The sequence below is a fragment of the Blautia sp. DFI.1.216 genome, assembly GCF_020594215.1.
Lineage (GTDB): Bacteria > Bacillota > Clostridia > Lachnospirales > Lachnospiraceae > Blautia_A > Blautia_A wexlerae.
The window spans coordinates 1-44324 of record NZ_JAJDML010000033.1 but is presented as its reverse complement, the minus strand read 5'-3'; the positions used below and the strand labels follow the sequence as shown (position 1 = coordinate 44324).

At 42.2% G+C, this 44324-nt stretch carries 32 protein-coding genes; 4 read left to right on the top strand and 28 right to left on the bottom strand.

Annotation, left to right across the window (positions count from 1 at the left end; translation table 11 throughout):
- Nucleotides 1–204: 204 nt before the first annotated feature.
- The 5 genes from LJE11_RS19825 to LJE11_RS12815 all read right to left on the bottom strand — a co-directional run bounded on the left by LJE11_RS19825 (nt 205) and on the right by LJE11_RS12815 (nt 5229).
- Nucleotides 205–327, bottom strand: a complete 123-nt coding sequence (locus tag LJE11_RS19825; RefSeq protein WP_255655967.1) for a hypothetical protein — start codon at nt 325–327, stop codon at nt 205–207.
- 75 nt (nt 328–402) lie between these two features.
- Nucleotides 403–2124, bottom strand: a complete 1722-nt coding sequence (locus tag LJE11_RS12830) for a leucine-rich repeat protein (RefSeq protein WP_008706611.1) — start codon at nt 2122–2124, stop codon at nt 403–405.
- Nucleotides 2125–2445: 321 nt separating this feature from the next.
- A complete protein-coding gene (locus tag LJE11_RS12825) occupies nt 2446–2889 on the bottom strand; it encodes a hypothetical protein (protein WP_008706612.1) in 444 nt (147 codons plus the stop codon).
- Between the two features lie 175 nt (nt 2890–3064).
- Complete coding sequence (locus tag LJE11_RS12820; RefSeq protein ID WP_008706614.1) at nt 3065–4732, bottom strand: leucine-rich repeat domain-containing protein; 1668 nt, start codon at nt 4730–4732, stop codon at nt 3065–3067.
- Nucleotides 4733–4911: 179 nt separating this feature from the next.
- The gene (locus LJE11_RS12815) at nt 4912–5229 is read right to left on the bottom strand and encodes a hypothetical protein (RefSeq protein WP_020993545.1); all 318 of its coding nucleotides are present in this window, start codon (nt 5227–5229) and stop codon (nt 4912–4914) included.
- Nucleotides 5230–5548: 319 nt separating this feature from the next.
- On the opposite strand from LJE11_RS12815, the gene LJE11_RS12810 reads away from it, so the two are divergent.
- On the top strand, nt 5549–7261 hold the full coding sequence (locus LJE11_RS12810; protein WP_008706617.1) for a hypothetical protein: 1713 nt from the start codon (nt 5549–5551) through the stop codon (nt 7259–7261).
- An 80-nt stretch (nt 7262–7341) separates the two neighbouring features.
- On the opposite strand, the gene LJE11_RS12805 is transcribed toward LJE11_RS12810, so the two are convergent.
- The 8 genes from LJE11_RS12805 to LJE11_RS12770 form a co-directional block, all read right to left on the bottom strand.
- Nucleotides 7342–8517 (bottom strand): leucine-rich repeat domain-containing protein, encoded by a 1176-nt coding sequence (locus LJE11_RS12805; protein ID WP_144137059.1) that lies wholly within the window; start codon nt 8515–8517, stop codon nt 7342–7344.
- Nucleotides 8518–8718: 201 nt separating this feature from the next.
- The gene (locus LJE11_RS12800; protein ID WP_008706621.1) at nt 8719–9156 is read right to left on the bottom strand and encodes a BadF/BadG/BcrA/BcrD ATPase family protein; all 438 of its coding nucleotides are present in this window, start codon (nt 9154–9156) and stop codon (nt 8719–8721) included.
- Between the two features lie 327 nt (nt 9157–9483).
- Nucleotides 9484–10452 carry a Gfo/Idh/MocA family protein gene (locus LJE11_RS12795; RefSeq protein ID WP_008706623.1) on the bottom strand — a complete coding sequence of 323 codons (969 nt, stop codon included), beginning with the start codon at nt 10450–10452 and terminating at the stop codon, nt 9484–9486.
- Between the two features lie 122 nt (nt 10453–10574).
- Nucleotides 10575–10772, bottom strand: a complete 198-nt coding sequence (locus LJE11_RS12790) for a small, acid-soluble spore protein, alpha/beta type (RefSeq protein ID WP_022380942.1) — start codon at nt 10770–10772, stop codon at nt 10575–10577.
- Between the two features lie 140 nt (nt 10773–10912).
- Nucleotides 10913–11098: a PspC domain-containing protein gene (locus LJE11_RS12785; protein WP_008706626.1), complete on the bottom strand. Its 186-nt coding sequence runs from the start codon at nt 11096–11098 to the stop codon at nt 10913–10915.
- 131 nt (nt 11099–11229) lie between these two features.
- On the bottom strand, nt 11230–12183 hold the full coding sequence (locus LJE11_RS12780) for a DUF4097 family beta strand repeat-containing protein (RefSeq protein WP_227296075.1): 954 nt from the start codon (nt 12181–12183) through the stop codon (nt 11230–11232).
- The gene (locus LJE11_RS12775; protein WP_227296073.1) at nt 12180–12887 is read right to left on the bottom strand and encodes a DUF1700 domain-containing protein; all 708 of its coding nucleotides are present in this window, start codon (nt 12885–12887) and stop codon (nt 12180–12182) included. Before LJE11_RS12775 ends, LJE11_RS12780 begins: the two co-directional genes overlap by 4 nt.
- Entirely contained in the window at nt 12884–13204 is a 321-nt protein-coding gene (locus LJE11_RS12770) for a PadR family transcriptional regulator (protein WP_020993548.1), read from the bottom strand. The genes LJE11_RS12775 and LJE11_RS12770 overlap by 4 nt, the downstream gene beginning before the upstream one ends.
- 764 nt (nt 13205–13968) lie before the next feature.
- Here LJE11_RS12770 and LJE11_RS12765 point away from each other — a divergent pair.
- Nucleotides 13969–15372, top strand: coding sequence for an RsmF rRNA methyltransferase first C-terminal domain-containing protein (locus tag LJE11_RS12765; RefSeq protein ID WP_173705553.1), 1404 nt, complete (start codon nt 13969–13971; stop codon nt 15370–15372).
- A 54-nt stretch (nt 15373–15426) separates the two neighbouring features.
- Here LJE11_RS12765 and addA read toward each other — a convergent pair whose 3' ends face one another.
- Both addA and addB read right to left on the bottom strand, forming a co-directional pair.
- On the bottom strand, nt 15427–19236 hold the full coding sequence (gene addA / locus LJE11_RS12760; RefSeq protein ID WP_227296070.1) for a helicase-exonuclease AddAB subunit AddA: 3810 nt from the start codon (nt 19234–19236) through the stop codon (nt 15427–15429).
- A 1-nt stretch (nt 19237) separates the two neighbouring features.
- Complete coding sequence (gene addB, locus LJE11_RS12755) at nt 19238–22576, bottom strand: helicase-exonuclease AddAB subunit AddB (RefSeq protein WP_227296068.1); 3339 nt, start codon at nt 22574–22576, stop codon at nt 19238–19240.
- A 103-nt stretch (nt 22577–22679) separates the two neighbouring features.
- Here addB and LJE11_RS12750 point away from each other — a divergent pair, with 103 nt between their 5' ends.
- The gene (locus tag LJE11_RS12750) at nt 22680–23117 is read left to right on the top strand and encodes an FMN-binding protein (protein ID WP_227296066.1); all 438 of its coding nucleotides are present in this window, start codon (nt 22680–22682) and stop codon (nt 23115–23117) included.
- Nucleotides 23118–23178: 61 nt separating this feature from the next.
- Here the strand turns inward: LJE11_RS12750 and LJE11_RS12745 are convergent, their stop codons facing one another.
- From LJE11_RS12745 to LJE11_RS12705, 9 genes are all read right to left on the bottom strand, one after another.
- Complete coding sequence (locus LJE11_RS12745) at nt 23179–25095, bottom strand: NAD(+) synthase (protein WP_119251426.1); 1917 nt, start codon at nt 25093–25095, stop codon at nt 23179–23181.
- Between the two features lie 58 nt (nt 25096–25153).
- Nucleotides 25154–26032: an Hsp33 family molecular chaperone HslO gene (hslO, locus tag LJE11_RS12740; protein ID WP_008706643.1), complete on the bottom strand. Its 879-nt coding sequence runs from the start codon at nt 26030–26032 to the stop codon at nt 25154–25156.
- A 117-nt stretch (nt 26033–26149) separates the two neighbouring features.
- Nucleotides 26150–26962, bottom strand: coding sequence for a class I SAM-dependent DNA methyltransferase (locus LJE11_RS12735; RefSeq protein ID WP_055052582.1), 813 nt, complete (start codon nt 26960–26962; stop codon nt 26150–26152).
- A gap of 171 nt (nt 26963–27133) precedes the next feature.
- On the bottom strand, nt 27134–28279 hold the full coding sequence (locus LJE11_RS12730; protein WP_055152314.1) for a hypothetical protein: 1146 nt from the start codon (nt 28277–28279) through the stop codon (nt 27134–27136).
- A 320-nt stretch (nt 28280–28599) separates the two neighbouring features.
- Nucleotides 28600–30657, bottom strand: a complete 2058-nt coding sequence (locus LJE11_RS12725; protein ID WP_008706647.1) for a HelD family protein — start codon at nt 30655–30657, stop codon at nt 28600–28602.
- A 429-nt stretch (nt 30658–31086) separates the two neighbouring features.
- Nucleotides 31087–32925, bottom strand: coding sequence for an ABC transporter ATP-binding protein (locus LJE11_RS12720; RefSeq protein WP_119246092.1), 1839 nt, complete (start codon nt 32923–32925; stop codon nt 31087–31089).
- A complete protein-coding gene (locus LJE11_RS12715; protein ID WP_161276110.1) occupies nt 32922–35084 on the bottom strand; it encodes an ABC transporter ATP-binding protein in 2163 nt (720 codons plus the stop codon). The genes LJE11_RS12720 and LJE11_RS12715 overlap by 4 nt, the downstream gene beginning before the upstream one ends.
- A 139-nt stretch (nt 35085–35223) precedes the next feature.
- Nucleotides 35224–35691 (bottom strand): MarR family winged helix-turn-helix transcriptional regulator, encoded by a 468-nt coding sequence (locus LJE11_RS12710; protein WP_008706650.1) that lies wholly within the window; start codon nt 35689–35691, stop codon nt 35224–35226.
- 233 nt (nt 35692–35924) lie between these two features.
- Entirely contained in the window at nt 35925–36809 is an 885-nt protein-coding gene (locus LJE11_RS12705) for a LysR family transcriptional regulator (protein ID WP_025580800.1), read from the bottom strand.
- 173 nt (nt 36810–36982) lie between these two features.
- Between LJE11_RS12705 and LJE11_RS12700 the strand changes: the two genes are divergently transcribed.
- The gene (locus tag LJE11_RS12700) at nt 36983–38317 is read left to right on the top strand and encodes a sodium-dependent transporter (protein WP_025580801.1); all 1335 of its coding nucleotides are present in this window, start codon (nt 36983–36985) and stop codon (nt 38315–38317) included.
- 201 nt (nt 38318–38518) lie between these two features.
- Here LJE11_RS12700 and LJE11_RS12695 read toward each other — a convergent pair whose 3' ends face one another.
- The 4 genes from LJE11_RS12695 to clpB form a co-directional block, all read right to left on the bottom strand.
- Nucleotides 38519–39520: a cytidylate kinase-like family protein gene (locus LJE11_RS12695; RefSeq protein ID WP_055052587.1), complete on the bottom strand. Its 1002-nt coding sequence runs from the start codon at nt 39518–39520 to the stop codon at nt 38519–38521.
- 15 nt (nt 39521–39535) lie between these two features.
- Complete coding sequence (locus LJE11_RS12690) at nt 39536–40975, bottom strand: sodium:proton antiporter (RefSeq protein ID WP_055052588.1); 1440 nt, start codon at nt 40973–40975, stop codon at nt 39536–39538.
- A gap of 425 nt (nt 40976–41400) precedes the next feature.
- Nucleotides 41401–41574, bottom strand: coding sequence for a DUF4250 domain-containing protein (locus LJE11_RS12685; RefSeq protein ID WP_008706656.1), 174 nt, complete (start codon nt 41572–41574; stop codon nt 41401–41403).
- Nucleotides 41575–44166, bottom strand: a complete 2592-nt coding sequence (clpB, locus tag LJE11_RS12680) for an ATP-dependent chaperone ClpB (RefSeq protein WP_022380645.1) — start codon at nt 44164–44166, stop codon at nt 41575–41577.
- Nucleotides 44167–44324: the final 158 nt, after the last annotated feature.

The following is a 44324-nucleotide window of genomic DNA, read 5'->3' as shown; positions in this document are numbered from 1 at the left end:
GTCTCGCACACTATTTTCAGATGCCCGGTTAGTATGCATAAAAACATAAATCATGAGTGCTTACAGGTTTATTATAAGACAAAAAAATAGAATTGTTAAGGTGCATTACAGAATTTAATCCCGCATAGTTACTGAGATAATCCACAGCTGGAATTTAGTTTTTCATTTAAGTCATCACTGAAGTAACGAGAATGCGACGCGCGGTCATTCAACCATATCAATCTTCTTCAGCTTCTGGTGCATAAACAGATTGACGATCATGGAAAATCCCACCGTCAGCAGTCCGCTGTACAGGAAGCTGATCGGTTTGATGTTTCTTCCAAACATTACCGCATCCACTTTCACAGTCAAAATAATATATCTGTGCAGGAAAATTATAAGTCATATGGCGGCTGTTCTGTATTATGAATACTTAATCGTTTTCAACTTTGTCTGCGTAAAAATATCCCCATATATTTTCTTTTTTAATGAATTGATACGGTAGCTTTTAATTGCATAGGTATAAGTTACTCCTTTTTTTAATCCCGTATCTGTAAAATTCTGGGTTTTTCCATTGGTTATCCTTTTCACACAGGTAAAAGGTTTCCCGTTTTCAGATCTCCATACTTCATACCCATCTGTATGTGCTGTCTTTTTCCATCTGACAGTCAGTTTTCTGTCTGTCTTTTTCGTCAGAGACGTAATTTCTGGTTGTTTCGGCCAGAAGCTAACTTCTGCATAAGAATAAGGAGTATAACTTTTCTTCCCGTCCACTCCTGTAGAATAAGCTCTGATTCGAAAACTTATATCTTTTCCATAGTAACTTGAAATTGTAAGCAGTGAAATTGTCGTAGTACAGATATCACTGTTTTTTATATTAAAGCAGGTAGTGTATTTACCTCCAGCTTCTTTTTTCTGAATCAGATATCCGTCTGCCATTTCCGGTTGATTCCATTTCAGTCTGATTTCATCTGTAAAACTCTGGTCGTCTTTCCTCTTAATTCTGGATACCTGAAGTTTTATTTTTTCATCCTGTATATTTTCAGCACTGTAACGGACAGGGATTTGATGTTTTTTTGCAAATTTTTCCGCATAAGATCCTTTGACCGTATAAATTACAAGAGATGGACAATTTTCAAAAGCATTTTCTTCAATCACTGTAGTTGCAGATGGAATAAACAGTTTTTTCAGATTTATGCATGATGCAAAAGCTTTTGACTCAATGAAGTAATTTTCTTTTCCCAGACGTACTTCTTCCAGCCTGTCACTTCCATAAAAGGCTTTCCGTCCAATTCCTTTTACATTATCTCTAATCCGAACTTTACTGACTGAATTGTCAAAATCAGCAACACGGGTTCCCTCGTATTGTGAAGGACCATTATTTTTTACATAATCCCAGTAATCCATTCCCTGCTCTTTTTCATGCCATCCATCTTCACCATTTTCATTGAAAAAGGGCTCAGGGCTTCCTTTCCATGGAAGTCCGCCATCTGCTGACACAAGTACCTTGCTGTCTGCATCAAACGCATCATCCGCTATGGATACTTCTGTACCCTCATAATAATTGATTAAAGCAAAATCATATAATTTCGGACAGTTGCGAAATGCACCACTTTCTACCTTTATTCCTCCAAAAAAGCTTACTTTTCTTAAACTGATACAGTTTTCAAAAGCATCTTTTTTTATTTTGAAATTTTTGTGATGATCCAGTATCCGGATTCTTTCTATCTGATCACATCCTGCAAAAGCACCTTCTCCGATTTCCAGAACTTCTTTTCCTTCATATTTCTCCGGAATACGGATTTCTTTTTCATTCACGCCCTTCTTCACACGATATCCATCGATTTCCGGGACATATTCATACTCCAGTCCTTCTGTACCTTTGTCTTCTGTTTTATCTCCTGTCAGATCTTCCTCTTCGCTATTTCCATCTGTAATCTGTGCAGCATCTGCATTTTCTTCCATATCTGCAAAAGCTGGCATTGTGTCCTCCGTCAGTTCACTGTCTTCCATCCCGAACAGAGAAGATTCCGCATCCTGTACACTTTCTGCAGTCCCATCCGAAAAATCTGCTGCATACACTGGTACACCGGATGCCATTATTGTGCATGCAAGAAGTAATGCAAGTATCTTTTTATTTTTCATAATGCTTTTTCCTCCATTTCCGTATCATTATAAAATATAATAATATTACATTTCATTTTTACTATACCATATTTCTTTCCATTTTCTGTAAAATAGTTTTAAAGCTCATCAAATGTCCCTGATTCAGATATTTATCCAGTACTCCTGTCCGGAAAAATTTTATACCAGAAAAAATTTACTTTCTAATATTCCCGCGATATAAAAAAGCAGAAAAATCTTATCTCTCTTTGGATAAAGCTTTCCTGCTTTTCATAGATTCATTTTTATTCTGGTTTACAATCTCTGTTTTTTCTACTCTTTATTTAGTGTAACTGGTAAACATCAATTCAAAATAAGTTCATTTAAAGGAGGACAAACAAACAACTTTATAAAATAATGCTCCTGCTTAACAATCGCCCGTTTTAAGGCATTTATTACTGAGGATGATTTTATTCGGGTTTCGATGTTTTTCACGAAAGTAGCAAAAAATACCTGCTGGCGGATACACTCGCTTAATGCAAAACGGAAATCCTGCACGCTTTTATCACGATAATCAGAAAATTTTTCATCCTGATATGACAATAGTTTCATACCACAGTAAGTGATGTTAATAAGATTAATCATCATCTCAATGCCCTTGCAGCTCCGTACCATGTAGCTGCATAGCGACCAGAAAGTTTTCTGTTCATAGTAGCTGATTTCAATACCAGCGAAACGAATAAATACTGGTTGTGACTTTAGAGATTCAGGAATCAGATGCAGGGCTATTTTAGCTGTTACATTCATAAAGCCTGAACAATCAACTTTGGCATAGGAACACGCATAATAAAAGGCATTCAGCGACTTTTTCGTAATACCGGATAAAAAGTGTCGGTAAAAAAACGTATGGAATGAGCCGACTCCAAAGCCAGTATTGAGAGTACCAACAGAAACAGCTTTTCAGCTCTTGGGACTGAAATTATTACGCCCAGTACCATCCATATAATCTGGTACCATCTTTAGTTGTACAGTATGCTCTCACATAATAATTTTCATTCTTATTTAGTTTTCCGGTTTTATCTGTATAAGATGTAACATTTCCATTTTTTATAGTTTTAATTTTTCTGTACTTCCGGGCATTTTCATCATATCTGTACAGAATATATCCCTGTGCGCCTTTTGCCTTTGTCCACTTAAACGTAAGGTTTTTCCCCTTCTTCTTTTTAGAAACATCACTTACATTCCCCGGTCGTCCCTGGACAGTCACTGTATTACTCTTCTTACTGTACTGGTCTGTATATATTCCGGCTAATGTTCTCACCCGGACTTTGTATTTCACTGTTCTCCCTGCAGAGCTCTCAGGCTTATATGACGTAGTATTCTGGTCAACTTTGCTTACACATTTATATTTTTTTGTGGCTGTATCATATCTGTAAATATAATATTGAAAAGTATATTCTACCGGAGTCCAGTTTAATGTAGCATTACCATTTTTTGCATCATAAGATACTTTCAGTTTCGGTACCGGTACTGCTGTCGGTGCTGGTATTGTCTTACAGGTCAGATTATGTTTCTTTGCATATTTTTCCGCATAAGAGCCCTTATCCGCGTAAATAGTAATGCCAGAAGCACCATCAAAAGCATCGTCACTGATTGCTGTTATACCGGAAGGCATAATAATACTCATATTTTTGCACTTTGCAAAAGCTTTTGACTCAATCGTTGAAGTTTTCCTCTCAATGAGCACTTTTTTTACATTTGAGCATCCATAAAAAGCTTTCCGTCCAATCACTTCCACAGCAGACCACACTCTTACCGATGCCATTGTATCATCACAATCTACGCAGAATGTTCTGGAATCTCCTTCACTCCAGTCATCATAATAAGAAGTACCATCTTTATCTGTCAGAACATAATTATCATTATCCGTAATTTCCATAAATACCCTGTTCTTGTCTGCAAAAGCCTTAACAGTCTCCGGAATTCCATTATCTCCTGCTCTGAATATTACCTTTGTATCCGCGTCAAAAGAATCCTGTTCTATTTCTGTATCAAAAGAATCATAGTAGGAAACCCCTGTATACTCCCACAGCTTCGGACAATTATAAAATGCCCTGCTTTCTAGCTTCGCTCCCTGATCAAAAGAAACTTTTCTGAGATTTTCACAGTTCTCAAAAGCAGATTTATCAATGCGGATACGATTTTTCCTTCTGTCAGCTCCCTCTTCTGCTTTCACAGTCTTTATGTTTATACATCCGTAAAAAGCTCTCTCTCCAACCTCTGAGACTACTTTTCCATTATACTCATAAGGTATTATGACATTCTCTGTATCTGTTCCCTTTGTCAGGCGGTATGTATCAGATTCTTTAAGATATTGATATGTAAATCCATTCGCATCCGCTTCCCCTGAGGATACTCCTGTTGCTTCATCCACAAATCCGTCTGTATCTGCATCTGATTCCACTTCATCCTGAAATGTATCAGTTTCAGGATCCTGACTATCTGTCTGGAATTCCTGTTTCTCTTCTTCTGCTCCATATTCCTGTACTTCCCCATCAGAAAATGCTGCAGATTCTGATGCATAAACCGGAGCACCGGATAAACCAAGTGCTGCTGAAATAACAACCGCTAAGAACTCTTTTCTATTCATAAAAATTCCTCCATTCCGTGATATTTAACCGTTAATGTTAATATATCACAAGATGGAGGAATTTTTGTAATTATGGCATTAAATGTATTTTGATAGACATGAATCTTATTCTTCCATCTTGTTCCCCATAAAACAAAGAGTCTGCAGCATTTAGCCTGTCTTTTTTAATCTGCAGATCCTCAGGAAATAATCATTGCATAATTTGTGATCCCTCTGGTCCACCGCGTATCAATAACTGGTCTGTTTAATGTCTGATAAGCATCCACCTGTACCATTATCTGTACGGCAGTGTCCAGTCCTTCATTATTTTCATCCTCATTCAGTTCCAGAGATCCGTTGACCAGAAAACTTTGAGCTGTTTTTTCTGCACCATTGGTAATTCCAGTCACAGGCTCAACAGCATCTGCCAGTCCCTGATAAATCCGGTCTCCTACAATAAAAGAATCCTGTTCCTCATAGTTTCCGGCAGGAAGATTCTTCTTATCAACAATATCCACAGCAGCACAACTTCCAGTCTGCATTTCTTCATCTGTATTCGTATCGAAAATCGGTGAATAGGAAAAATCAAAATACCTGCTCTGCGGAAAATCAGACAGATGAAGTGTATCCGTTCCTGCATTATAAAGAAATAATCGATTAACTTAATTTCTTTCACAAACAAATTTACCCGTTTATAAAGTACTATATCTTTTATCATTCTGAAACAATAATTCCTGTCTGTATTTATTTTTTATTTCCGGTTTACAAATCATGAAAAAACGTCTCTTTACAAAGTGAATTTGCAAATTCCAAAAATTTAAAGGAGGCAAAAAAATTATGCCAGGAACATTCAATGGAACAACTTTAACCATTTCAGCTACACCCGTAGACCATGCACTAATTCCCGATGAAGGTGCAACAAACGTAGCGGGAATTGCAATTGTGGGGTCAGATATGTATTGCGTAAAGACAACCGGTCTTAAAACTACATTACTCAAAACGACTGACTACATGGCAACAAAAGCAACTGCCGTAAAAAAAGATCTGAACTGGTTCGCTCTGGGACTTACCAAAATTGGAAATTATCTGTATATGCTTGCAGAAGACCATAAAGGTTACGGCGGTTCTACAACCATCGTAAAACTGGATACCAAAGGCAATCAGCTCGGTACGTACAGTATCAATGAAATTTGTCCAAAAGGCGCATTAGGTATCACTGCTGCTGACGGAACTAACGAGAAATTTATCATTATGCATTACGCTGACAAGAGCAATGCTGGGACATTAACCTTCAGTGTTGTAGACTGGAAGGCTGCTAAAGCAGCAAGTACATTCACAGTTACTAACTCAGGCTTTGGTTATACCACACAGCTCCAGGATATCTACTATCACACTTCATTTGGATTATTTATCCTGACAAATAACACTTTTTCAACACTTCAGAACCGTATTCTGGTAGTTGATTATCATCTTACTGATGATAAAGGTAAAAAATACACTCCATGTGCGGTCATCAATGTAAATAAAACAGGTGAATATAAACAGTACAACCTTGAATCAATCTGTATGAAAGCCAATCACCTTGTGCTTGCATCCAATGTTATAACATCCGATGGAACCGCAGAAGATAAATTCTCTGTACTGGAAGGCATTACCTACTCCGGTAAAACCTATACTTTTGCATGCGGTTTTAGAGCAGGAGCCCGTGTGCCTACCAAAGTAGATCCCAACTATGAAACAACCAATCTGGGATGTGTATCCTTTAACGGAAACAATACTCCATATTTTATAAAACAAAGTCAAGATAAAGTCGCTGTTCTTGGCTACTGTAAAAATTATATGAATACAAGCGCAGGTGTATCTCACTTTAAAACATTCACTGACGGTTTATTAGGTCATGCCAACGGTATGAGCTGTTTTAACGGAAAATTCTTTGTTGTCGCAGGAAATAACAAAGTGGTTGCTATCAGCAGTAACAAAGAGGATGAGGAAATAACATATACAGTAACTCCCAACGATAACGATAAATCATTTGCTCTTAAAGCAATTAATTATTTTTATGAGGCAAATACAGCTTTATTATTGTCCGTTGTTGACGGAACATTAAAACTCTATAAATGTGCATTTGAAAATGAAAAAAATGTAAAAGCCACTTATCTTTGCACACTGATAAATGCCGGTCAGCCTACATCTCAGGATATTTTTTATCACAATAAATTAGGGCTTTTTGTCGGAACCAGTAATCCACATAATGTAAGTGGAGTAACGACTAAAATCACAACAAAAAACACTTTGCTTCATTATAATCTGAAAAAACTTGATGATAGCAAACTTTTATACCCAGATTTTGGATTTGTTACAGATATTCCTGCTAAAGATGCTCAGGGCCGCACATATAACAGTTTTGAACTGGAATCAGTGGCTCTGGATCAAAATAATAAATTAATCGCTGTGTGCAATGCCAATGTCAAAGATGCTACCCACACCAGTGGTTTAGCATCCACTGACGGCTTCTTTCAGTATAATACGCTTGAATTTATTACAGCTTGATTTCGCTACATCAATAACAGCATAAATTTCCATTATAAAAAGCAGGCAGTTTTTCGCCTGCTTTTTATAATTCCAATTTTCTATTTAACAACAACTTTTTTATTATCTGACCATACGCCAAACTGTTTAATACCATTCAACAACGTATATGCATGCGCTTTCAAATAGTAAACTCCCGGTTTTATATTTTTAAAAGTAACTGTATTTTTCTTTTGATTTTTTAATACAATATTTTCTCCTGAATCTGCATTCTTAAGTACGCAATCAAACCCATCACTGTATTTTAAATTTCCAAACTGTGCGGTTACTGTTTTCTTTTTCCCGGTAATTTTTATTAATTTTATATTATCTTTATTTAGTTTAACAGGAGGCATACGCATTTCATTAGACCACCTGCTATAACTTTTTTTACCATTTTGAACAGTATAAGAACGGACTCTGGCAAATCCCATAGTCGGCACTTTTTTTAATATACAGGTTGTGTTTGCAGAATTTTTATTAGCTAATACCTTAGTACCATCATATATTTGATATTGATATCCATCTGCATTCTTTACTTTTCCGCTCAAATCAATTGTAACATAGATTTGTTTGTTTACTATATCTGAATCAACAGATTTTATATACGGACGATTTGTTTCTGGTTTTGAAGCAGTTCCCTCACTTACAAAAGGAATACCATTCATCTTACAGTAATAGTATGCATATGAATTTTTCTTTCCATGAACTGTTAGAGAATCACAATTTATGAACGCCTCAGCACCTATCTCAGTAACTGTTTCAGGTATATATAACGTTTTCAGTTTTCGACAGTCAGCAAATGCAAAAAAATCTATACTTTGAAGATTTTGGGGAAGTTTAACACTCGTCAGTTCACCGCAGTATATAAATGCACTTTGTCCAATTTTTTTCACATTATCAGAAAGTATTACCCTTTTAAGCTTTGGACATGTGCTAAAGGCAAAAACTGGAACAGTATCTACTGAAGCTATCCACTCTACTTCTTCTATATTCAAATTATCTTCAAAACAAAATTTTTCTACTTTAGAAACCGAAGGAAGAAGTGTTATCTTCTTATAATCTCCAGTTGGGTATTCTCCATACACACGGCTCTCTGAAATTTTCAACTGTTCATACTTATTTTTACTTTCAACGGTTATCTGCGATTTCATAGCAGCTTCTGCTGAGACAGATGTAGAAACTGCTGCACACGTTAAAGCAATCAACAATATTTTCTTTACTTTCTTTGACTTCATAGAATCTCCTCCAATCAATAATATTCAGCTATTATCATAATATATCACTAACTATAAAAGATCCTGTATTTCTGGCATTAAAAGTATTCTAATGACCCCGAACCAAAATGCAAATTTAAATTAATCTGTTTCTTCCAAAAAATATTCCATATCTTATCAATTTAATTCCTTTAAGAATCCTATTCATTCCTTCGTCAGTCGTTATGTCTTTTTGATTTCTACAATTAATTTATATTTTTTCCATTTTTCAGTTTCTGATTTCATCTGTTCTGCCAGGTCAAACAGTTCCGCAATGGTAACTCCCAGTCGATTCGCCATAATCTCCAGAAACTTCCCGGTTCCGGCAGAACATTTATCATTCATAAGAAAATCCTGGATCATTCCCTGATCTACCAGGATTACTTTCGTATCCTGACCACCCACATCAATAATTGCACATTCATTTCCCGCCAGTTCTCTGCCACCTCTTCCATGACAGGTAATCTCCGTAATCACAAAATCTGCATAATCCACAGCTACGCGCCCATATCCTGTAGCAGCTACACGAACCCCTTCACTCATTACATCAATCCCCTCATCCAGAAGCCTTGAAGCAATCTCCGAAGCCGTCGAACCAATATCAATTCCAACATAATACAACTTTTCTCACCTACTTTTTTGGTATTTTTATCCATTCTGTTTACTGTAACTTCTATTATACCCTTTCCCATTAATAATCAAAAATTCAAAAATACAATAAAAGCAGGTGGTTTATTCAAAAAAGCTATAAATGATTTTTACCCCACGAACAAGCAATGATACACGACAGATAATGATAAAATCCTCTTTATAAATTTATCTGGTAAAATCAAGACACAATAGATTTTTTGTTACATTTCCATTATAGCAGAAAAGAAAAACCAGTAACGTTTCGGGTATATATCAAAAACATTACTGGTCTTTTTTTATAAGATTATTCCACACTTTTTATTCGATACAGGGAATCTCATAATTCCAGGATTTACGGATATCGTCCATGATTTTCATAATCCTTATTGTCTCTGCATGAGGCATTTCCGGACACTCCAGTTTTCCTTCCTGGATTGCTTTCATGCAAGATTCTACCTCATATTCATATCCTGAGATCTGTTCCGGCACAACATAAGAAGCCACTTCTTTATGTTCGGTATCAAACACTGTAATCTTTTCCGGATTATTGATATTCTGCACCTGCATATATCCTCTGGTTCCGAAAATACTTCCCATTCTGTCTGAGATTTCCCTTGCTCCACACTGAAGGGTTGCCATGCAGTCTCCCTCAAACACCATGGCAATGCTGTCCAGAATATCCACTCCATTCTGAAAGATTGCAGTAGCCTTTACATCCTTTACCTTATCGCCAAGCACCATGGAAGCAAAATTGATTGGATATACGCCTACATCCAGAAGAGCACCTCCTGCAAGCTCCGGTTTACGGATACGTTCCACATGACTTACTGTATAGCTGAGATTCGCCGTAACTGCCGTAACTTCGCCGATCACGCCGCTTTCAATAATATCGTTGATCATCTTTCTGGACGGCATATATCTTGTCCAGATTGCTTCTGTGATCAGAAGCTTTTTCTCTTTTGCAAGATCAAATAATTTCTGTGCCTGCTCTGCATTTACAGTAAATGCCTTTTCGCAAAGTACATGTTTTCCCGCTTCCAGACACATCTTTGCATGCAGATAATGGTGTGAATGAGGGGTTGCGATATAAACCAGTTCAACCTCATCATCTGCCAGCATTTCCTCATAGGATCCATATGCTTTTTTTACTTCATATTTCTGTGCAAATACCCGGGCACGTTCCAGATCACGGGCAGCAACCGCATACACCTCCACACCTTTCATTTCTGCCACTGTTTTCGCCATAGTAGAGGCAATGCCTCCTGCTCCCAGAATACCTAACTTCATTTTATTGTCCTCCCATATTTATAGCAGATAAAATTATCCACTTCGCTACTTACTCTAATTTTACAGCATCATCGCCCGGAGAACAAGTTTATTCCGTTATATGTTTATCCCATATCATTCATTTATTTTTTCAGTTTCTCTTTTTTTCGTTTCGTCATCAACCCTCCGATCCTTCCAGTCTCTTTCGCAGACAGACTTTTCCATCCATCACTCAATACCCTGTCCAGCAGTCCCATTTCCTCTGCAATTTCATACTTCATTCTGACCTCCGGCAATAATTCTCCATCAAGATAAGCTTTTATTTCCTTCTCTTTATCCAAAACAGCCCACACTCCTTTTCTTTGGAGTATGGGCTGTTTTCTTAATTTTTATACTGTATTTCATTCAAACGGATATTCGCAATCCGCTTCGCTGCCTGCCTGATTCGGTTAAACTTCTGTCTATTGCAGATTGAATTCTGTTATCTTTTGGGAATAATAATTGCCGCAATGATATATGCCCAGATTCCCGCACCGCCAAAGCAGGTAAGGATCACCCATGCCAGACGCACCAACGTAGGGTCAATATCAAAATATTCTGCGATTCCTCCACATACACCGCAAAGCATACTGTTTTCTGATGATTTGTATAAACGTTTGTCACCCATGTCCATTTCCTCCTTAAATCCAGATTAGTCGAGCAGATAAAATCATCCGCTTCGCTACTTACTCTACACCGAATAACTTCCTGATTCGGTTAAATACCACTTTTATTTCTGCACGTCAGAGTACATGCTCTTCAGGATATCTGCAAATCTCTGTGCTCTTTCCCGGAGAAATCTACTGATATATTTCCCATACCGCACTCCAGATCCAGTTTCCTGTCTGCACCTTTATTGGAAATGGTTTTCTCCCGTCCAAGTCCACTGTAGGAATCAGAACCTACATCCAGATTTCCCACTCCACATTCCAGATCATAATTATAATCCTCCTGCATACCGGTCAGTGTCAGATCCAGTTCACCCAGACCACATTCTCCATCTGTCTTCCTGGCGCTCAGATCTGCAAATGTCATACTTCCGGTTCCGATTTCCAGATCTGCCTCCCTTGCAGTCACCGGATTCTTACTTTCAAATTCCCCGGCTCCCATCTCCACACTCAGCTTCTCTGTCTCAACATCTCTGTTCAGATAAACAGTACCTGCACCCATCTCAATCTCCAGCTCCTGAAGCTTAACATCTTCCGGATAGGAGATACACACCTTTCTGTTTTTAGACAGTTTTTTCGTGCTTCTGACCTTAAGAGTATCCGAACTCTCCTTCACTGTCACATTCTTCCCACTGTCATCATAAACTCTGACACAGAAACTGTCGCCCTCTTCCAGAATCAGCTCATCGTACTTCAGCTCTATATCCAGCTTTGTGGGCTGATACTTCAACTGATATACAGTGCCATCTTCCTCATTCTCATCAACAGCGCGGGCATAATCCTCACTGTCGTCACAGTCGTCGCTGTCGTCATAATCATCGCTGTCATAGTCATCGCTGTCATCATAATCATCATCGTCATCATAATCATCGCTGTCATCATAATCATAATCCCCGTCTGCCACCAGAAGCACCCTTTTCAGACTTTCCACCCCTGTCAGTTCCGACATACTGGCTCCCATAACACCACCAGCAGCTGTCAGCCCGATTCCCACAGCACCGAAAATCCCCGCTGCGATCAACATTCCTTTTGTAAACTTCTTCATTTAACCTCCTCCTTTCTCTTTCTGTAAAGCAACCTGTTAAAAAAGTCAGTAATCTTCCGAAACCATTTCGGCACAATGTGTACTGCGATGCTAATCAGTCCTAATATCATAAGGATTGCCAGAGCAATCATCAGACATCCAATTCCTATGGTCATGATCCCGGTTCCGGTCATTACAGCCAAAAGCCCTGCTCCAGCCACAACAGCTGCAATTCCGCCAACCAGTAAAGCCATAGCACCTATGCCCAATCCAACGATCAGCCAGAACGGAAGCAGTAAGATTCCAACTGCAAATGTCAGAATCCCGCCAACAGCCCCCTTAACAAAAGGAGAAATAAAAACCAGCAGGATCACCGCAAGGATCAGCACCGCCTGATTCCCCTTTCTGAAAAAACGCTTCCCTGTTCCCGACTCTTCTCCATATCTCTCAGGCATCTGTCCTCTCTCTTTAGTCCGGGCATCCTCATAGCCATGCTCCGTATATTCTCCATACTCATAGCCTCCTGCCGAACCTTTCAGATCCGCCTTGATGATCGCCGCAACCTTCTTGGGACTTCCAAGTTCCCTGAGCACCGAAGCTTCATTCTCAGCTCCTGCATCATCGAAATAACTATTATAAAAATCAAGGGCATCCTGCCTCTCTGTCTCGGAAATATCAGCAAGCAGCTTCTCCAGCTCCTGCATAAACTGCGCCCTGTCCATCATCCTATTCCTCCCTCAAACATCCCGCTTATCTTGGATGCATAAATTTTCCATTCAGCTTTATAAAACTCCAGCTGCGCAGCACCTCTGTCCGTCAGCTTATAATAACGCCGGTTACGCCCTGCATACGCCATATCGTAAACCTCCAGACAATCATCCTTCTGCAGCCTCCTGAGCACCGGATACAAAGTAGACTCCGAAACATCCAGAACTCCACGCACATCCTGCGTGATCTTATACCCGTAAGTCCCTTCCTTCTCCTTAGAAACAACCGCCAGAACAACCGCATCCAGAAGCGCAGCACCCGTATTAAAAACCATATGCTCACTCCCTCGTTTCAATTATGTTCTGTACAGACAGCATCATCTCTGCAATCCAGCCTTAGAGCGTGTCTGAAAAATGCTCCAGACTATACCAAAGGTAAACGCCATTTCACATCTGATACATTTATTCCATCCTGTTCACATACTATACAGAACATCAATATTGTTTTGTTAACGATATTATATGATGTATAATATGATTTTGTCAATACTATTTAGCAAAAATCATTTATACTTTATAATCATATTGATACCTTTACTGAAAATACCTCCTTAACGTCTTCCGGTTCACTATAGCGATCCTCATAAATAATGCATTTAAAAGCATTGCCATATATCAATTTCTTATTTCATAAATTACTGCAAACAATCCAGTCCATCATAGAATGAAGTCCTGCTGAACTGTCTTGATTGCATTATTTTATTAAATTGCTATAGTATTTCAAAAACTTAATATTCCATAAACCTCACGTTATACTACAGTTATTTTCAGTAAACAGCGCAGGAAAATATATCTGTCTGAGTGCATTTGCAGGCATCTTAGATCTTCTTAGCCGGTAGAAATCTGCGTTATGGAGAAAAATCGCAACCTGTCTGAGCGAAGCCTGCAGCGGAGCGAGTTTTGCATTTTTCTCCATGCTTTTAGCAGATTTTTACCGACTTAGAAGATCTTAGATGCCGAAACCGCACTCAGACAGATATATTTTCCTGCGCGTCCCCCACCCACCAATCAAAACTACAGCAAAGGAACCCAACCCATTATGAACGAAAATACAACACACCTCCACCCCGCATTCCTCACCCGAATGAAAGAAATGCTCGGTAACGAATACCCCGCATTCCTCTCTAGCTTCAGCGCTCCCCGAACCTACGGCCTGCGCATAAACACCTCCAAGATCACCTGCGAAGACTTCGAAAACCTGTCTCCATTTCCAACCCGTCAGATCCCATGGATCAAAAACGGCTACTTCTACGATGAAGACATCCGTCCTTCCAGATGCCCATACTACCAGGCCGGCCTCTACTACCTTCAGGAACCCAGCGCCATGACCCCCGCCTCCCGCATCCCCATCGAGCCGGGTGACAGAGTCCTGGACCTCTGCGCAGCCCCGGGCGGCAAGGCAACTGCAGCAGGCGCAGCACTTCAGGGACAGGGACTTCTGGTAGCAAACGATATCAGCACTTCCCGCGCCAGAGCCCTCCTTCGCAACCTGGAACTCTTCGGCATCCCAAATGTCTTCGTAGCAAACGAAACACCTGCAAAGTTAACCAAGGCATTCCCCGAATTCTTTGACAAGATCATCCTGGATGCTCCATGCTCCGGAGAAGGAATGTTCCGTAAAGAAGAAGCCCTTGCCAAAGACTGGACTCCTGAAAAATCCATGGAGCTTTCCGAAATCCAGAAAGAGCTTATCCTCCAGGCAGCCGATATGCTCCGTCCCGGCGGACTGATGCTTTACTCTACCTGCACATTCGCGCCTGCAGAAGACGAACAAACTGTTTCCTGGCTTCTGGAAAACCGTCCTGACATAGAACTGGCAGAAATGGAAGATTATGAAGGCTTCTCCCATGGAGTTCCTGAATGGGGAAACAAAAATCCTGAGCTTATCAAATGCATCCGGATTTTCCCACACAAAATGAATGGAGAGGGACACTTCCTTGCGCTCTTCCGTAAAAAAGGACAGGCCATCAAGGAAAGCTCCCGTCCTCACACAAAACCGGACAAAAACGCATTTCCACTGATTGAGGAATTTCTGAACGAAATCGGTCTGAAAACCCTCTGCAGCCAGCCATTTGACTGGGAACGTGTGGAAATCCGCGGTGATAAAGCCTACTATCTTCCCCCGGTTGCCCACAACTTCCGTGGCATCACCTTCTTAAGAAACGGTCTCTATCTCGGTGACCTGAAGAAAAACCGCTTCGAGCCGTCTCAGCCACTTGCACTGGCGATCCGCAAAGATGAAGCAGAAGCAGTCATCTCTCTCTCCGCTTCTGACGAAAGGATCACCAGATATTTAAAGGGTGAAACCTTAAATATCGAACCCGAAGAAGCAGCTCACAAAAAAGGCTGGCATCTCCTCTGTGCAGATGGATATCCCATTGGCTTCGGTAAACTGGTCAACCAGATCCTGAAAAACAAATATCCGGCAGGGTGGCGCGTATAACACGCGCTTATCCCTGCCGGATATTTGAATTCACAATAATAATTTTTATTCCGCTTACAGCAATATCTCTTTCTGCAATGTAAACGAATAAATGATCTTTTCCTTCACTTTTTTCCCTGTCATCCGCTCCAATGCCCGGGCATAATCCTCAAGCTGCACATGATACAGATCGATCAGCTTCTGTTCCTGTCCTCTCCTCACTCTATCCGTTTTATAGTCCACAAGAACAATCTCTTCCTCTTCCATAAAATAGGCATCGATAATTCCCTGCACCAGCACTGTTTCGTTCTTCCAACCATCATCGAGCATAGAAGCACTTCTCTGGATCACAAAAGGCTGTTCTCTGTAAAGATGTTTTTTCATGGCAGCCTTCTTCATTCTCTGCCCCAGTCTGGACTCCACAAACCTCCTGATATCTCGGATCCGAATACATTCCGCTTCCTGCTCTGTCATTTTCTGGCTCTCCAGAAGTCTCTTTAACTGAGCCCGAAGCTGTTCCTCTGTATCTGCTTCTGCATAATCCAGACATTCCATTACTCTGTGGTAAGCAGTACCTCTGGCAGCCCCCTTATACTCTTCCTGCTTCTCTGCCATAAATGCGGGAACCGGCGCTTCCTGTTCTTCCTCCTGCTCTTCGACAGAGACACTGATATTCTCTTCCAGTTCACTTTCATCATGCCAGCTTCTCTTTTTCAGATCCGAAACACTGACTTTAACCGGAATATCTTCCAGATATTTATACGGATATGCAAAGGAAAATCTCTTCTCTATCTCTTCCTTCACAGCCTCATCATACACTTTATTTTCATCCCAGTTCTTCAGATATTCCTCCTGCATCTGGTTTCCTGCCTGGATGAGAACTGCCTTTTCTGTCATCTGACGGACAGTGATCTTTTTTATCACAAACTCAGAGATATCATCGTAAATCCCCGGCTGTTTCTTCATGAGGATTCCATATTCCCACAAAAGTTCACTCATAGCCCGATGCCGCACCAGTGCAGGCAGTACAAAAGCCCAGTAATTCTTTGCTTTCATTCTGGTTCCCAGTGGGAGCAGTTCTTCTCCCTCATCCAGAAAACGCGACAGCGACAGCATCTGCTTTTCCAGCTTTCCGACCGTTCCTGTAAGGATCAGTTTCTCTTTTGCTCTTGTCATGGCAACGTAAAGTACCCTCAGTTCCTCTCCCAGACTCTCTTTCAGAAGCTGTCTTCTGATCACCTGCTTATTCAGCGAAGATGCGATCACCCGTTTCTCCGGTATGATAGCATCAGCCCCTATTCCCAGTTCCGGATGAAGCAAAAGACCTGCATTCATATCCTGAAAATTAAACTGTTTTCCCATACCGGCCACAAATACTACCGGAAATTCAAGTCCCTTACTCTTGTGGATCGTCATGATCTCCACTGCGGTATTGCCCGCTCCTGTCAGATTGACTTCTCCATAGTCTACCTGATATGCCTGTAGCTGTTCGATATAACGAACAAAGTTAAACAGACCCCTGTAGCTTGTCTTCTCGTAGTCCATAGCTTTCTCCACAAGCATGGTAAGATTTGCAAAACGCTGCTCCCCTCCCGGAAGTGCCCTTGCATAATCTCCATACCCGGTTTCTTTCAGCACATAAAGGATCAATTCGTGGACCGGCGTATATGCAGCCATATTTCTTACCTTTTCAAGTAGACTCAGAAATCCTTTTAATTTAATATTCAGAGAGTTCTTTTCATCTGTTCGCAGATTACTGTTTAACAATTCAGATTTCAGCTTATCCGGATCCAGTTCTTTTTCGGGGATTTCATTTTCTCCTGCATATGCCGAAACACTCTCATAGAGCAGACCATCAGGATACTGTATTCTAAGCTCTGCCAGTTCCTGTGAAGTGCATCCGACGATCGGTGAACGAAGCACTCCCATAAGCGGAATATCCTGCAGCGGATTGTCACACACCTTCAGATAATTCAATACAGTCACAATCTCGGTTGCAGAGAAATATCCGGTTCTTGATGTACAATATACGGGAATCCCCTGAGATGCCAGCACTTCCCTGAAGGTTTCTGCCCATCCATAGGCAGTGCGCAGCAGGATTACAATATCCCCGTATTCCACAGGCCGGTATTCCTTCGTCTCTTTATCTACGATATGTTCTTTTCCCACAATTTCTTTAATTCTCTGTGCAATGGCCAGCGCCTCCAGTTCCTGCCCGGTCTGATTTTCCATTTCCCTGCGGTTTCCCGATGCACCTGCGTCTTCATAGTCCTGTACATCAGACAGTTCTTCTCCGTCTCTCTCGACCAGAAGAACCTCTGTCTTTACAAATTCCTCTGACTCTCCTTCCGGAAAAGAAGCTCCGGGATAAAGGGCTGCATCTTTGTCATAGGTAATCCCTCCCAGGTCTTCCCCCATGATCTGCCGGAAAATAAAGTTTACACTCTCCAGAACCTGTTCCCTGCTCCGGAAATTTTTGTGCAGGTCAATTCTCTGCTCCTGTGCTTCTTCTGTGGAATAACTTTTATATTTTTCCATGAAAAGCTCCGGCCTTGCCAGACGGAAACGATAGATACTCTGCTTTACATCTCCTACCATGAAGATATTTTTCTTCTGGTTAATCCACCCGGATACTGCTGTTGTCAGAAGCTCCTGCACTAAGTTACTGTCCTGATATTCATCCACCAGGACTTCATCATACTTTGCGGAAAGTTCTCTCGCGGCCTGAGACATATGGATTTCTTCCCCTTCTTTCGTCATCAGTATCTGCAGGGCAAAATGTTCCATATCCGTAAAATCCAGAATATTCTTTTCTCTCTTCGCCTCTCCGAACCGCTCTTTAAATCCTGCAGTCAGCTCGACTAGCACCTCTATCGGATCTCTGATATATCTGATCACTTCCAGAAGTTCTTTCTCTGCGCTCTGGAAATATCGCTGCCCCAATTCCTTCAGAATCCCCTTTTCCTCATCCCGGAGATCTTTCACTCTCTGCTTCTTCTGTTCATCTACATCCGCAGCCTTCTTTGTGCTCAGCCGGGCAAATGAGGGTTTCATAAGTATTTCTGCAGTTGTATTATAATCTCTTTTCTCTGCCAGCTCCTGCAGACTTCTTATAAGAAGCAGATCACTGCTCAGTGCCTCATCATACAGATACGGGCCATCCGGCTCTGAGCAGATTCTTCGAGCCTCCTGCACCAGAAGCTTCGCTTCCTGCAGTTCATCCTTCACTGCATCCCAGAGCATCCTCATCCACTCAGTCTCTCTTAACTCTTCCAGGGAATCAATCCTGTAATCATCCATACATCCGGACAGCCATTCCTGCGGAAAAGGATTGCTCATAGCCATTTCATATAATTTCTGTATCAGGTTTCCCAGATTTTCATCTGACTTTCCTGTTGCAAAACATTCCACGAATTTCTGAAATTTTTCATCTTTCCTGGCATAATATTCTTCAAGCAACGCTTTCACAACATCTCCTCGCAGAAGCTTCAGTTCCCCCTCATCTGCTGTCCGATATCCCGGATCCAGTCCGATCAGATGAAAGTAATTCCGGATAATATAGGCACAGAAACCATCAATAGTTGTAATCTGTGCAGTATGAAGCAGGGTTGTCTGTCTCTGCAGATGCTCATTATCGGGATCCTCACAGAGTGCTTTTTCAATAGCTGCCGAGATCCTCTCTTTCATTTCACCTGCTGCCGCTCTTGTAAATGTCATGATCAGCAGTCTGTCAATATCCACAGGGTGTTCTTTATCTGTTATCTTACTCAGGATACGTTCTACCAGTACTGCCGTTTTTCCGGACCCGGCTGCCGCACTGACCAGAATATTTCTGTCCCGCAGCCGTATAACCTCCTGCTGCTCCTTTGTCCACTGTACGCCCATCTTATTCTGCCTCCCTGTCAAATGCTTTCCATAATTCCTCATCAGAGAAGTTTTTCAGTCTGCGGAATTCATATCCTGACAGCCTGCGGTCAAATCCGCATACCGTCATATACGGACAATAAGTACACGCATTCTTTTTTCCGAGCTCATAGGGAGAAACCTCTGCATCTCCCTCCAGAATAGAACTTCTTATCTTCTCAATCTTCGTCCTTACATACCGTCCAAGCACTGCGAACTGTGTTCTGTCTGCCACAGAAGAATTTTTGCGAAAGCTTCCGTCCTTATTAAATGCGACAGGAATGGAGCCAAGACTGCTGTCCATCCTGTACACAAGCTCCGGATCTGCCTGAGCCAGCCCATTCATCTTCAGTTCTTTCATAAGACCTGCACTGACTGCTTCCACATCCGCATCTATCTTCTCCTGGATCATAGGATCCTTGATATTGTAATAAAAAACTCCCGCAGGAATAATCTCCTTATCCGGATATTTCTTCTGCTCTACACGCAGAGCACCATCCAGATAGATCATCAGCTGTAACTGCAGGCCATGATACAGATAAACCAGGTCAAAGGATGTATTTCCGGTTTTATAATCAATCACCTTCACATACACCTTATTCTGATCTTCCATAATATCTACTCTGTCAATCCGTCCTCCCCCGAAGGTTACCTCAAAGCCTTCTGGCTGAAATTCTCCCTGTTCCAGCTGTTTCTGAAGTGCCCAAACCGTCCTTCTGAGGATTCTCCTTGTTCTCTCGATCATATATTCATTTCTGGCACTGCTTTTGAGCACCGTATTTCCATAATCTGCCACAATATTATCCAGACACCGGTCCGCAATCTCATTCCGTTCCTGTTCTGTCAGCTCTGTCCATTTCATGCCTCTTTTTCGCACTTCTTCTGCAAAGCTTTCCAGCGCTTCATGCATAACATTTCCCATATCCATAGGTTTAAACTCATATTCCACACGCTCGGTAAGCTTCATTCCATACTGAAGGAAATGTGCAAATGCACAGGCTGCAAAACGTTCCAGTCTGGTAGCACTGTAAGGTGAAACTTCTCCATATAATGCCTTCGCCACACTCTGGCTGATAATATCCTTTGGTTTTCCGGCAAAAGCCGACTGTACCAGCTTCTGTATTCTGCTTCTGTATTCCGGATTCCGCAGATACCAGCTGTAAAGCTCTCCAAACACTGCATCCGTCTCATCTGCCTGCTCCAGAATATCCTCATGTTCTTTCTCTGTCTCCTGTACCAGCTTCTCCAGAAACAGATCAATCCCAGCTTCCGGATTTTCCGGATAACAATAAGAATTTTCAATTTCCAGCTTCGGATACAGACTGCGTATACTCCCGATCAGATATGCCGGACTTATGCCTTCTCCTTTTGCATTGGTATCACTATAGGAGAGGATCAGCTTTTCTCCCGGTTTCGTCATATTCAGATACAGATAAAACCTCTGCATATTCATCAGTTCTTTAGGCCCCGGTGCCAGTTCCACTCCTTGCTCCTGGAAGAAATCCCTGTCAAGCTCTGATAAGATTCCGCCTGTCTGTGTGCTCTTTGGGATATTTCCCTCATTCACGCCAACAAAGAACAACGCCTTAATCTCCTTTAAGCGGGATCGTTCCATATCACCCACCATTACCTGATCTATGCTCGGCGGAATCAGCGCTACTTTTGCCTGAGAAAGTCCTGATTCCAGAAGCTGTCGGAACTCCTGTCTGTTTACCGTTTCTTCGCCAAGAATCTCAACCATCTTATCCAGCAGGTCCATCACAATTCCATAAATCTGGTTATATTCTTTTTCCATTGCTTTATCGCCTGACTCTTTAAACTTTCGCTCCTGTCGTTTCAGTTTCTGCCAGACATTGCTTTTTTGGATAAACTCATAGAGAATCCGGCAGTACTCTTCCACTGTCTTCTTCCCGGAACCAAATCCCTGTGCAAGTTCCCTTACTTCTTCCGCAAAGATTTCTCTGATCTCATTCAGTTCCTGTATCTTCTCCGCTTCCATTCCTCTGTATACACGAACCCATTTTTCAGACCATTTCTTATATCCCCGGATTCCCAGCGCCAGCACGTAATTCTCCAGCTTATCAGCCTGTTCTCTGGTAACTTCTGACATCCCGCATCTGAGATAACGGAAAACACTCTCATAAGGAAATCCCTGCACTGCCATCTCCATGGCAGCGCGCAGATACTCCACAAAAGGATTCATCATTATCGAATGCTTCTCGTCAATAAAATATGGAATATCTGCCTCCTCAAATACCTGTGCTGCAAGTCTTGCATATTCTTCCAGATTTCCTGTGATCACCGCAATCTCACCATAGCGGTATCCGCAGGTACGCACAAGTTCTGACATCCTTCTGGCAGCCTCCCGCATTTCTTCCAGGGGGGATGGCGCAGTAAATATTTTTATCTCCTGCTGTTCTTCGGCATACACGCCCTTTCTGTAGCGGAAGATATTTTTCTCCAGAAACTGTAAGGCAGGTGCCTGTGCAAACCGGGACTGTCCGGATGGTTTCAGATACACCGGATCCTCCAGATCTCTGCTCAGCCCTGCAAGTGTCCGTATCATCTGCTTGCTCATAAAGAAAAGCTGATAAGGTTTTCCCGGAGAAAAAGCATCCTCCCGTTCGTCCATAGTCACAGTAACACTTATGCGGTCAGCAATGACCAAAAGTTCCCTGAGCACATTGACCTGAATTGGCGTGAATCCGGTAAATCCATCAAAGAGAAATTCCGCTCCCTTAAGTTTCTCGGAAAAAGGAAGCTGTTTAAGCAGGACATCCATCACCTCTTCCCCTGTCATATAATGCCCCTTCAGGAATTCCCTGAATGACTGATAAAGGATTCCCACATCTTTAAGCTTCATTTCAAGTAATGGCTGATCTTTGGCCTTCTCTTTCATTTCTGCCAGATTATCTTCTCTGATATCATACTGCATAAATTCTGAAACCAGAGACTTCACCTCATCCAGATATCCCGGCTTATTCATCTGACTTCCCAGATAGGCAAGTTCCTTTCTGTGCTGCTGCACCATTTTCTGCAGCACCATGCTTTTTCCCGTATCTTCCAGAACCTTTCTGTTATCTCCGCCGGTTTCTTCAAATACACGGTACGCAAGGCGTTCAAAGCTCAGGATGTCAATATTCAGGATTCCTTTTCCCGGGTGCATTTCCACCAGCGTCTTCTGTGTCTGCATGGTAAACTGCTCCGGAACAATAATATAGTAATTTCTCTCCGGGTGTTCCATGGACTCCCGGATTACTCTCTCATATGCAAAATAAGACTTTCCGGCACCGGAACTGCCGATAATAAACTGTAATGACATTCTTCTCTCCTTACTGTCGGTTACTCACATTCATTGTTTCAGTATATCATAATTTAAGCACTTCTGTAATAGAATATACAAAACCATCCAGGAGGCGTGTACCATGAGTGCAAAAACAAAAATCATAGTCCTACATATGAAGGAAGTTATATACACCGGCATTTTCCTTCTTCTTGCTGTCATCCTGGCTATTGTACTTTTTTTCATGTTTGGATCCGGTCAGAAAAAAAGTGCCTCAGCCGATGCCAAAAGCCTGTACAAACCGGGAATTTATACTTCCTCCATCGACCTGAATGAAAACACCTTTGACCTGGAAGTAACCGTTGACTCTGACAGGGTAACTTCCATCCGTCTGATAAATTTAAGCGAAAGCACCGCAGCCATGTTTCCTCTCATGGAACCGGCTCTGGAATCACTGGCCAGCCAGATCTATACCTCCCAGTCGCTGGAAAACATCCAATATTCCGAAGATCAGAAGTATACTTCCATGATTCTTTTGAATGCAATTGAAACAGCACTGAAAAAAGCGGAGAACAACTGATCGTTCTCCGCTTCGCCATGCAAAATCACGCGGATAAAATCATCCACTCCGCTATGCGATTCTAAAGATCCATATTTTCAAGCTGCTCCAGCCATACTCCTGCACTTGCATCACTTGGCATTCTCAGATCACCTCTCGGTGAAACCGCAACGCTTCCCACCTTCGGGCCATCCGGAAGGCAGGAACGTTTAAACTGCTGTGCAAAAAATCTCCAATAGAAGGTTTTCAGCCATTTGAAGATTGTCTCCTTATCATACATTCCTTCAAAAGTCTCACATGCCAGCCTGTAAATTTTCTCCGGTTCAAATCCTGCACGAAGCATATAGTACAGATAGAAATCGTGAAGTTCATAAGGTCCCACCAGATCTTCTGTCTTCTGTGCGATCTTGCCATCCTTAGGCGGCAGAAGCTCCGGACTTACCGGCGTATCCAGAATATCAAGAAGAACCTCTGTCAGCTTCTCATCTTTGCAGGTATCCGCATAATAACGTACAAGATGACGCACCAGAGTTTTCGGCACTGAAGCATTCACGCCGTACATGGACATATGGTCACCATTGTAGGTTGCCCATCCCAGAGCCAGCTCAGACAAATCTCCTGTTCCCACCAGAATCGAGCCATCCTGATTTGCACTGTCCATCAGGATCTGCGTTCTCTCTCTTGCCTGGCTGTTCTCATAAGTCACATCATGCACAGACGGATCATGAGCAATATCCCGGAAATGTACATTTACTGCTTCTTTGATATTGATCTCACTTAAAGTCGCACCCAGACACTGACTTAATTTACAGGCATTCTGATAAGTTCTGTCTGTGGTTCCAAAGCATGGCATGGTAATACAGTGGATATCCTTTCTGTCCGCACCGGAAAGGTCAAAGGCTCTTGCGATCACAAGCAGTGCCAGTGTGGAATCCAGGCCTCCGGAAAGTCCCACTGTTGCCTTATGACAATGGATATGATCCATACGTTTCTTAAGTCCCATTGCCTGGATATTCAGGATTTCATCACAGCGCATATCCCTTTCTTCTTTTCGTGAAGGTACAAAAGGATACTGTGAATATTTTCTGGTCAGCTTTGTCTCTTCCACATTCAGATGGAAGCACACTTTAATATGATCACTGTCGTCAGCCGGCTGATAAGTAGTCAGTCTTCTTCTCTCATCGTTCAGCCTCTGCACATCAATCTCACTGTATACAATACCATTGTGGAAACGTTTTCCTTCCGCAAGGATCACTCCATTCTCTGCGATCATATTCTGACCGCCAAAGACCAGATCCTGTGTGGACTCACCTTCTCCTGCATTTGCATATACATATCCGCACACCAGACGTGCAGACTGTCCGGAAACAAGATCTCTGCGGTAGCTGTCCTTTCCGACCATCTCATTGCTGGCTGACAGATTCACGATCAGATTCGCTCCTGCCTGTGCATGGAGAACGCTTGGCGGCAGTGTCACCCATAAATCCTCGCAGATCTCTGCTGCTGCCACAAGCTCCGGCTCCTCCTCACAGATAAAAAGAATATCTGTTCCGAAAGGAACTCTCTTTCCCTCAATATCCACATATTCCAGACAGCCAAGACCTGATGCAAAATGGCGCTGCTCATAAAATTCTCCATAGTTTGGAAGATAAGTTTTCGGAACCAGACCAATGATCTCGCCTCTGTTTAAAACTGCTGCCACATTATATAATTTTCCATGATTTCTGAAAGGCACACCTACAAAAACAAGGGCATCCACATCAGCAGTTTCCTTTGTGATCTTCAGCAAAGTTTCCCAGGCGCTGTCGAGAAGACGTCTCTGCAGGAAAAGATCCTGACAGGTATAGCCTGTGATACAAAGCTCCGGAAAAGTCATAACCTTCACATGTTCTTTCTCCATCTCATGGATCAGTCTGATAATCTCATTTCCATTGGCATTGCAGTCTGCAACTGTGATATAAGGTGTTGCGGCTGCTGTTTTGATATAACCGTTTTTCATTTTCTACCTCTTCTTCCCTGTGCTCCGGCAGATCCATCTGTCAGTACATTGGCATCTCTTATTTACATTTACGCAGGATTTCTTTCAGTTCTTCCACTGTAAATTCATAATTCTTATTACAGAAATGGCAGTTCATCTCAATGGACTTACCTTCCTGGATCATTTCATTGAGTTCTTTTCTTCCGATGCTGATCAGGGCTTTCTCCACTCTTTCTCTGCTGCAGTTACAGTAAAATTCCGTAGGAACTTTCTCATTGATCTCCATGTCAAAGCCCTCCAGGACTTTCTCAAGCAGACTCTCAGGAGTATGCCCCTCTTCCAGAAGATTTGTGACAGATGTGATTTTCTGCACATTTTCCTCAAGCTTCGCAATTGTGCTTTCTTCCGCAAACGGCATCAGCTGCACGATAAATCCGCCAGCCTGACGTACTGTATTGTCTTTATTCATAAGAACTCCAAGACCAACTGCTGACGGTACCTGTTCACTTGTAGCAAAATAATAGGTAAGATCTTCTGCGATCTCGCTGGTCTGAAGCGCAACCTGTCCAACATAAGGCTCTTTCAGTCCCATATCCTTGATCACGTTCATAAATCCTACTCCGACAGCACCTGCAACATCCAGTTTGCCCTTGCTGTTTGCCGGGATACATACATCAGGATTTCCCACATATCCCTTTACACGACCTTTGGAATCTGCTGTCACAGTAATTCCTTCCAGAGGACCTCCTGCCTTAATCTGAAGTGTAAGGATGTCCTTATCCCCCTTCATCATGGTACCCATCATAGCACCTGCTGTAAGAAGACGTCCCAGTGCTGCTGTGGCTACCGGGCTTGTATTGTGATCCTGTCTCGCTGTTTCTACTGTTTCTGTAGTAACTGCCGCAAATGCCCGAATCTGATCATTCGCTGCAATTGCTCTGATAATATAATCGTTCATTCGTTTATTACTCCTGTTATTTCTTTCATATTATTTTCATTTTGTCCATGGCTTAACATCAAATCAATAGCAATTCCCGTAAATAATGCATTAATTAAGAGGCCTGCTATAATTGCATCAATCCGCGCGATGTGTCTCAGGTTTCTCCGGAATCCTTCCATGATATCCGTTCTGTGCACTTTTTCCATGCTCTCTTGCAACAAAAGTCAGACGTTCACAATTCTCATCACCCGGATTATGAGTATATGCATCACAGACTGCCACCAGTTCCATTCCTGCTTTCACAATCATAGCCTTGATTGCTTCTATGGAATATGCTTTCTGTACATGTTCCTCCTCACACTTCTCATACAATCCGTCTTCTCTTGGAAGAAAAAGTGCCAGTTCATATACATTCAGGGCATTTTCCCTGTCATAACTGTTCTCCCAGATAAAGCTTCCGTCCTCTCTGTCCTCAGCAATAGTCGTATCGCCGATCACATCCCGGTATTTATGGATCGTATTCATATCAAAAATGAACAGTCCGCCCGGATCCAGATAATTATTTACCAGTGCAAAAAGATACTCCAGATCTTCCTCGTCCGTCAGATAATTCATACTGTCACAGACACTGATCACAGCACGAACCGTACCATATAACTCAAAATCCTGCATATCCTGCAAAAGATACAGAATATCATGACCGGATTCTGCCCGCTTCTCCATAGCCTCTGCAAGCATCTCCTCAGAATTATCGATACCGATCATATCATATCCGGCATCTGCAAGCATCTCTGTCACAGTACCTGTTCCACATCCCAGCTCCAGAACCAGACCATCCCTGATCCCGTCCTGAGCCAGTGTTTCTATAATATAGTCTGCCCATTCACGATAGTTTACATTATCCATGAAAACATCATAAACACCGGCAAATCTTCCATATGATTCCATTCATCAGCCCTCATTATCTACCTGTTTTACTGTTCACTCCGTTCACAGCAACACATATTTTCCCTGCTATTCTACCACAACATCCGTTCTTATGTAAATAACAGGTTGGTCTCTGTCAGCGCAAAAAAGGACGACTGTTTTTTACAGCAGCCGTCCTTTTCAACTTTTCTGTTACTGATTCTTAGGCATATAGCGGACATACGCCGGTTCTCCATGATAGTAATAGTCAACGCCATTCTCATCATAAACGTCCTCACCATTAGCAAAATCATAGGTATTTCCGTCATCATCACACCATGTACCGTCACCGTTCGGATAAATTACAAGCGGATATCCGTCGGAGTTTCTGTAAATAGTTCTTGTCTGATCTGTATCATAGTCCGGATCATCTGTTCCTACAGGTGTTCCATCTGCATAATATCCATTGGAGGAACCATCGTCATAATCATAAGATCCGTCGCTGCTGCCATCAGAAGTATAGTCTGATGAACTGTAATCTGATGAACCGCCCGATGAAGTATCACTGTAAGAACCGTCTGTGCCTGCTGAAGAACTTCCATCTGATGAACTGCCGGATGCTGTTTGGTCTGTACCTGCAGCCGCTGTTCCTGTAGTTCCTGAAGTGCCGTCCGCAGTTGTACCTGCTGTAGTTCCTGAAGTTTTTCCTGTTGCTGCTACTTTCAGTACAGAATCACCGGAAATAGTGAATGAATCAACAGAAGTCTTGATTCCTGCCAGTGCTTTCTCATCCTTTACAGAACCTGCAACACTGTAAAATTCTGTTGTATTATCTGTGAAATATTTATTTACAACATATTTATAGTCACTCTTGTCAGTGAGGTAATGAACTGTATAGCTGTAAACATTTACACCGCTGACTTCCTCTGATTTATAATCCTGGATCTCAAAATCTGTACCTTCTACAAGATTATCTGCCTTTACAAGTGCAGAGGCTGTATCCTGTGAACTTGGAATGATCGCCACAGACATATCCTCCTCACCGGAACCATGCAGGATCAGGAGTTTGCCCTGTTTCGGTGACTCGAAGCTTAACATATCGTCAGAATCTGATTTATTCGCCCATGTCGCATCCGGAAGTTTAATGGATACTGCTTTGTTCTTAGATGTATAGGTAGTATTCTGGGCATTGGCCGGTGCAGGGGTAGGAGTTGCTTTCGCTGCTTTGGTTGGCTCCGGTGTAGGAGTTACCTGTACCACACTTGAATCCTCGTCACTGCCGCCTCCAAAGCATGCAGTCATGGAAACAGATAATACAGTTGTTAAGGCCAATAACATTAGTACTCTTTTATTTTTCATAATATCCTCCTTAGAATAGATATATAGTCTTCAGGTAATATTTGATATCAGGTCAGAAGAGGAAACCTCTCTCTGATATTATTATAACTGTTCCGTACTTTATAAAATATGATGTCAGGGTCAAAAGATATTTTGCCCCTAACATTATATATTTTACAATTTCATTACATAGATGTCAATGTCGATTTCTCAGCCTTCTGCGATTTGCATAGTCTATCATAACGCCATTTCTCTGCTTCATCATACCATTTATCTTTTTTTCTCTGTAACTGAGAGATTACTTGTTACTGTGAACGGAGTGAACAGTAACGATTACTTTTTTATTTTTCCACTTCATACATATGCAGTTCATGAAGGGCTCTTGTTGCAGCGATATATCTCGCCTGACGCACAAGCGGGCTCCGGTCTTTCTGCGGAAATACTGCAAATACCTGATCAAATTCCAGACCTTTTGCCAGATAGAATGTCGTAACTGTAAGACCTTTCTTAAAGCTTGTGCTGTTTCTGTCCAGATAAGACAGACGTTCTTTTATATCAAATCCTTTTTCTCCCAGAATTTCCTTCAGAAGAAGCCACATATGTTCTGCTTCTTTCTCTGTACGCAGGACAACCGCTGCTGTTTCATATTCTTCTTCGCCGAGTTTCAGAGTTTCTGCAATCTCTTCCGCAGCATGGCTCATATCTGCAAATATTTTCTCCTCCACCGGAGCACCATGACGTTCAAAGAGTTCCATATCTTCAATACCCGCAAGCTGATTTGCATAAGACGCAATCTCTATGGTGTTACGGTAACTCTTATTCATAATGATCTTGTGGATATCCCTCCCGAAAATCTTCGGCAGAAATTTCAGCACATCCTGCTGTTTATCATCCATAGTCTGTGCCCGGTCACCCAGGATCGTCATTCTGCAGGAGAAAATCCTCTGCAGAATTTCATACTGAAGCCTTGAGTAATCCTGCATCTCATCTACCACCAGATGCTTGATATTGCTTCTTCCCTGCTGGCTCTGCAAACGATATTTCAGGTAAAGAACAGGATAAACATCCTCATATTTCAGCTTTCTTTTCTCATAAGAAACACGCGGAAGTCCTTTGTATCCATTTTCTTTCAGGAACTGACTGTAGATCACATAAAGATCTCCGGTCACATACAGCTTCATGAATTTCTCACGGATCAGGTCTTTCTCATCATCTGCCAGATCACGGTCCCGCAGAGTTTCCACCTCGTCAATGAAATAATCTGCAACTGCATCCATCCTTGAGAGCAGTGGAAAATCCTGGAATTTGAAATAAAACAATTCAATAATCTCTGATTCCTTCTTTACAAATCCCTTATATTCCACATCTTTAAAATTCATCAGCCGGTCTTCCAGTTCCACCAGATAGCGTTCCATAAGATTTATAAATTCCATGGACTGCTTTTCCTCTGCCAAAGAAGCTTTCTGTGGAAAACGGATTCTGCGTTCAATTTCATCATAGCGGTCTTCGCAGTCAGAAACTGTATCCCGAAGCTGCTTATAAGCAAAAAGATCAAAGCTCATTTCCTTAATATTCTCTTCTCCCAGTTCAGGAAGGATATGGGAGATATAATCGGAAAACACTCCATTTGGTGACAAGATCAGAATATTGGAAGACTTCAGATTCTGTCTGTCATGGTAGAGAAGATAGGCGATCCTGTGAAGCGCCACGGAAGTTTTCCCGCTTCCTGCTGCACCCTGGATCACCATGATCCTGTCTTTGGTATTTCGGATAATGGCATTCTGCTCCTTTTGAATGGTACGGATAATGTTCTTAAGCTGTACCTCACCGTTACTTCCCAGCTCTGCTTTCAGGATCTCATCATCGATCTTCACATCACTCTCAAATTCGTAGATCATTTTTCCGTTGCGGATCTTATACTGCCATTTCGAAGCAACCTCACCATGAATCTCGCCCATGGGAGCCTCATAAGAAGCCGGTCCTTTGTCATAGTCATAAAACAGACCGCTTACCGGAGCACGCCAGTCGTATACTAATGGAATATGCCCTGCTTTCTCTGCGAAATTTCCAATTCCAATATAAAAGATCTCCGGTTCGTCCTCTCCTTCGTAAATGAAATCAACTCTTCCGAAAAATGGAGAATCTGCCATTCTGCGAAATCTCTGCTTCAGGATCAGCTGCTCTTCATTTGCGGAAATCTGGCGGAACAATGCCTGCTGATTATCATAATTCTCATAACCATACTGGTCCATCTCTGTATAATTTTCCCAGTAATACTCATGCATTCCCTCAATCTCTTTCTGGCCTTCCACCAGAGAAAGGCTGATTTCTGTGATACGTTCTTTTAATTTTTCCAGCACATAGCCCAGATATTCTCTGCCGTTTTTCTTATCTGTCATATTGTTGATATCCTCTGATATTTGCAACTGTTCAGCAATTTCACAGTTACAATACTCCTTATTATTGTTATCATTTTCTCTTATCATTATGATGATAAAATATATCAATTTTCGTAGATTGGTTTTTAATTATAACATATTACCCTCTTACAGAAAAGACGTAAATTTGCACGGTATATCTCGATTTATCTATTTCTATGCATCCGTGGGAAGCTGCCAGTGAACAATAATAAAAATCCCTCAGCCGGTATCTGTGCGATCCTATATCTGCCTGGCAAAAAAAATATCTGCATTAGCCTGGAGCCGGATATATTCTCTTTTACAAATACCCCTGAGGGATTTATAATATATTTCTTTCTTACAGCAATTTCATTTTTTCAGAAATTGCCATAGATTTATATCATGATTTCCATACTGTAATTTTCTATTTCAGGCAGTTGCCTTATTCTCAAACTGACTGTTATACAGGTCTGCATAGAAGCCTTTCTTAGACAGAAGCTCTTCATGATTTCCCTGCTCGATAATGTCACCGTCTTTCATAACCAGGATCAGGTCTGCATCCTTGATGGTAGAAAGTCTGTGTGCGATCACAAAGCTGGTTCTGCCCTTCATCAGATTGTCCATGGCTTTCTGGATACGCACTTCGGTTCTGGTATCTACAGAGGAGGTTGCCTCATCCAGGATCAGGATCTTATTATTAGCAAGAATTGCCCTGGCAATAGTGAGAAGCTGTTTCTGTCCCTGGGAAATATTACTGGTTTCTTCATCCAGAACCATGTCATAGCCGCCCGGCTGCTGCATGATAAAGTTGTGCACATGGGCTGCCTTTGCTGCTGCGATCACCTCTTCATCTGTAGCATCCAGACGTCCATAACGGATATTTTCCATAATGGTTCCTGAGAACAGCCAGGTATCCTGGAGCACCATTCCAAACATCTCTCTCAGACTGCTTCTGTTAAAGTCTTTGATGTCATAACCATCTACCTTAATACTTCCGCCATTGAGATCATAGAATCTCATAAGCAGTTTCACCATAGTTGTCTTTCCTGCACCTGTGGGACCTACAATGGCAATCTTCTGGCCATCCTTCACATCTGCAGAGAAATCATTGATAATGATCTTATCCGGATTGTAACCGAATTTTACATGTTCAAACTGTACATCTCCTGTAAGTGTATTAACATCTACAGGGTTCTTCTCATTCTGACTTTCTTCCGGCTCCTCCAGGAATTCAAATACTCGTTCGGAAGCTGCTGCTGAGGACTGTAACAGGTTTGTAACCTGTGCGATCTGCTGGATTGGCTGTGTAAAGTTACGGATGTACTGGAAAAAGGACTGGATATCACCGACTTCAATACTTTTTTTGATTACAAACACGCCGCCTAAGAGAGCTACCATTACATATCCAAGGTTACCTACAAACTGCATGATCGGCATCATCATTCCTGAGAAGAACTGAGATTTCCATGCAGATTCATAAAGCTTCTGATTGTCTTTTTCAAATTCTTCTACTACATCATTCTCTTTGTTGAAAACCCGGACCACATTATGACCACCGAAGTTTTCTTCGATCTGACCGTTTACTTTACCCAGATAGCTCTGCTGATCCTGGAAGTATTTCTGGGAATGCTTCATGACAGTCTGGATGATGAACATGGAAACCGGCAGGATCAGAAGTGCTGCCAGAGTCATCCACACATTGATGGAAAGCATCATAATAAATACACCGATCAAGGTTGTCGCTGATGTGATCAGCTGTGTCAGACTCTGGTTCAGACTCATCTGCAGAGTATCCACATCATTGGTGATACGGGAGAGGATCTCACCGTTTGTTCTGCTCTCATAATAGTTCAGAGGCAGTCTGTTGATTTTCTTTGAAATATCTTTTCTCAGATTATAGGTAACATCATTGGAGATCCCTGACATTACGAATCCCTGTACAAAGGAAAAGCATGCACTTAACACATATAATCCAAGTGTCCATAACAGGATCATCCCGATCTTTCCGAAGTCAATTTCACCGGTTCCGTTTACCTTGGCAACCAGGCCGTTAAACAGCTCTGTGGTCGCCTTACCTAAAATCTTAGGCCCTACAATACTAAACACAGTTCCCGCTACTGCAAAGATAAACATCAGTATAAAGCGGAATTTATATCGTCCCATATAACGGAAAAGCTTAGCCATGGAGCCCTTGAAGTCTTTCGCCTTTTCGCCGGACATCATACGTCCACGTCCTCCCATAGGACCTCTTCTTCTCTGTTCGCTCATGCCAGTTCCTCCTCTGATAACTGAGATCTTGCAATCTGCTGATATACCTCACAATTTGCCATCAGTTCCTTATGAGTTCCAATACCTGCCATATGTCCGTCGTCCAGTACAATGATCTGGTCTGCACCAAGGATAGTACTGATTCTCTGGGCAACGATCACAGTAGTTGCATCCTTGGTGTACTCCTTCAATGCCTTTCTTAACTGACTGTCAGTCTTAAAGTCAAGAGCAGAGAAGCTGTCATCAAAGATAAATATCTCCGGATCCTTTGCAATGGCTCTGGCAATGGACAGACGCTGTTTCTGTCCGCCCGAAACATTGGTACCTCCCTGTGATACAGGGGATTCATATTTCTCCGGTTTGGTATCAATAAATTCTGTAGCCTGTGCAACCTCTGCTGCTTCCTTTACCTGTGCATCAGTGATTTCCGGCTTACCATAGCGGATGTTTGAATCAATGGTACCTGAGAAAAGTACACCCTTCTGCGGCACATATCCCAGCTTATCACGAAGCTCTTTCTGAGTCATGTCACGGACATCCACACCATCCACTTTAACAGAACCCTTTGTCACATCATAGTATCTTGGGATCAGATTGATCAGGGTACTTTTACCACTTCCTGTACTTCCGATCACTGCAATCGTCTGACCTTTCTTTGCTTTAAAGGAAATGTCTGTCAGTACATTCTCACCTGCTTCCGGGTAAGCAAAGGATACATGGTCAAATTCGATCTCGCCTTTCACACTTTCTGACGGATGTACCGGAGTTTCCGGATCCTGAATGGAAACCTCTGTTTTCAGAACCTCATCAATACGAAGCGCTGCAACATTTGCTCTCGGGAGCATAATAGACATTGCAGTGATCATCAGGAAGGACATAATGATCTGCATTGCATACTGGATAAATGCCATAACATTACCAACCTGCATGGTTCCGTTGTCTACTGCATGGGCACCACTGTAAATAATAAGTACAGATACTCCGTTCATGATCAACATCATAATGGGCATCATAAAAGTCATACATCTGTTGACAAACAGGTTTGTTTTTGTCAGATCCAGGTTCGCTTTCTCAAAACGATCTTCCTCATGCTTCTCACGGCTGAATGCACGGATAACAGGAATACCTGTCAGAATCTCACGGGATACCAGATTCAGTCTGTCGATCAGAGTCTGTAAGATAGTGAATTTTGGCATTGCCACCTGGAACAGCACAAAGATCACAATCAGGATCAGACCAACTGCCACACCAAGGATCCATGTCATGGAAGAATCTGTGTTTAATACCTTGAGCACTCCACCAATACCAAGGATCGGCGCGTACAGAACAATGCGGAACATCATTGCCATAACCTGCTGTACCTGCTGCACATCATTGGTGCTTCGTGTGATCAGGGATGCTGTGGAGAATTTATGATATTCTCTGCTGGAAAAGCTCATAACCTTGCGGTAAATGCTGTTTCTCAGGTCATGACCAAGTCTGCCTGCCACTCTGGCCGAAATAAATGTGACGCTGATCGCTGCCAGCATGATCACCAGAGCCATGGCAAGCATTCTGATACCTGACATCAGGATGTAATGCATCTGAATGGCATCCACATCTTTCCCCAGTGCTTCATATTCTGAAGCAACAAAGGCAACACCAGCCTGTGTCACAATAGACTCCGGCATATCTTTCAGCTTCTCATCCACCTGACTCATAATCTGCTGTACTGCTTCTTCCGGCATCTGCGCCAGCGCTGTCAACGGGTCTGTTCCCTCCGGAAGGCCCATCTGTGCAACCATTGCCTGCCCCTGTTCACTGTCTTCGGAAAAGGCAGATACCATCATCATTGCCTTGGAGAAATCCTCATTTAAATTCTCTCTGGTTTCTTTGGAAATATCATCGTTTAATACCCAGGTATCCTCTTCCTGTGTATAATTCTGTGAAACTTCCTTTTTCTGATCCTCATCCATAAAAATCTGAAGATTCTGCAAGGTTGAATCCCGAAGCTTATCCGGCACACTGTCTTCAATACCTTTCTGCTGGATACCTACATTAATGATCTTGGAGGTATAATCCGGCAGGGAAAGATCACAGTACGCCTGCAGAAACAGAAGTGCTATGATCAGGACAATGTATCCCGCTGATTTCTTCAGATATTTCATCAGTTTAATCATTGCTTGATTCCCTCTTTTCCTATTTTTAATGTATGTCTGTTTAAACTCACATGTCAGTTCTTTTGCAGACAATATTATTTTTTATCTGAACATGCTGATACAGTTTTCTCAATCTGCTCCATCATGTATTTTTCAGTTTCTACCTGTTGACAGGTATCTCCGAAATATTATCCAGAATCTGCCCAAAAAACCTTCGTAAAAGACATAGCTCCGCTTCGCTGAAATTGCTGAACATCACTTTTTCCACAGCTTTGCTTTCCTGCTGGAGCTCCTCCACGATTTTTCTTCCGTTTTCTGTCAGATATACACGCATGATGCGTTGGTCTTTATCATCACGTTTCCTGCAGACAATGTCGGCTTTCTCCAGACGCTGGATACTTACATTAACAGTGGGCGGTGTTACACACATCCACTCTGCAATCTCCTTCTGGCTGCAGCCGTTATGTCTGTATACGATCATAATGATCGGCATCTGTCCCTGCTGGATACCGATTTCCCGTATACGCTGCATACATCTCATACCATATTGGCGGTTGATCTCCATAAAGAGCGCAGGCATGCTTTTCTCTTCTCGTTTTTCTTTCTTCTCCTCTTCCGGGCACCACATAACTTCACTCCTTTCCGGCCTCTGTCCTCTTTCAGGTCTGATATTATTCTTTAATTAGCCTGACTAATCATATATGATATACTTTTAGACAAAAAATGCAAGTGTTTTTTGTGCAGTTTATAATTATTTTAGATTTAACTTTGATATTTCCAATTTGTAAATATTCAATTTTATTTTGCCCGGCTAATATTTTTCATCTCAGGTCGAATAAAATTTCCAGTATTCTTCAAGTTCTATCTCTGCATGACTTCTTTATAAAATTCTACAAACACATTAATTGCCGGAGACCGCCATTTATTTTTGTGGAGCAGCAACTGTGTCCATACAGTTACCGGGCAGCCAGCAACATCCAGTCTTTTAATCTGTCCGTCTTTCACATATTTCTCCGAAATAAAATCCGGAAGAAAGGAAAGCAGGCTGCTGTTTTTTACCAGTTCACATATCTGAAGCGGATTTCCGATTTCAAGAACCGGACGGATTTCCAGTGATTGGGACGCAAGGATTTCATTCAGTATTTTTCTGTAGCTCATGGCTTGTTCTGTTAACACAAACTCATTCTGAGAAATTTCACTTAATTTCCATGAACAGCCTGCAACAGGATTATCAGCCGCTGCAATAAAATGAACCTGTTCTTCCTGTTCCGCACAAATAATAAAATCCGAATCATAAATATGCCTGTCCAGAGTGAAAACTAAATCTGTTTCGTTCTTCCGTAATTTATCAAACATCTGCTCTGTACCGTTTTCTGTTATCTCCACTTTTATTTCCGGATACTGATGATGAAAACGCAGAAAATCATTTTTAAAATATCTGCTGCAGACAGAACTGGACATAGACAACCGTATCTCGCCTTCAATGCTTTCAGCCGAATTCAGCGAATCGAGCATTTTTGCCTGTGCCTTCAGAATGTTTCGAGCCTGCTGCAAAACTAAAACTCCCTTTTCCGTAAGATTGATTTTATGATAATAACGGTCAAACAGCCTGACATCAAGTTCCTTTTCCAGTTGTTTAATCTGTGAAGAAACTGTAGACTGCGTATATCCCAGTTCTTTTGCAGCAGCCGAAAATCCGGAATATTCACATACTGCAATAAAAGTTTTTAACACATTTGTATCCATTTCTCGTTCCTTTCCCATATTTTTTTCAATATTTTCCCATCAAAACGCAGAAGCGTTATTTTTCTTATACAAACGATATTTTCAATAACATACAACAAAACAATCAATTTTACAAATATTGTTTTTTATCTTATAATATCCCTTATATGAACTTCTGAAGGGAGCGTTATCTTATGAAACGTGAACAGCTTGGAAGCCGGCTTGGCTTCATTATGCTTTCCGCCGGCTGCGCCATTGGCTGCGGAAATGTGTGGAAATTCCCGTGGATGTGCGGGCAAAATGGCGGCGGCAGCTTTATGCTGATCTATCTTCTGTGTCTGGTCATCCTGGGAATCCCGGCTCTTGTGTTGGAATTTTCCATCGGAAGAGCGGCTCAGACAAGTCCCCTTTTCATGTACCGTAAGCTGGAAAAGCCAGGACAGAAATGGGGGATTTTCGGTTGGTTCTGTCTGCTTGGCAACATTGCCCTGATGGCATTTTACACTGTTGTCTGCGGCTGGATCATTTATTATTTTGTACAGTTTCTCAGAGGTAAAAATGGTTCACTGGGATTTTCAGCCATGATCTCCTCTCCCTCTGTGAATGTATTCTTCTTACTGGTCACTGTAGTCATTGCATTTTTCATCCTTTCCTTCAATCTTCAGGGAGGACTGGAGCGTGTGACAAAATATATGATGTCTGCACTGCTGGTACTGATGCTTGCTCTCGCTGTACACAGTCTTTTTCTGAAAGGCTCTGGTGAGGGAATGACCTTTTATCTGAAACCGGATTTCTCAAAGATTGATGGTTCGGTGATCGTAGGGGCAATGAACCAGGCATTCTTTACTTTATCTACAGGTATGGGTGGCATGGCTATCTTTGGCAGCTATATTGGCAAAGAGCATTCTCTGATGGGGGAAGCTATTCATGTGATCACACTGGACACACTGGTTGCTTTTCTGGCAGGAGTTATTATTTTCCCTGCATGCTTTACCTTTAATCTGGAAGTAAACGCAGGTCCGAGCCTTCTGTTTGATACAATGGCAGCAGTTTTTAACAACATGTCCGGAGGTCGCATCTGGGGTTCCTTATTCTTCCTGTTCATGGTATTCGCAGCCATGTCAACAGTTCTGGGAGTGTGCGAAAACATTCTGGCAATGATACGTGAGCTTACCGGCTGGTCTCGTCCAAAAGGCAGCGTGGTCTGCGGCACAGGTGTCTTTCTTCTGGCACTTACCACAGCCCTTGGTTTCAGCGTTTTCCACTTCCAGCCATTTGCCGAAGGAACTACCTGGCTTGATTTCTGGGATTTTATTGTTTCCAACAATATTTTACCCCTTGGCTCTCTCATCCTTGCACTCTTCTGCTGTAATAAGTTCGGCTGGGGATGGGATAACTTTATCAGAGAGGCCAATACAGGTAAGGGCTTAAAGGTACAGAAGTGGATGAAACCACTCTTCCGGTTTGTACTTCCGATTATAATTGCCTTTATCTATGTTTATGGTATGAGTACATTCAACTGGCGTTAAAATCAAAGTCGTTTACAGCAAGCGCCGGGCATTCCCAGATTGCTTTGCTGCTTACAAATATCTGCCTGGACTTGGCAAAAAATAAGCTCTGTGGATTTTTCTTTTATCCACAGAGCTTATTTTCTTTGTCAGGCGGATATTTGCAATCCGCTCCGCTATTTACTCGATTCGGTTAAATCAGACAGATAAATCTCCCTCTGATCAGTGAACCTTCTGATCCAGCATTCTCCGGATCAGCTCAATTGTATCCTTCAGTCCATAGTTGGCACTGTTGATACACAAATCATAATTCTCCGGTTTTCCCCATTTCTCACCGGTATAAAATTCATAATATTTCTTATGCTGCTTATCCATCTGCTTCAGAAAACGTACTGCCTGTTTCAGATTCATATTACGGATATCCATAACGTGCTGCACACGAACCTGGAACGGAGCACTGATAAACAGACTGATATGAGGAATATGATTATTCTTAAGAATCGCATCTGCGCAACGTCCCATGATCACGCAGTCTTCACTCTTTGCCAGTTCACAGATCAGATCACTCATATTGAAAAATACTGCGTCCTGCTTCGGAAGTCCATGATAACGATTGAATTCCCTGAACCAGGTTTTCAGATCTGTGTGTTTTTTCTTTCTGTATTTATCAAACCCTTCAAAATTACCAGTATCACTGACTGCATTTTTGTCTGCCTGCAGACGCTTCATAACCTGATCAAAAATTTCTGCATCATAATAGTTGATCTGAAGCTGATCCGCCAGTTCAAATCCGATATCATTACCGCCACTTCCCTGTGTACGGCTGATACAGATGATCAGATGATCATTTTCGGAAATCTCATTCTGGCGTCTTGCGATCAGATTATTCAGACTGATACGTTCTTTATCTACAATATCTGTCTGTCCAAATGTATCCGGAAGACTTTCAATCTCTTTCAGAATACTGTCATACTCTATCATAAGACGTCTTCTCTCGCTCTTATCCCTGATGGTACGGGCCATGTTACTGATCAGCGCCAGTTCACTTCTGAGCAGATGTCCGTCCGGCTTGGTATACATCAGTGCTGCCAGATGACGGAGAGTTGTTTCTTTTTGTCCTGTAAATGTACGTCCCAGAGAGGAACCCACACATTTATAAACTTCTTCGTCCAGGTTATAAATGCGTATTGCAAGTTCTTTACATTTTTCCTGATTATCCTGCATAATGATCCTCCCTCCTTATAAAAAGAATACAAACATATCAATAACAAACACCGGAATCAGAAATGCCACAGACCAGAGCATATATCCGAAGAATGACGGCATCTTCACACCGTTCTCATCAGAGATTGCCTTTACCATAAAGTTCGGGGCATTTCCGATATAAGTGTTGGCACCCATGAATACCGCACCACAGGAAATGGCAGACAGAATCTTGGTAGGTACTGTTCCCAGTGTGGTTGTGATTCCATTTGTAAATGCCAGCGTTCCGGCTGTTGTAAGGAATACCAGATAAGTAGGTGTGTTATCCAGGAAACTGGAAAGTGCACCTGTTGCCCAGAACATCTCTGCCGGTTCAGTAACTCCCAGATTCGGTCCTACAGCTTTCAGAAGCATCAATGCAGGCTGCATGGTGATAAAAATACCGATGAATAAAACCGCAACCTCCTGGATCGCACCCCAGGTAAAATGGTTCCTGATACGGATCTGTTTATCTGTTGTCTTAAAGGAAAGAAAAGCAGCAAGCAGAATGATCACGATTTCGATCAGAGCCGGGAATGTCAGGGTTACTTCTCCAAAGAGATGAATGCCTCTTACATTGCCTGCAGCATCCTGGAATGCGGACATTCCCGGAAGTACACCGCTTAAAATTACCGCGCCAACGATCATCACAAGGAAAATGATATTGTGCAGTCCATCCAGACGAAACTGAGTACCCGGTTTACGGATATCCGGTTTACGGCCATTTGCAATATCTTTTCTGTAGGAACGTTTATCAATCTGATAAAATACAAACAGCAGAATGACCATATTAAAGATCAGTACAGGGAACAGATGCAGGCTCCAGAAGAATGGAACACCTCGCATAAATCCCATTAACAGCGGCGGATCTCCAATCGGGGTAAGACATCCACCCATATTGGAAATCATGAAGATAAAGAAAATCATAATATGTCCTTTTCTCTTTCTCCATGAATTCATTTTAATTACCGGACGTACCATCAGCATACTGGCACCGGTGGTACCGATACAGCTTGCCAGAAGAGTTCCCAGTGCAAGCAGACCTACATTAACACGGGGGGAACCTGCGAAATCACCCTCCATGGTAATATTACCTGATACGCAGAACAGGCCGAATAACAGAATGATGAATGTAAGATAATCATTCACAATACAGTCCAGAACTGTCTCTGCAGTCTTTCCGGCTCCATAAACGAAAGCAAATGGAACCACCATCAGAATGATCCATAAGGCAACAACCAGTGGCTGATGAGACTCCCACCACTCCGCTTTCACCAGAGGCATCACTGCAATACATAACAAAAGCCCTGCAAAGGGAATGCAAAGCCATACAGGTACTGTAGATGGTGCTTTACTGCCTTCTGCCGCAAATACACTCAATGGACAAGCCAGAAGAACTGCAAAAAAAGCACCCAGTACGGTCACCAACTTTTTCAAAACTGCCACCTCCATATTGTATTTTCGTACAGCGCGATTATCATTCAGGAGATTTTTTTCATATACGTGTTTCTTCCTATTTAATATGCGCTTGTTTTTTACAGATGCAATTATATCATACAGCATACAAAAATCAATTGTGTGGATAGTGAATATTTATACTTTATTTCCTGTTTTTTTATACATTTTTTACATATTTCCTGATTATTTTCGTTTATATTTTAACGATTTAATCTTTATTACTGACATTTTTTGTGCTGCCTTATCTATTTTTTAAAATTGTACTGATTTTGAAACACATGACCCAATAACTGCTCCGCAGTTTATCACTTTTGGGCAATTAAAGCAGGGAGCTTTCTTATATGCAATACGAAAAATGCTCCCCAACAGCAATTCCCGCTGTCAGAGAGCATTTCGCATATTTCTTATATGAACTGATTGGTTGCCTCATCATACTCATAATCGATGGAATGCATCTTCGCCACCAGTTCGTCTTTCTTCAATCCTCTGCATGTGCAGAGTGCTTCCAGGGAATCATAGTAATCCCTGAGCTGAGTATTCACATAACTCAGCAGAATCATTGGATCTTTGGGTATCATTTAGTTTCCGTCCTTTACCGTAACAATGAATTCCCCATTCTGAACATCCAGCACCAGAGTATCACCTGCGTGAACATCTCCGGACAAAATCTTTCTCGCCGCAAGAGTCTCTACATATTTCTGCAGATAGCGCTTCAACGGACGTGCACCATATACCGGGTCATAGCCATTCTCGATAACCTGATCCTTGGCTGTATCTGTCAGTTCCAGGGAAAGCTCCTGGTCTGCAAGACGTTTGTCAAGCTCGCCGACCATCAAGTCTACTATCTTACCAATATTGGATTTTGTCAAGGGCTTAAACATAATTATTTCATCCAGACGGTTCAGGAATTCCGGACGGAAATGGCCTCTCAGGTCATCCATAACCTGACTCTGAGCCTCAGGTTTGATCTCACCATTCTCATCAATACCATCCAACAGATACGGAGAACCGATGTTGGAAGTCATGATAAGAATTGTATTCTTAAAGTCAACTGTACGTCCTTGAGAATCTGTGATACGGCCATCATCCAGTACCTGCAGCAGTACGTTAAACACATCCGGATGTGCTTTCTCAATCTCATCGAAAAGTACAACACTGTATGGTTTACGGCGGACTGCCTCAGTAAGCTGGCCGCCCTCCTCATATCCTACATATCCCGGAGGCGCTCCGATCAGTCTGGATACAGAATACTTCTCCATGTATTCACTCATATCAATTCTGACCATATTCTGTTCATCATCAAACAGATTCTCTGCCAGAGTTTTGGCAAGCTCTGTCTTACCTACACCTGTAGGACCAAGGAACAGGAAGGAACCGATAGGTTTGGTCGGATCCTTGATGCCGGCTTTGGAACGAAGGATTGCATCTGTAACCCTCTTCACACCTTCATCCTGGCCTACAACTCTCTTGTGAAGCTGATCTTCCAGAGTGAGGAGTTTGGCTCTCTCGCCTTCTGTCAGTCTTGTTACAGGAATACCGGTCCATCTGGAAATGATCCTTGCGATCTCATCATCAGTAACTGCCTCATGAACCAGACTTCTGTCACTTTCTTTGACACTCTTCTCTTCGATTTCCAGCTGCTGCTGTAATTTCGGAAGTTCGCCGTACTGTAACTGTGCAGCCTTCTCCAGATCATAGTTCTGTTTTGCTTTCTGGATCTGCTTATTCACATCCTCAATCTGCTCACGAAGCTTCTGTAATTTCTCTACAGAATGCTTCTCATTGTCCCACTGTGCTTTCTGTGTATTAAAGGTATCTCGAAGCTCTGCCAGTTCCTTCTGAAGTGCTTCCAGACGTTCCTTACTCAGGTTATCTGTCTCTTTCTTCAGTGCAGATTCCTCAATCTCCAGCTGCATGATCTTACGGCGCTGTTCATCCAGCTCTGAAGGCATGGAATCCAGCTCTGTCTTGATCAGGGCACAGGCCTCATCCACCAGGTCAATGGCCTTATCAGGAAGAAAACGGTCTGTGATATATCTATGTGAAAGTGTAGCTGCTGCAACCAGCGCACTGTCTGTGATCTTAACACCATGGAAGACCTCATATCTCTCCTTCAGACCACGAAGGATGGAAATGGTATCCTCCACTGTAGGTTCATCTACCATAACAGGCTGGAAACGACGTTCCAGAGCGGCATCTTTCTCAATATACTGACGATACTCATCCAGAGTTGTGGCACCGATACAGTGAAGCTCACCTCTGGCAAGCATAGGCTTCAGCATATTGCTTGCATCCATGGCTCCGTCAGTCTTACCTGCACCAACGATCAGATGTAACTCATCAATGAAAAGAATGATGTTTCCTTCACTCTTCTTTACTTCTTCAAGGACTGCTTTCAGACGTTCCTCAAACTCACCTCTGTATTTGGCACCTGCTACCAGAGCACCCATGTCCAAGGCAAAAATCTTCTTATCCTTCAGACCTTCCGGCACATCCTCCGCCACGATTCGCTGTGCAAGACCCTCGATTGCTGCTGTTTTACCTACACCAGGCTCACCGATAAGCACCGGATTGTTCTTGGTCTTACGGGAAAGGATTCTGATGATATTACGGATTTCTTCATCACGTCCGATCACAGGATCCAGCTTCTGGTTACGTGCCTTTTCAACTAAATCCTCACCATATTTATTCAAAGTATCATAAGTAGCTTCCGGATTGTCACTGACTACACGCTGATTGCCTCGTACTGTAGAAAGTGCCTGCAGGAAACGCTCCTTAGTAATGCCAAATTCCTGAAACAGTTTCTTCATGCTTGGACTTGGATATCTCAACAAAGCAAGGAAGAGATGCTCTACAGAGACATATTCATCTCCCATTGCCTTGGCTTCATCCTCTGCACTGACCAGAGCCTTGTTCAGGTACTGTCCGAAACGGAGCTCACCGCCGGATACCTTAACCTTAGCATCCAGTGCCTGATTCAGAGAATTTCTGAAATAATCCTTATCTATCTCCATCTTCTCGATCAGTTTAAGGATCAGGCTATCTTCCTGTTCCAGCAGAGCATATAAAAGATGCTCCTCTTCAATCTCCTGGTTGCCAAACTGATAAGCAACCTTCTCCAGATCCTGGACAGCCTGTACGGATTTCTGTGTAAATTTACTGATATTCATAGGCTAACCCTCCTCTTGTATGAGAAATATCTCTCCCGAAGGAGAAATATGTTGTTTTCTTTGTTCTGCATGTAATATAACACACGTTGTTAGCACTGTCAATAGGTGAGTGCTAATTTTTTGAGATTTTTTTTGCAAACCCTTTAAAATCAATGGTT

What these genes read in the sequence shown, in the direction of transcription:
- LJE11_RS12780 (WP_227296075.1), bottom strand. Translation starts at nt 12,183, where the DNA reads ATGAAGAAGTTTACAAAAGGAATGTTGATCGCAGCGGGGATTTTCGGT.
- LJE11_RS12750 (WP_227296066.1), top strand. Translation starts at nt 22,680, where the DNA reads ATGAGTGCAAAAACAAAAATCATAGTCCTACATATGAAGGAAGTTATA.
- LJE11_RS12820 (WP_008706614.1), bottom strand. Translation starts at nt 4,732, where the DNA reads ATGAATAGAAAAGAGTTCTTAGCGGTTGTTATTTCAGCAGCACTTGGT.
- LJE11_RS12825 (WP_008706612.1), bottom strand. Translation starts at nt 2,889, where the DNA reads ATGAATGTAACAGCTAAAATAGCCCTGCATCTGATTCCTGAATCTCTA.
- LJE11_RS12785 (WP_008706626.1), bottom strand. Translation starts at nt 11,098, where the DNA reads ATGGGTGACAAACGTTTATACAAATCATCAGAAAACAGTATGCTTTGC.
- LJE11_RS12745 (WP_119251426.1), bottom strand. Translation starts at nt 25,095, where the DNA reads ATGAAAAACGGTTATATCAAAACAGCAGCCGCAACACCTTATATCACA.
- LJE11_RS12695 (WP_055052587.1), bottom strand. Translation starts at nt 39,520, where the DNA reads ATGCAGGATAATCAGGAAAAATGTAAAGAACTTGCAATACGCATTTAT.
- LJE11_RS12720 (WP_119246092.1), bottom strand. Translation starts at nt 32,925, where the DNA reads ATGAGCGAACAGAGAAGAAGAGGTCCTATGGGAGGACGTGGACGTATG.
- LJE11_RS12770 (WP_020993548.1), bottom strand. Translation starts at nt 13,204, where the DNA reads ATGGTTTTTAATACGGGTGCTGCGCTTCTGGATGCGGTTGTTCTGGCG.
- LJE11_RS12765 (WP_173705553.1), top strand. Translation starts at nt 13,969, where the DNA reads ATGAACGAAAATACAACACACCTCCACCCCGCATTCCTCACCCGAATG.
- clpB (WP_022380645.1), bottom strand. Translation starts at nt 44,166, where the DNA reads ATGAATATCAGTAAATTTACACAGAAATCCGTACAGGCTGTCCAGGAT.
- LJE11_RS12830 (WP_008706611.1), bottom strand. Translation starts at nt 2,124, where the DNA reads ATGAAAAATAAAAAGATACTTGCATTACTTCTTGCATGCACAATAATG.
- addB (WP_227296068.1), bottom strand. Translation starts at nt 22,576, where the DNA reads ATGTCATTACAGTTTATTATCGGCAGTTCCGGTGCCGGAAAGTCTTAT.
- hslO (WP_008706643.1), bottom strand. Translation starts at nt 26,032, where the DNA reads ATGAACGATTATATTATCAGAGCAATTGCAGCGAATGATCAGATTCGG.
- addA (WP_227296070.1), bottom strand. Translation starts at nt 19,236, where the DNA reads ATGGGCGTACAGTGGACAAAGGAGCAGCAGGAGGTTATACGGCTGCGG.
- LJE11_RS12700 (WP_025580801.1), top strand. Translation starts at nt 36,983, where the DNA reads ATGAAACGTGAACAGCTTGGAAGCCGGCTTGGCTTCATTATGCTTTCC.
- LJE11_RS12705 (WP_025580800.1), bottom strand. Translation starts at nt 36,809, where the DNA reads ATGGATACAAATGTGTTAAAAACTTTTATTGCAGTATGTGAATATTCC.
- LJE11_RS12795 (WP_008706623.1), bottom strand. Translation starts at nt 10,452, where the DNA reads ATGAAGTTAGGTATTCTGGGAGCAGGAGGCATTGCCTCTACTATGGCG.
- LJE11_RS12725 (WP_008706647.1), bottom strand. Translation starts at nt 30,657, where the DNA reads ATGACAGATAAGAAAAACGGCAGAGAATATCTGGGCTATGTGCTGGAA.
- LJE11_RS19825 (WP_255655967.1), bottom strand. Translation starts at nt 327, where the DNA reads ATGTTTGGAAGAAACATCAAACCGATCAGCTTCCTGTACAGCGGACTG.
- LJE11_RS12735 (WP_055052582.1), bottom strand. Translation starts at nt 26,962, where the DNA reads ATGGAATCATATGGAAGATTTGCCGGTGTTTATGATGTTTTCATGGAT.
- LJE11_RS12730 (WP_055152314.1), bottom strand. Translation starts at nt 28,279, where the DNA reads ATGAAAAATAAAAGAGTACTAATGTTATTGGCCTTAACAACTGTATTA.
- LJE11_RS12685 (WP_008706656.1), bottom strand. Translation starts at nt 41,574, where the DNA reads ATGATACCCAAAGATCCAATGATTCTGCTGAGTTATGTGAATACTCAG.
- LJE11_RS12710 (WP_008706650.1), bottom strand. Translation starts at nt 35,691, where the DNA reads ATGTGGTGCCCGGAAGAGGAGAAGAAAGAAAAACGAGAAGAGAAAAGC.
- LJE11_RS12715 (WP_161276110.1), bottom strand. Translation starts at nt 35,084, where the DNA reads ATGATTAAACTGATGAAATATCTGAAGAAATCAGCGGGATACATTGTC.
- LJE11_RS12775 (WP_227296073.1), bottom strand. Translation starts at nt 12,887, where the DNA reads ATGATGGACAGGGCGCAGTTTATGCAGGAGCTGGAGAAGCTGCTTGCT.
- LJE11_RS12810 (WP_008706617.1), top strand. Translation starts at nt 5,549, where the DNA reads ATGCCAGGAACATTCAATGGAACAACTTTAACCATTTCAGCTACACCC.
- LJE11_RS12805 (WP_144137059.1), bottom strand. Translation starts at nt 8,517, where the DNA reads ATGAAGTCAAAGAAAGTAAAGAAAATATTGTTGATTGCTTTAACGTGT.